Annotated in this window: 33 protein-coding genes and 1 riboswitch (1 of these 34 running past the window's edge); of the genes, 23 read left to right on the top strand and 10 right to left on the bottom strand. The window is 65.1% G+C overall.

Going from position 1 to position 46,201, the window contains the following annotated elements; all coding sequences use genetic code 11:
- Positions 1-218: 218 nt before the first annotated feature.
- Positions 219-2,333 carry a hybrid sensor histidine kinase/response regulator gene (locus F2P45_RS08645; protein ID WP_229504977.1) on the top strand — a complete coding sequence of 705 codons (2,115 nt, stop codon included), beginning with the start codon at positions 219-221 and terminating at the stop codon, positions 2,331-2,333.
- 85 nt (positions 2,334-2,418) lie between these two features.
- Here F2P45_RS08645 and F2P45_RS08640 read toward each other — a convergent pair whose 3' ends face one another.
- Entirely contained in the window at positions 2,419-3,120 is a 702-nt protein-coding gene (locus F2P45_RS08640; RefSeq protein ID WP_166872903.1) for a pirin family protein, read from the bottom strand.
- A 152-nt stretch (positions 3,121-3,272) separates the two neighbouring features.
- Here F2P45_RS08640 and F2P45_RS08635 point away from each other — a divergent pair, with 152 nt between their 5' ends.
- The 4 genes from F2P45_RS08635 to F2P45_RS08620 all read left to right on the top strand — a co-directional run bounded on the left by F2P45_RS08635 (position 3,273) and on the right by F2P45_RS08620 (position 9,455).
- Positions 3,273-4,208 carry a LysR family transcriptional regulator gene (locus F2P45_RS08635; RefSeq protein ID WP_166872855.1) on the top strand — a complete coding sequence of 312 codons (936 nt, stop codon included), beginning with the start codon at positions 3,273-3,275 and terminating at the stop codon, positions 4,206-4,208.
- Positions 4,209-4,379: 171 nt separating this feature from the next.
- Positions 4,380-5,312, top strand: coding sequence for an EAL and HDOD domain-containing protein (locus tag F2P45_RS08630; RefSeq protein ID WP_166872852.1), 933 nt, complete (start codon positions 4,380-4,382; stop codon positions 5,310-5,312).
- Positions 5,305-7,491, top strand: a complete 2,187-nt coding sequence (locus F2P45_RS08625) for a putative bifunctional diguanylate cyclase/phosphodiesterase (protein WP_166872850.1) — start codon at positions 5,305-5,307, stop codon at positions 7,489-7,491. The genes F2P45_RS08630 and F2P45_RS08625 overlap by 8 nt, the downstream gene beginning before the upstream one ends.
- An 86-nt stretch (positions 7,492-7,577) precedes the next feature.
- A complete protein-coding gene (locus tag F2P45_RS08620) occupies positions 7,578-9,455 on the top strand; it encodes a glycosyltransferase (RefSeq protein ID WP_370663221.1) in 1,878 nt (625 codons plus the stop codon).
- Between the two features lie 9 nt (positions 9,456-9,464).
- Here the strand turns inward: F2P45_RS08620 and F2P45_RS08615 are convergent, their stop codons facing one another.
- The 4 genes from F2P45_RS08615 to F2P45_RS36075 all read right to left on the bottom strand — a co-directional run bounded on the left by F2P45_RS08615 (position 9,465) and on the right by F2P45_RS36075 (position 14,739).
- Positions 9,465-9,680, bottom strand: a complete 216-nt coding sequence (locus F2P45_RS08615; protein ID WP_054263608.1) for a DUF3820 family protein — start codon at positions 9,678-9,680, stop codon at positions 9,465-9,467.
- A gap of 91 nt (positions 9,681-9,771) precedes the next feature.
- The gene (locus tag F2P45_RS08610; protein ID WP_166872849.1) at positions 9,772-12,315 is read right to left on the bottom strand and encodes an EAL domain-containing protein; all 2,544 of its coding nucleotides are present in this window, start codon (positions 12,313-12,315) and stop codon (positions 9,772-9,774) included.
- Entirely contained in the window at positions 12,312-12,686 is a 375-nt protein-coding gene (locus F2P45_RS08605) for a response regulator (protein ID WP_166872846.1), read from the bottom strand. Before F2P45_RS08605 ends, F2P45_RS08610 begins: the two co-directional genes overlap by 4 nt.
- The gene (locus F2P45_RS36075; protein WP_229504976.1) at positions 12,679-14,739 is read right to left on the bottom strand and encodes a PAS domain-containing hybrid sensor histidine kinase/response regulator; all 2,061 of its coding nucleotides are present in this window, start codon (positions 14,737-14,739) and stop codon (positions 12,679-12,681) included. The genes F2P45_RS08605 and F2P45_RS36075 overlap by 8 nt, the downstream gene beginning before the upstream one ends.
- A gap of 499 nt (positions 14,740-15,238) precedes the next feature.
- Here F2P45_RS36075 and F2P45_RS08595 point away from each other — a divergent pair, with 499 nt between their 5' ends.
- The 3 genes from F2P45_RS08595 (at position 15,239) to F2P45_RS08585 (ending at position 18,888) form a co-directional block, all read left to right on the top strand.
- Positions 15,239-16,144: an NAD(P)/FAD-dependent oxidoreductase gene (locus tag F2P45_RS08595; RefSeq protein ID WP_223164696.1), complete on the top strand. Its 906-nt coding sequence runs from the start codon at positions 15,239-15,241 to the stop codon at positions 16,142-16,144.
- Between the two features lie 45 nt (positions 16,145-16,189).
- Positions 16,190-18,160, top strand: a complete 1,971-nt coding sequence (locus tag F2P45_RS08590; protein WP_166872838.1) for an alpha/beta hydrolase domain-containing protein — start codon at positions 16,190-16,192, stop codon at positions 18,158-18,160.
- A 248-nt stretch (positions 18,161-18,408) separates the two neighbouring features.
- Positions 18,409-18,888, top strand: a complete 480-nt coding sequence (locus tag F2P45_RS08585; RefSeq protein ID WP_166872836.1) for a hypothetical protein — start codon at positions 18,409-18,411, stop codon at positions 18,886-18,888.
- A 15-nt stretch (positions 18,889-18,903) separates the two neighbouring features.
- Here the strand turns inward: F2P45_RS08585 and rsgA are convergent, their stop codons facing one another.
- Positions 18,904-19,965: a ribosome small subunit-dependent GTPase A gene (gene rsgA / locus F2P45_RS08580; RefSeq protein ID WP_166872833.1), complete on the bottom strand. Its 1,062-nt coding sequence runs from the start codon at positions 19,963-19,965 to the stop codon at positions 18,904-18,906.
- A gap of 329 nt (positions 19,966-20,294) precedes the next feature.
- On the opposite strand from rsgA, the gene F2P45_RS08575 reads away from it, so the two are divergent.
- Positions 20,295-20,903, top strand: coding sequence for a cysteine dioxygenase family protein (locus F2P45_RS08575; RefSeq protein ID WP_166872830.1), 609 nt, complete (start codon positions 20,295-20,297; stop codon positions 20,901-20,903).
- 43 nt (positions 20,904-20,946) lie between these two features.
- The gene (locus F2P45_RS08570; RefSeq protein WP_166872828.1) at positions 20,947-22,464 is read left to right on the top strand and encodes an NYN domain-containing protein; all 1,518 of its coding nucleotides are present in this window, start codon (positions 20,947-20,949) and stop codon (positions 22,462-22,464) included.
- 51 nt (positions 22,465-22,515) lie between these two features.
- On the opposite strand, the gene F2P45_RS08565 is transcribed toward F2P45_RS08570, so the two are convergent.
- A complete protein-coding gene (locus F2P45_RS08565) occupies positions 22,516-23,277 on the bottom strand; it encodes a 3-oxoacyl-ACP reductase family protein (RefSeq protein WP_229504975.1) in 762 nt (253 codons plus the stop codon).
- Between the two features lie 161 nt (positions 23,278-23,438).
- Here F2P45_RS08565 and F2P45_RS08560 point away from each other — a divergent pair, with 161 nt between their 5' ends.
- From F2P45_RS08560 to F2P45_RS08505, 12 genes are all read left to right on the top strand, one after another.
- Positions 23,439-23,864: a hypothetical protein gene (locus tag F2P45_RS08560; protein WP_229504974.1), complete on the top strand. Its 426-nt coding sequence runs from the start codon at positions 23,439-23,441 to the stop codon at positions 23,862-23,864.
- Entirely contained in the window at positions 23,865-24,332 is a 468-nt protein-coding gene (locus F2P45_RS08555) for a metallophosphoesterase family protein (RefSeq protein WP_166872825.1), read from the top strand.
- Between the two features lie 61 nt (positions 24,333-24,393).
- Entirely contained in the window at positions 24,394-25,887 is a 1,494-nt protein-coding gene (locus F2P45_RS08550) for a sodium:solute symporter (RefSeq protein WP_166872822.1), read from the top strand.
- A gap of 34 nt (positions 25,888-25,921) precedes the next feature.
- A complete protein-coding gene (sppA, locus tag F2P45_RS08545) occupies positions 25,922-27,781 on the top strand; it encodes a signal peptide peptidase SppA (protein WP_166872819.1) in 1,860 nt (619 codons plus the stop codon).
- 295 nt (positions 27,782-28,076) lie between these two features.
- A complete protein-coding gene (locus F2P45_RS08540; protein ID WP_166872816.1) occupies positions 28,077-29,375 on the top strand; it encodes an efflux RND transporter periplasmic adaptor subunit in 1,299 nt (432 codons plus the stop codon).
- Between the two features lie 52 nt (positions 29,376-29,427).
- Positions 29,428-32,526 carry an efflux RND transporter permease subunit gene (locus tag F2P45_RS08535; RefSeq protein ID WP_166872814.1) on the top strand — a complete coding sequence of 1,033 codons (3,099 nt, stop codon included), beginning with the start codon at positions 29,428-29,430 and terminating at the stop codon, positions 32,524-32,526.
- Positions 32,523-35,732 (top strand): efflux RND transporter permease subunit, encoded by a 3,210-nt coding sequence (locus F2P45_RS08530; RefSeq protein ID WP_166872811.1) that lies wholly within the window; start codon positions 32,523-32,525, stop codon positions 35,730-35,732. The genes F2P45_RS08535 and F2P45_RS08530 overlap by 4 nt, the downstream gene beginning before the upstream one ends.
- 8 nt (positions 35,733-35,740) lie before the next feature.
- Complete coding sequence (locus F2P45_RS08525; protein WP_229504973.1) at positions 35,741-37,126, top strand: efflux transporter outer membrane subunit; 1,386 nt, start codon at positions 35,741-35,743, stop codon at positions 37,124-37,126.
- Positions 37,127-37,135: 9 nt separating this feature from the next.
- Entirely contained in the window at positions 37,136-37,636 is a 501-nt protein-coding gene (locus F2P45_RS08520) for an SET domain-containing protein (protein ID WP_166872805.1), read from the top strand.
- Between the two features lie 244 nt (positions 37,637-37,880).
- Positions 37,881-40,028 carry a S46 family peptidase gene (locus tag F2P45_RS08515; protein WP_166872803.1) on the top strand — a complete coding sequence of 716 codons (2,148 nt, stop codon included), beginning with the start codon at positions 37,881-37,883 and terminating at the stop codon, positions 40,026-40,028.
- Between the two features lie 94 nt (positions 40,029-40,122).
- Positions 40,123-40,719, top strand: a complete 597-nt coding sequence (gene pnuC, locus F2P45_RS08510; protein WP_166872800.1) for a nicotinamide riboside transporter PnuC — start codon at positions 40,123-40,125, stop codon at positions 40,717-40,719.
- Positions 40,716-41,237 (top strand): AAA family ATPase, encoded by a 522-nt coding sequence (locus F2P45_RS08505; RefSeq protein WP_166872797.1) that lies wholly within the window; start codon positions 40,716-40,718, stop codon positions 41,235-41,237. The genes pnuC and F2P45_RS08505 overlap by 4 nt, the downstream gene beginning before the upstream one ends.
- A gap of 208 nt (positions 41,238-41,445) precedes the next feature.
- Here F2P45_RS08505 and F2P45_RS08500 read toward each other — a convergent pair whose 3' ends face one another.
- The 3 genes from F2P45_RS08500 to F2P45_RS08490 all read right to left on the bottom strand — a co-directional run bounded on the left by F2P45_RS08500 (position 41,446) and on the right by F2P45_RS08490 (position 45,572).
- Positions 41,446-43,554 carry a TonB-dependent siderophore receptor gene (locus F2P45_RS08500; RefSeq protein ID WP_166872794.1) on the bottom strand — a complete coding sequence of 703 codons (2,109 nt, stop codon included), beginning with the start codon at positions 43,552-43,554 and terminating at the stop codon, positions 41,446-41,448.
- 77 nt (positions 43,555-43,631) lie between these two features.
- A riboswitch (TPP riboswitch) is annotated at positions 43,632-43,730 on the bottom strand.
- A gap of 58 nt (positions 43,731-43,788) precedes the next feature.
- Positions 43,789-44,946, bottom strand: coding sequence for an iron-containing alcohol dehydrogenase (locus tag F2P45_RS08495; RefSeq protein WP_166872791.1), 1,158 nt, complete (start codon positions 44,944-44,946; stop codon positions 43,789-43,791).
- 98 nt (positions 44,947-45,044) lie between these two features.
- Entirely contained in the window at positions 45,045-45,572 is a 528-nt protein-coding gene (locus F2P45_RS08490) for an SRPBCC family protein (RefSeq protein ID WP_166872788.1), read from the bottom strand.
- Positions 45,573-45,714: 142 nt separating this feature from the next.
- On the opposite strand from F2P45_RS08490, the gene F2P45_RS08485 reads away from it, so the two are divergent.
- Positions 45,715-46,201, top strand: the 5' portion of a protein-coding gene (locus F2P45_RS08485; protein ID WP_166872785.1) for a glutathione S-transferase. Its footprint extends 224 nt past the window's final position; only the first 487 of its 711 coding nucleotides appear in the window; the start codon lies at positions 45,715-45,717; its stop codon lies off the right edge, out of view.

Here is a 46,201-nt window from a genome sequence, read left to right as displayed (position 1 = left end):
TCATGCCGCTTTACCCTGCCCCGTTCAATTGGGTAGGGCGCCTATTGCCCACAATAGGATAATTCGAACCGAGCGGCGTCGAGAGCGACAATTCGGAATTGCGGATGACGTTTATGAAACATCCAGGCTAAGAGCCTGTTTCGGTAGGCCGGGGGAAGCAGGGGCGACGTGCGCGTAGGCGATGCATGGCGGGCGCGGGCAAGGCGCGAGGAGGCCGCATGGCTAGCCATGCAACGACGAACAACGCCGCCCCCGCCCGCCAGGTGCGCCCAGTGCGACTCCGGCCTACCGAAACAGGCTCTCAAGCCCGGGACCTTTGCGGCAGCCGCCGTGCCGGCGGCCCCCGGCGCGCGCGTATCGATCAGCACGTTCCAATCGGAAATGGGGGGGTGGACAAAAAAGGGTACAATTGTCTTTTTGGTTATAAAGTTGCCATGTCTCAATCTCACCTCGAAGACGACCGCCTGTCGCTGTTCATTTCCAAGGTCACCGACTATGCGATCTACATGCTGTCGGCCGAGGGCGACGTCGTCAGCTGGAATGCCGGCGCGCAACGCTTCAAGGGCTATATGCCGGAAGAGATTATCGGCAAGCACTTTTCGACCTTTTACACGCGCGAGGACAAGGCCAGCGGCATCCCGCTCCACGCGCTGCATGTGGCCCGTACCACCGGCAAATTCGAAGATGAAGGCTGGCGCGTTCGCAAGGATGGGTCCTTGTTCTGGGCCAGCGTCGTCATCGATCCGATCTTCGGATCGGATGACGTGCTGTTGGGATACACCAAGATCACGCGGGATATCACGGAAAAGCGCCGCGCGGACGAAGCGCTGCACGCCAGCGAAGAACGCTTCCGTCTGCTCGTACAAAGCGTGACCGATTACGCTATCTATATGTTGTCGCCCGCCGGCTTGATCACGAACTGGAACGAGGGCGCCAGGCGCATTAAAAGGCTGGCGTTCGACGACGTGAAAGGCAGCCATTTTTCGCGCTTTTACACTGACGAGGACAAACTCGGCGGGATTCCCGAAAAGGCGCTTCTGACAGCCGAGCGCGAAGGGCGCTACGAAACGGAAGGATGGCGCGTGCGTGGCGACGGCACGCGCTTCTGGGCCCACGTGGTGATCGATCCTGTCTTCGATTCGGCCAGGAAGCTGATCGGGTTCGCCAAGATTACCCGCGATATCACCGAGCGCCGCGAAGCGGCCATCCTGCTCGAACGCACCCGGGAAGCGCTTGCCCAATCGCAAAAACTTGAGGCGATCGGCAAGCTGACAGGCGGCATCGCGCACGACTTCAACAATTTGTTGAACGTGATCTGCAGTGGCATCGATCTGTTGCGGGCAACGCCCTCGGACACGGCCCAGCATCGCAAAATCGTCGATAGCATGGAGCGCGCCGCACAGCGGGGCGCCGCGCTCACCGGCCAATTGCTTGCGTTCGCGCGCCAGCAACCGCTGACGCTGGAAATACTCGATATCAACCAGGTCATTGCATCGTTCGAAGCCGTGCTGCGGCGGGCGGTCCCCGATGCGTCCAGCTTCGTGATCAGCAAGGGACCCATCGGCAGGGTGCGCACCGATCTGTCGCAATTCGAATCGGCGCTCCTGAACCTGGTGATCAATGCGCGCGATGCGCTCGGTAACGAGGGGCTCATTTCGCTGGAAACGCAGCAAGCCGTTCTTGGGGAAAACAATATCGATCAGATTCCGGCCGGCAGCTATGCTGTCATTTCGGTCAGCGATAATGGCAGCGGCATGCCGCCCGAGGTGGTGGCGCGCGCGCTCGAACCCTTTTTCACGACCAAGCCGGTAGGCAAGGGAACCGGTCTCGGCCTGAGCCAGGTCTACGGACTGATGCAGCAATCCGGCGGCCAGCTGGTCATCCGGTCGGCGCTGGGCGAGGGCACCCGCATTTCCTTGTATTTTCCGGCGCAGCCTGGGGAGCACGGCATGGAGCCTGCAACGCCAGGACGCGACAAAGCCCTGATCGTCGACGACCAGCCCGATGTGCTCGACATGACGGTCGCCATCTTCCAAAGCCTGGGTTACGAAGCGGTTGCCGCGAACAGCGGGGCGGAGGCGATGCATCTCTTGCAGCAGCATGGTGATATCAACATTCTTTTCACCGATGTCGTGATGCCCGACATGAATGGCGTGGCGCTCGCGCAGGCCGCCAGGGAGTACGTGCCGGGGATCAAAATCCTGCTCACCTCGGGCTACATGAGTGATGCACTGCGCGAGCAATTTGGCGAGCCCCTGGTGCAGTTCGACCTGATCGCCAAGCCGTACAGGCTGGCCGACGTCGCCAAGCGCCTGCTCACGCTCACCGCCTGACGGCCGAGCGTGCTTACCGGCGCGCACTGGCAACAGCGGCGTTGTGCCGAGGGTGCGCAGAACATGCCGCACCCTCGGCCAGCGCTCAATACGGCAAATCGAACACCAGCACCTCGGCCGCTTCGGCATGCTCGATCCTGACCGCGTCCTCCTGCGTCATTTTCAAGGCATCGCCGCCGCCCAGCCGCACCCCGTTCACCGTCAAGCTTCCCCGGATCAGGTGCACATACCCGGTGCGGCCTTCGGCCAGTGTGTGCTCGATCACCTCGCCGCCATTCAGGATCCCCGCATAAATCGCGGCATCCTGGTGGATCAGCACCGAATTGTGCCGGCCATCGCTGGACGCAATCAAGCGCAACTGCCCGATTTTGCTTTCCGGTGCAAAGTGCTTTTCCTCGTAGCTCGGAGGAATGCCCGTCACGTTCGGCTGGATCCAGATCTGCAGGAAATGCACCGGTTCCGTCGCCGAGCCGTTGAACTCGCTGTGACGCACGCCGCTGCCGGCGCTCATCCGCTGCACATCGCCGTAATGCAACACCGACCCGGTGCCCATGCTGTCCTTGTGTTCCAGCGCCCCTTCCAGCACGTAGGAAATGATCTCCATATCGCGGTGGCCGTGGGTGCCGAAACCTTGCGAGGGCGCCACTCTGTCTTCGTTGATTACCAGCAGCGGACCGAAACCCGTGTGTTTCGGATCGTGATAATGACCGAACGAAAAGGTATGTTTCGATTTCAGCCAGCCATGATTTGCGTTGCCACGTTCCGCGCCTTGACGAATTTCCAACATGATATGCTCCGTTTCTTTTAAGTTAATGTGCAATAATTTCGAATCCACTTAATCGGTGGATTTCTAGTTCTCTGCACCAATGAAGCTAGTATAGGCCGCGTCAAGCGAATCAAAAAACGGAAAAATTTGCCCGCTATGATCGAAAAAATCGAATGTTAAAACTGAGCCTGGAAGCCCTGCTGATCATCGACGCCATCGACCGGCGCGGTTCCTTCTCCAAAGCCGGGCAGGAATTGCACCGCGTGCCCTCGACCATTTCCTACACGGTCGCCAAGCTGGAAGAGGATCTGGGCGTGCAGGTTTTCGAGCGCAACGGCCCGCGCATCCTGCTCACCCCGGCCGGGCGCGAACTGCTCACCGAAGGGCGTTACCTGCTCAAGGCCGCGCAAGACCTGGAGCACCGCGTGCGCCGGGTCGCGTCCGGCTGGGAGACCGAACTGGGCATCGGCATCGATTCCATGTTTTCCGTGCTGGCGCTGCACGACGACATCCGCGCCTTCTACCTGGTGGCCGAGCAGACCCGCCTGCGCATCGTGCAGGAAACCTTGTCCGGCCCGTGGGAAGCCTTGCTCGACCGCCGCGTCGACCTGCTGGTGGGCGTGGCCGGCGACGGTCCGGCCGGTGGCGGCTACGTTGCCCGCCCGATCGGCACGATGCCTTTCGTGTTCGCCGTCGCACCCCATCACCCGCTGGCCAGCCTGCCCGAACCGCTCTCGCGCAACCAGTTGCAAAACCACCGCGCCAGCGTGGTCGCCGATTCGGCCCGTAACATGGCGGCCCGCACCGTCGGCTTGCTGCTGGGCCAGGACGCGCTGACCGTCCCGACCATGCAAGCCAAGTTCGACTTGCAGGTCGCCGGGCTGGGTTTCGGCTTCTTGCCGGAATCCTGCGCCCGCCCGGCCATCGAACGCGGCCTGCTGATCGAAAAGCAAGTCGAAGAAGTGCGCAGCGCCGAAACCTTTTACGTGGCCTGGCGCGTGGGCGAGGAGGGCGCGGCCCTGCGCTGGTGGCGCGAGCGCATGCAGCGCGCCGGCCTGTTCGCGCAACTGTCCGGTTTTCTGCCGGGCGGATCTGCAACACGCGCGTAGGACATCGCGGATATTTTCCGTGAATCATCTTGGATGTTGATCTAAACCTTGGCGACGGTGAATTCCCCGGGGGTAACATGAAATTTGTTGCCACCCACCATCTCGATCCCAATGACCTGCGCGAGCCCGGCCCCTTTGCTTGTTTTCCGCGTCCTGGCGGACCGTCGCGGCTTGCCCTCAGGGCTGCTGATCGACGTCGGCGCGGCCACCGGCGAAGCGCGGCTGGCGAGCGCGGTCGTCGACGATCTGGGCGTCCTGTGCCGGGATTTTCCGTGCCTGTACCGCGCCGCTACCGACCCGCAGCTGGCCGCGGCGCTGGCCGGGCACGGCTGGACCGAGCTGGCCGAGGGTACCCTGTTCCGCGCCGGCGAGCGCTTCACCAGCATGCCGCTGCCGCCCGAGGCGCGCTGGATCGAGGGCGACTGGTGCCTCGGCGCGCCGGCCAAGGTGCTGGCCAGCCAGGCCGCCTCGCGCACGCTCGCGCTGCAACTGGTGCAGCTGGTCGCGGCCGACGCCGACACCCACGAAATCGAAGCGCTGCTGCGGCTCGACCCGACCATGTCGTACCAGCTCCTGCGCCTGGTCAACTCGCTCGGCATGGGCGTGGTGCGCCGCATCACCAGCTTCGGCCAGGCGCTGCTGATCCTCGGACGCCAGCAGCTGCGGCGCTGGCTCAACCTGATGCTGTTCGCCGCCCAGAAAGGCGACATCCGCTCGCCCATGCTGCTGGCGCGCGTGGCGGTGCGCGCGCGCGCCCTCGAACTGCTGGCGCGCACGCGCGGCCTGGACAAGCTCACCCAGGAGCAAGCCTTCATGACCGGCATGTTCTCGCTGCTCGGCATCCTGTTCGGCCTGCCGCTGGCATCCTTGCTGGCGCCGCTGTCGATCAGCGAGTCGGTGCAGGGCGCGCTGCTGCATCGCGAGGGTGAACTGGGCGCGCTGCTCGACCTGGTCGAACTGGCCGAACGCGGCGAACCCGATGCGCTGGCCGCGCGCCTGGCGGCCTTGCAGATCGCGCCGGCCGACTTCAATGGCGCCATCCTGGAAGCGCACCGCTGGATGCTGGGCGCGCTGCGCGATAGCGGGGCGGCTAGCCATGGCTGAATCGGCGCTCGACCGCAGCCTGGACCTGGTGCGCAATGCGCGCGCCATGGAAGGCAACGCCCTGGCCGAGATGCTGGTACGGCTCGAAGCCGAACTGCTGCTGGCCAAGCAGGCGCAACTCCCGCTGGCGCGGCGCCTGCTGCAGCACCACGCCGACACCTACGAGCAGTCCGACGACGCGGTGATCGTGCTCGATCTGTCGGGCTACCTCACCAGCTGGAACCGTGGCGCCGAAGCGGTGTTCGGCTACACCAGCGACGAAGCGATTGGCCAGCACGTGCTGTTCCTGTATGCCGACGATGCCGGCGCCGACGATCCGGGCATCGCCGAACTGTTCCTCGAACATGGAAGCTGCCTGGTCGAAGTGCGGCGCCGCCGCAAGAGTGGCGACGTGATCTGGGTGCGGCTGGCGCTGTCGCTGATCAACGACGACGACGGCGAAGCGATCGGCATGCTGGTGCACCTCTCGCCGCTGGCCGAACACCTGACCGAGGAAGACAAGATCCGCCTGTATGCGCGCATCATCGAAGACAGCGACCAGGGCGTGCTCATTACCGACGCCAGCGAGCGGATCGTGTCGATCAACAGCTCGTTTACCCGCATCACCGGCTACTCGGCCACCGAGTCGATCGGCCAGACGCCCGACCTGCTGCGCTCCGGCGTGCACGACGCCGACTTCCGCGCCAAGGTGCGCGCCGCCATGCAGGGCAACGGCCCGTTTCGCGGCGAGATTGTCGGCAAGCGCAAGAACGGCGAGCTGTTTCCGCAGTCGGTCACCATCAGCGTGGTGCGCAATGCCGAGGGCCGGATCACGCATACCTTTTCGCTGTTCTCCGACATCAGCGTGCACAAGGACGCCGAGGCGCGCATGCAGCGCATGGCCAACTACGACGGCCTGACCGGCCTGCCCAACCGTTCGCTGTTCAACCACCTGGTCGGGCAGGTGCTCAACGAAGCGCGCCGCGGCAACGAGTATGGCGCGCTGATGGTCATCGAAGTCAATCGCATCGGCGCCATCAGCGACACGCTCGGCCACGACGTGGCCAGCGAAGTCATTTGCACGGTCGGGCGCCTGTTCCGCGGCGTGCTGCGCGAGCCGGATATTCTGGCGCGTATCGACGGCAGCAAATTCGCCGTGGCGCTGCCCACCATCGGCCAGCGCGAGCACGCCGGCATCGTCGCGCAAAAGCTGCTCGCGACCCTGGCCGCGCCGCTGCTGGTGGCCGGCCATGGCCTGCAGGTGAGCGCCAATATCGGCATCGCGCTGTATCTCGACGACAGCATGGACACCGCCTCGCTGCTGCGCTTTGCCGAGGTGGCGCTGGCCAAGGCCGGTGAGTTCGGCCTGGGCGGCTTCTTGTTCTACCGCGACGAGATGGACCAGCGCGCGCGCGAACGCCTGCGCCTGGAGACCGAACTGCGCACGGCCCTGGCCGAGAACCAGTTCGAGCTGCACTACCAGCCCAAGGTGAGCCTGCGCAGCGGGCGCATCGTGGGCGCCGAAGCGCTGATCCGCTGGCGCCACCCGGAGCGCGGCATGGTCTCGCCGGGCGTGTTCATCCCGCTGGCCGAAGAGACCGGCCTCATTTTCGATATCGGCAACTGGGTCATGAACGAAGCGTGCCGCCAGATCCGCGCCTGGGACGATGCGGGAGTGTCGATGCCGCCGGTCGCCGTCAACGTCTCGGCGCGCCAGTTCGACCGCAGCCTGCCGGGCCGCATGAGCGACGTGCTGGACCTGCACGGCGTGGAACCGGCGCAGATCATGCTGGAGCTTACCGAGAGCCTGCTGGTGCGCGGCACCGACAGCGTGATCGCGATCATGAACGACCTGGTGGCCATGGGCCTGGCGCTGGCGCTGGACGACTTCGGAACCGGGTATTCGAGCCTGGCCTACCTGAAAAAATTCCCGATCAGTACACTCAAGATCGACCGTTCCTTCGTGATCGGCCTGCCGTACGAAGAAAACGATTGCGCCATCGCGCGCGCCATCGTCACCATGGCCCAGCAACTGCGCCAGGAAATCGTGGCCGAAGGCGTGGAGACGCCCGAGCAGATGGCATTCCTGCGCGATCTGGGCTGCGACCAGCTGCAAGGCTACCTGTTCAGTCCGGCAGTCAGCGGCGACGAGTTTGCCCGCATGCAGCGCGAAAGCAAGCGCCTGACAGTGAGCCGATAGCGCGCACCTCTGTTCGACATCAAACAAGGCGCGCATTTTCCGCGCATGCTTTCTTCACAGGTCAACCATCCTATGAAGAGCTCGCTGTGACAACCACATCCCCCACCACCCCGCAGGTCAGCGTACTGATGCCGACCTACGGCCAGTCCCATTTTCTCCGGCGCGCGCTCGACAGCCTGCTGGCCCAGTCGCTCACCGCCTGGGAAGCCATCGTCATCGACGACGGCTCGCCCGGCGCCGGCACGGCGCGCGCCGTCGCCCCGTTCCTGCCCGACGCGCGCGTGCGCTACCAGCGCCTGCCGCACAACACGGGCCTCGGCAACGCCCTGAACGTGGCGCTGGACCAGGCGCGCGCGCCGCTCATCGCCTGCCTGCCCAGCGACGACCTGTTTTACCGCGACCACCTGGCGTCGCTGCGCGCGGCGCTGCAAGACGATCCGGCGGCCGTGCTGGCGTTTTCCGGCATGCGCCACCATTACAACCGCGAGGCCTCCGGGCAGCTGGCCGGCGTCGCGCTGCAACTGGTCCAGTGCATGCACCGCCGCAGCGAGTTGCGCTGGAGCGCGCGCGGCGAGCTCGAATCCGACGACCTGGAACGGCTGTTCTGGGGCCGCCTGCGCGCGCGCGGGACGTTCATCGCTACGGGCCGGGTGAGCTGCGAATGGACCAGCCACCCGGCCCAGCGCCACAAATTGATGCAGGAACCTGGCGGCGGCATCAACCCGTTCCGCCAGCATTACCAGGTACGCGAACCGCTGCGCTTTCACACCACCATGGGCAACGCGATCGACGAGGTGGCGCAGTACCGCGCCATGCGCGAGCGAGCGCCCACGCCAGCGGCGGCGGACGGCCTGAACATCCTGCTGGCGGGCGAACTGGCCTACAACGCCGAGCGCGTGCTGGCGCTGGAAGAGCAGGGCCACACGCTGCACGGGCTGTGGATGCGCGCGCCGTACTGGTACAACACGGTCGGGCCGCTGCCGTTCGGGCATGTGCGCGAGCTGCCCTTCGATGACTGGCGCAAGGCGGTCGGGGAGCTGCGGCCGGACGTCATCCACGCCCAGTTGAACTGGCAGGCGGTGCCGTTTTGCCATGCGCTGATGCTGGCCACCCCTGGCGTGCCGTTCGTGTGGCATTTCAAGGAGGGGCCGTTCATCTGCCTCGAAAAAGGCACGTGGCCGCAGCTGGTGGAGTTGTTCGAGCATGCCGACGGCTGCATCTTCAGCAGCCCCGAGATGCGCGACTGGTTCGATACCGTCTTGCCGGGTTTGTCCACATCCAAACCCTGCCATGTGCTCGATGGCGACCTGCCCAGGGCCGGCTGGTTTGGCGGCGAACGCACGCCCTTGCTGTCCGCCGGGGGCGATGGCGAGATCCACACGGTGGTGCCGGGGCGTCCCATCGGGCTGCATCCGCACACGGTGGGCGAACTGGCTGCGCAGGGCATCCATCTGCATTTTTACGGCGACTTTACCCACGGCCAGTGGCGTCAATGGATCGAGGACGCGCGCCGCCTGGCGCCGCGCCACCTGCACCTGCACGCCAACGTCGAGCAGTCGCGCTGGGTGGAGGAATTTTCGCGCTACGACGCCGGCTGGCTGCATGCCTTTGCCAGTACTAACGACGGCGAACTGCGGCGCGCCAACTGGGACGATCTTAACTATCCGGCGCGCATGGCGACCCTGGCCGCCGCCGGCTTGCCGATGATACAGCGCCGTAACGCGGGTGCGATTGTCGCCACGCAGGCCCTCTCGCGCCGGCTCGGCACGGGGGTGTTCTACGACACGATTGCGCACCTGGGCGCCTTGCTGCGCGACCGGCCGCACATGGACGCGTTGCGCCAGCAGGTATGGTCGCAGCGCGCGCTCTTCACGTTCGATGCGCATGTGCCGGACCTGGTGACGTTCTTCCGGCGCGTGATCGAGGCGGCGGGCAAGCCGGGGCGGCCACGGCCAGCATCGTAAGGCAACCGTTCAGCGCCGCCCGCGCAAGGGATCGAGCAGGCTGCGCAGGTCGTTGTGATCGAGCTCGTACATCAGGGCGAGCAGTTCACCGATTTCGCCGCGCGGAAAGCCCTCGCGCGCGAACCAGCCAAGATAGTGGCCGGGCAGGTCGGCGATGACGCGGCCTTTGTATTTACCGTAAGGCATCTCGCGGGTCAGCAGCAGCTGGAGGTGTTCTGGTTTCATGATGCCGCTACTGTAGCAAACAATCGCGCTTTGCGGCCGGCCGTGCGGTGCCGTCAGCCTTGCTCGCTGCGCCAGTTCAGGCGGCACGCCTTCATGGGAGCGGCAAGGCGCGTTGCGCGGCCGCCATGGCTTGCATGGCGCGGTAGTGCTGGAAGGCGGCGCGCACATTGTCGCGCAATAGCTTGTTGTCCCACGGCTTGCTGTAGAAGCGGTATACCGCACCCTGGTTGATCGCCCCCATGATCGGTAACAGGTCCGACTGTCCCGACAACATGATGCGGATGGTCTCCGGATGCAATTCCCTGACGATGTCGAGAAACACGTTGCCGTTCATGCCCGGCATTTGCTGGTCGCACAGGATGACCTGCACATCATGGAGCGCGAGCAAGTCGAAGCCGTCGGCCGCCGAGTGCGCTGTCAGGATGTCATAGCCGTCGGCGCTGAACACGTCCGCCAGCATGTCGAGCATCAGCGCATCGTCGTCGACGATCAGCAGCACTTGCCTGGCAAAGTTGCCCTCCGATAGGTTCAGTACCGGCGGGCAGGCGAGCAGTTCGCGCAGCGCCGCCGCCGTCAACGGCCGGCTGACGTAGAAACCCTGGATTTCGTCGCACTGGTGACGGCGCAGGTAGTTCAGCTGCATTTCGTTTTCCACGCCCTCGGCCACCACCTCCAGTTTCAGGCTGCGGGCCATGCTGATGATGGCCCTGACAATGGCCGCGTCGTCGGGACTGGTGGTCACTTCGCGGATGAACGCGATGTCGATTTTGAGCTTGTTGATCGGAAAACGGCGCAGGTAGGACAGGCTGGAGTACCCGGTGCCGAAATCGTCGACCGAAATCTGCACGCCCCGGCTCTTGAGCTTGCACAAAATGTCGATGGTGCGCTCGGTATTGGCCATCATCGAGGTTTCGGTGAGCTCCAGTTCCAGCAACTCGCCCGGCACGCCGTACTTTTCCAGGGCCAATGCGATCTCGGCATCCAGATCGTTGTCGATGAATTGGCGGCCGGAGACGTTGACCGCGACATGGACCGCGCCTACGGACGAAGCGAGCCATTCGGCGATTTGCCGGCATGCCGCCGCGATGACCCAACTGCCCACGCGCACGATCAGGCCGGTTTCTTCGAGAAGCGGAATGAATTCGTTCGGCGGAACCAGGCCGACACCAGGGCGCTGCCAGCGCAGCAGCGCTTCCACTCCCGCGATGCGGCCGTCGCTGAGCTGAAGCTTGGGCTGGTAGTGCAGGACAAACTGCTCCTGGTCGATGGCCCGGCGCAATGCCGATTCGAGGTCGAGCTGCGCCAGCGCATCGGCATTCATTTGCGCCGTGAAGAACCGGTAGGTGTCGCGTCCGGCCTGCTTGGCGCGGTACATGGCCGTATCGGCGTACTTGATCAAGGTGTCCGGGTCGCTGCTGTCGTCGGGATGAATGGTGATGCCGATGCTGGCGCTCACGCTCACCTCGTGTCCGTGCAGCAGGAACGGTGCGCGCAGTGCCGCCCCGATTTTGCCTGCGACCACCGCCGCGGCTTGCTGGCCCTCCTGGCCGACCAGGATCACCCCGAATTCGTCGCCGCCGAGGCGTCCGACGGTATCGCGGATGCGCGCGCACTGCGTGAGCCGCTCGCTGAACTGGATCAGCAGCTCGTCGCCAACCATGTGCCCGAGGGTGTCATTGACGGCCTTGAAATGATCGAGGTCGATGAACAGCACCGCCACCTTCCAGCGGCTGTCGATCGCCACTTCCAGGGTTTTCTTCAAGGTCGCATAGAACAGCATGCGATTGGGCAGGGCGGTCAGCGGGTCGTGGTGCGCCAGATGATGCAGGCGCCGGTCCGCCTCGTTGCGCGCGGTGATGTCACGCACCACGGCGACGATGATCCAGTCGTTATCCGAGCGCATGGCCTGCCGGTGGATGTCGACCTGGACCCGGGTGCCATCCTTGCGCACCAATTCGCTGGTGCTCAGCGCGGTATCTGTGCCCAGCGCAATGAGGGCGTCGCACAGCCCGGCGAGCTGCTGCGGATCGGTTTCGTCCAGTGCGCACGGGCTCATGGAGAACAACTCGTCCCGGGAATAGCCCAGCATGGCGCAGGCGGTCGCATTGACCTCGACGAAACGCATCGTTTTATGGCTGAGCAGCATGATGGCGTCGGCCGTCGCGTCCATCGCCGTGCGGAACCGCTGCAGCTCGACGGTGCGCGCCTGCACCTGCTGTTCCAGTTCGGCGCTGTGGCTCTCGATCGCGCCCAGGGCCTTGAGCCGCAACAGATTGCGCACGCGCAGCCACAGTTCGGCGCGGTCGACCGGCTTGGTCAGGAATTCCTCGGCCCCCGCATCCAGGCCGGCCAGGCGGGCACTGCGGTCGACCAGGGCGGTCACCATGATGATCGGGATGTGGGCGGTGGCCGGATTGGCCTTGAGGATACTGGCGACCGCGCAGCCGTCGATTCCCGGCATCATCAGGTCGAGCAGGATCAGATCCGGCGCGACCGTGCTGATCGCGGCCAGTGCTTCCTCGCCGCTGGCCGCGCTCGAGGTGAGATAACCCTCCGGGCCGAGCAGCACGGCCAGCAGGCGCCGGTTCTGCAACTCGTCGTCGACGATCAGGATGTTGGGCTGGCGCGGCTTCATGGCAGGCTTCTGACCAGGAGGGCATTGATCGCCGCGTACAGTTCGGCGTAGCGCAGCGGCTTGGCGATATACGCATCGCAACCGGCCGACCTGCTCTTTTCGCGGTCGTGCTTCATCGCCATGGCGGTCAGGGCGATGACCGGGATGGCCGCCGTGAGCGGATCGTTCTTGAGCAGCGCCGTCGCCTCGAGCCCGTCCATGCCCGGCAGCTGGATGTCCATCAGGATCAGGTCGGGCAGTTCGGCGCGCGCCATCGCCACGCCGGCCTCGGCATCGGCGGCGCACAGCACCTTGTGATCCACGTTGCGCAGCAGCAGCGTGGCCAGCTTCATGTTGGCCGCATTGTCTTCGATAACCAGCACCTTAGCCATGCGGCGCTCCTTTGGCCGGGCCAGGCAAGGGGTGGAATTGCAAACTGGCCAGCGAGGTTCTCAGCTGGGCACGGCTGATCGGCTTTTGCAGCACCGCGACGGCCCCGTCCGCCAGCGCCTGAGCGCTGTCCACCACCCCCGCGACGATGACCACCGGTACCCGTGCCAGTTCGGCGTCGTTGCGGATGCGTTGCAGGAATTCCCACCCATCGACGCCGGGCAAACGGATATCCAGCGTGATCAAACTGAGCGGTTGGAGCGGCGCCATCGCCAATGCCGCTTCAGCGCTGGCGGCGCGCAGCACGGTAAATCCTTCGGCCTCGAGCAGCAGGCGGGCCAGGTCGGCCGCCTGGTCGTTATCCTCGACCACCAGGGCCGTGCGCCCGGCCGCCACCGTCGCGGGCGGACCCTTGCCGCAAGCCGGCGCCGGCAAGTGCGGCGTGCTCTCGCGCAAGGGCAGCCAGGCGGCGAAACACGACCCTTTGCCCACCTCGCTGCTGACCGCCACCGCGCCGCCCTGCAATTCAGCCAACTGGCGCACCATCGCCAGCCCGAGGCCGGTCCCTTCGAATTTGCGCGCGAGGCGGCTGTCGATCTGGCTGAACGCATGGAACAAGGTGCTCATATCGTGCCGGGAAATCCCGATTCCCGTGTCGCTGACGCAAAGCTCGAGGAAGTCGCTGAATTCGTTGTCCGCCAGCGGGAAGCGATGCACCGGCCAGCCGCTCTCGAGCGTGCCCACCTTGTCCCGCCGGACGCGCCGGGCGCGCAACACCACCGGGCCCCCGCTGGCGCTGAACTTGACGGCATTGCTGAGCAGGTTGTAGACGATCTGCTTGGTCTTGCGCACGTCCAGTTGCGGCATCCCCAGGTCGTCGTCGATTTCCAGGCGCAGGGTAATGCGCTGGGCGGCGGCCTTTTCGCGCACGATGGTCAGGCTGTTCGACAACAGGCTGTGCAGCTCGACCGGTTCGAGTTCGAGCGCCATCATGCCCGCTTCGACCTTGGACAGGTCGAGAATGTCGTTGATCAGGGAAAGCAGATGCTGGCCGCTGGTGAAGATGTCGTTGATGTATTCGTGCTGCAGTTCGGTGGTCTGGCCCATCAAGCCATCCTTGAGCGCCTCGGAAAACCCGATGATGGCGTTCAGGGGCGTACGCAACTCGTGCGACATGGTGGCCAGGAATTCCGACTTCATCCGGCTGGCGCGCTCAAGCTCGATATTCTTGTCTTCCAGCGTGCGCTCGAAACGCTTGCGCTCGGTCACATCGCGCGCAGCGGCGAACACGCCCTGCAGCGTGCGTTCGCGGTCGTGAAAGGTGGCGGCGTTGTACGATACCACGGTCTCGTGGCCGTCCTTGGCCCGGACAGTCAGTTCGTAGTTGCTTACCTTGTTTTCGGTCAGGACGCGCTTGATCGCGGCCTCGGCCCGCGCGGGATCGGTGAAAAAGTTCTTGCACGGAGCGCCGATCAACTCGTCGCGGGTGCGTCCCGTCAGCGCGATCATCTGCTGGTTGACATCCGAGATGATGCCTTGGGGATCGGTCATCATCAGCGCGTCAATGTTCGATTCGATCAGGGAGCGCGTATAGAACTGCTGGTTGCGCAGGCGCTGGTCGAGCAGCGCTTGCGCCGCTTCGACCTGCTTGCGCGCTGTGTTGTCGGTACCGATCAACAGATAACCAATAATGCCGTCATAGGCGTCGCGCAAGGCGGTGACCGAGACGATGGCGGGGAACCGGCTCCCGTCCTTGCGCACGTAAGTCAGTTCATAAATGTCTTCGATGCCACGCGAGGCCTTGAATACCAGCGCTTCGAATCCTGGCGTGATCGCTGTCTCGAGTTCGACACTCAGGGCCTGGGCCCGCGCGATCACCTCTTGCGGATCGGAGATATCGGCCGGCGTGATCTTGTTGACCACTTCCGCCGCGACGTAGCCGAGCATCCGCTCGGCACCCACATTGAAGATCTGGATGACGCCTTTTTCATCGGTAGCGATGCTGGAGAAATGCGCACTGTTGAAAATTGCCGCCTGCAGAGCGCCTGTCTTCATCAGGTTTTCCTGACGCCGCACCTCGACGTTGCCATCCTGGCCAGCGGTGCGCTCGCCTACACCAAAACTGCTCGTGTGCATAGTATTGACCCGGGCGTGAAGTAAGCAGCAGGCGGGCCTCATGCAAGGTTTTTCCGACTACAGGACAAAACTCGCAGATTGGCGCCGCTCAGTTGCGACATTGCGTAGGTCGCTCGGTGGCAAGCAGGAGATGACGCACATCGAGCATATCAGAGCGCGTGCGGAAAACTGTATTTATTCTGCCGTGTGTGCAAATACGGCTTTCAGGCCGGTATCGCGGCAATGCCCACGCACCCGGACGTGCCGCTCGATGGCCTTTTTCACAACATGGTTGGCATGGTACGAACGCGGCTTTTGCCAGGTCCATGCCGCCCGGGAGGGCATATTTCGCTTGACCTCGCCGTTTATCGTAACTATCATTGTTACGTTAAATCCCGGAGCGCTTCGCGTCCGGCCAACTATCTTAAGGATGCACACAATGGAAACCCATATGGATACCGACTTTATCGTCGTCGGAGGCAGCTTCGCCGGCATGGCCGCCGCGATTCAACTGGCGCGCGCCAACCGCCCGGTGCGGGTGATCGACGCCGGCCAGCCGCGCAACCGCTTCGCCGCCGCCGCCCACGGCTTCGTCGGCCACGACGGCCGCGCGCCGCATGCCATCATGGCCGACGCGCGCCGCCAACTGCTCGCGTACCCCAGCGCCAGCGTGATCGATGCGACGGTCGACGGCGCGGCGCGCATCGACGGCGGCTTCGAAGTCGTCCTCGCCGGCGGTGAGCGCATGCGCGCCAGGCGCCTGATTCTGGCCAGCGGCGTGGTCGACCAGTTCCCGCCCATCGACGGTGTGCGCGAGCGCTGGGGCACCTCGATCCTGCACTGTCCTTACTGCCACGGCTACGAATTCCTGGGCCGCCGGCTCGCCGTGATCGGCATGATGCCGATGTCGGCCCACATGGCGCAGCTGATCGCGGACTGGTCGCCGTTCGTCACCTACTGCGCCAACGGCATCCCGCTCGACGCGGAGCAGGAGCGGATACTGACAGCGCGCGGCATCCGCATCGAGCACAGCAAGGTGGCCTCGCTCGGCGGGGTGGCGCCGGCGCTGGACGGCATCGTCCTCGAAGACGGCACGCTGGTGCCGGCCGATGCCGCTTTCCTGGCCACGCAAGTGTCCACCAGCCCTCTCGCGCAGCAGCTCGGGTGCGAATTCGACGAAGGCCCGCTCGGTCTCTACGTGCGCACCAACGAGTTCCAGGAAACCACGGTGCCCGGCGTGTTCGCCGCCGGCGACGTGGCGCGCATGCCGCACAACGCCACCTGGGCCGCCGCCGATGGCGTGATGGCCGGCGCGGCGGCGCACCGCTCGGTGGTCTTTGCCTGACGCGGCCGGCCATGCTATCGTCTGGCGGATCACAAGGAGCTGAACTTGACCTGCCTGCGCCATCCGCCATTCCTTTTCGTACTTGCCATGCTGGCCGCCTGCGCGGGACCCGGCGGCCCGGGCTCGCCGGCCGCGCAGGTCGAGCGCTTCGAGATTGTCAGCCGTGGTCCCGCTTTTGACGGCAAGGTCTTCGACGATGCTGGCCCCTACGAGAAGATCGTCGCCATCGCGCACCTGCGCATCGATCCGCGCCACCCGGCCAACCGCGCCATCGCGGACCTGGACAGGGCGCCGACGAGCGGCGGCTGGGTCAAGTACGAAACCGATGTCATCCTGCTGCGCCCGTGCGATGCCGCCAAAGCCTCGCGCGTGCTGGTGCTCGACATTCCCAACCGTGGCGGCAAGCTGGCCCTCGACGTGGTCAACGAAGGCAGCGCGCGCGACGCCGGCAACGGCTTCCTGATGCGGCGCGGGCACACGCTGGCGTGGATCGGCTGGCAGGGCAATATCGGCCTGGCGGCCAACGGCGAATTGGCCGGCACGGCGTTTCCGGCGGCGCGCCTCGGCGACCAGCCGATCACCGGCCAGAGCGTCGAAGAGAAGGTCTTCGACGATATCAAGCCCACGGGCAGCATCGACCTGGCCTATCCCGCCGCCTCGGCCAGCCAGGCGGGCGCGCTGCTGAACGTGCGCGCGCACGCCACCGCGACACCGGTCATCCTGCCGGTTGGCGCGTGGACTTATGCCAGCCCCACGCGGATCGAGATCACGCGCCCGCGCGGGTTCGACGCCGGCGCGATCTACCAGTTCCAGTACGAGGCGCGCGATCCGGTCGTCATGGGCCTGGGCATGGCGGCGCTGCGCGACGTCACCAGCCATCTCAAGTCGGGCATGGCCGACGGCGCCGGCCAGCCCAACCCGCTGGCCGACATCAAGCCCGACGTGGCGCTGGCGCTGGGCGTATCGCAGCCGGGGCGCTTCTTGCGCGACCTGATCTGGCAGGGCTTCAACGCCGATCCGCGCGGCGGCAAGGTGTTCGACGGCGCCATGCCGCTCATCGCCGGCAGCCGCAAGAGTTTTGTGAACCGCCGCTTCGGCCGGCCCGAACGCTACTCCACCGCCCACCTGAACCACTGGACCTATGGCGACCAGTTCCCCTTCAGCTACGCCGTCACGACAGACCCGGTCGGCGGCGCGACCGACGGCATCTTCGCGCGCTGCCAGGCCAGCGACACCTGTCCGAAGCTGATGCACGTCGACAGCAGCCTCGAATTCTGGCAAGGCCGCGCCTCGCTGGTGGTGACCGACGGCGCCGGCAAGGACATTGCGCTGCCGGCCGGCGTACGCGCCTATCTCATGTCGTCCACCCAGCACATGGCGGCCGACCGGGCCACGGTCGGCATCTGCAAATGGACCAACAATACGGCGCAGCAGGGGCCCACGGTGCGCGTGCTGCTCGATCACCTGGTGGCGTGGGCGCGCAGCGGCAAGGAGCCGCCGGCCAGCCGCTTTCCGCAGATCGGCAGCGCCATGCTGACGACGCCGCAGCGCGACGCGGTCGGCTTTCCCGATCTGGGCAAGATTGGCGTCGGCTACCCGGAAGGGGTGAACGAGTTGACGGTGGTCGATTACGCCAGCCTGCCGCCCAGGCCCGCGCCGGACAAGCGCTACCAGGTGCTGGTGCCGATGGCCGATGTGGACGGCCACGATATCGCGGGCATTCGCCTGCCCGATGTGGAGGTGCCGCTGGCGACCTACGCCGGCTGGAACCTGCGCCGGCGCGGCTTTGCCGAAGACCAGCTGTGCGGCCTGAATGGGTTGTCGGTGCCGTTTGCGCCTGTGCCGCGCGCGGGCGATCCGCGCCGCGCGCTCTCGCAGCGCTACAAGTCGCGGCTGGAATACGCCAAGGCGGTGGCGATCGCCGCCAGGGCCTTGCGCGACGATGGCCTGCTGCTCGACGAAGACGTCACCCGTTTCATCGAGCGCGCCAAAGTCGAACAGCGGGTCGGGCCGTAAGGTCATTCTTTACGACCATCGACAAGTTCAATGAGTTCACTTGATTCGTTGATGGTCTGATTCACGACAAGGCGCGCTGCAAAAGCGCGATGGCGGCAATCGTGCAGGCGTAAACTTGTTGCTGCGGTGATGTCCGCGTCAACGGGAGATATTGATGAGCATGAATGCGGTGAATAGCGGTCCGCCAGAACCCGGAAAACAAGCGTGCGTCTGTTGCAGGCGGTGGCGGACCGCCATATGATAGTGATATGGACCGTCGCCTTACAGTGCTCGAAACGCGTTTCGACACAATCTTGCCGACCTTGGCCACCAAAGCCGATCTGGTGGAGTTGCGTCTGGATTTGGAAAGGATGTTTTTCAATTTGCAGGCCAAGCTGAATGACGACATAAACAAGGTGTTCAACGAAATGAACAAGCTGCGCGTGGAGGTCCACACCTCCTTGATGAGCATGGCGAAATGGTGCATTGCCATTGCCATTGCCATCACCGTCATACTTGGGGTCGTCAGCCAAGGTATCTATTTAAACAAGCAGATTGCCGATCAAAGCGTCCATTTAAGCAAGCAAATTACCGATCAAAGCGTCCATTTAAGCAAGCAGATCGCCGATCTTGCGGCTCGGCTGCCACCCGCCGGCGCGCCGGCGGCAGCGGCGCCTCACCGGCCGTCTGCGGCGGAGCTCGCATCCGCTTCCCCGCCGCAAGCGGGCGCCATTACAGCGCATCGTTAAGCCGCTGCCGATCGCTCAGTCGCGCTGCCGCGTTTTGGCATTGTGCGCCTTGATGACCACCTTCCACTTGTTGCGCGCCGCGATCCGGTCCAGCGGCGTTTGCTGGCTGCGCCGTGCATCGCGCAGCAGTTTGCGGTAGTTCAGCAAGCGGTCCGGATCGACCGCCCCGCGCACCGCGCAACCGGGTTCCTCCTCATGCGCGCAATCGCGGAACTGGCAATGCCGCGCCAGCTCGCCAATGTCGTCAAAACTCGCCGCCAGCGCCTCTTCATCGGCATCCGGCTGCCACGAGCGCAGTCCGGGCGTGTCGATGATGCAGGCGCCGCTCGGGCACAGGTGCAGCGAGCGCGCGGTGGTCGTATGGCGTCCGCGATTGTCGCCGCGCCGCACGCCGCCGGTCTCCTGGCTGCCTGACGACAGCGCATTGGTCAAGGTCGATTTGCCCGCGCCCGAGGTCCCGAGCAGGATCAAGGTCTGCCCCGGCGCCAGCCAGGGAGCCAGGATGCGTGCCGGTTCCTCGCCCAGCGCGTTGAGCGCGAACGCCTGCACGCGGCGCGGCAGCCGTTCCGCCAGCTGGCGCATGCGCTCCTCGACCTGATGCCCGATATCGGCCTTGGTCAGCAGCACCACCGGCTCGACTCCGGACGATTCGGCCAGCGCCAGGTAGCGTTCGAGCCTGCGCAGATTGAAGTCGTGGTCCAGGCCCATGACCAGCAGCGCGGTATCGACATTGCTGGCCAGGGACTGGCGGCGCCCGTCGCTGGTGCGGCGCGCAATGTGCGTGACAGGCATCAGGCGCTCCGACAGCCACTGTTCGCCGTGGGCGTGGGTTTCGGCCAGCACCCAGTCGCCCACGGCGAGGGTGCTGTCGCCGGCCTGCAACGACTGCACCAGTCTATTCAGTGAGCGCGCGCGCGATTCGGCCACGCCGTCGTGGATGACGGCCCAGTCGCGGTGGACTTGCGTCACACGCGCGAGCAGCGTGCCTTCCGGTGCGTCGTCGATGGTGGCGAGTTGGCTGGCGACCGATTGCGTCAGCCCGATAGTGCGCAGTGATTCAAAATCGATATGGATCATGATGAGGGTGTGTTCCCGGATTCGTTTGCCCGCGACGCGCGCGGGCACAAGCCGCGCGCAACAGCACGCAGCAAAGGAAAACGGAGGTCGGCGCGCGATCAGGCGCGCATCAACACACGAGGCTCAGTCCGGACTCGGTCCGGAAACTACATCAGGCAGGCGGGTTGTGGCGGGATCAGGCGGCCGACAGGAGGGCAATATCATTCGTATGCATGGTGTAGTCTCCTGCGGAAGTCGATGGAAGCCGCCAGTGTGCCAGCCGGGTGCGCACGCGTCAAGCGCGCCGGGGATGCTATATTCGCTGCACCGGCCAACCTGAAGATGAAGCGATGAACAATCCGTCCCGCCTGCACGACTTCGTACTTGCCTTCACCAGCCTTGTCGATACAGCAGCGCACGACGAGGCGCACATTCTCGAACAGGGCAAGCCGCTCCTGGCCACGTTGATCGCCCACGACGACTGGCTGCCCGCCGCATTCGCCGCGCCTGACCCGGAGCGCTATCAGCAATTCCTGCTCCATTGCGACCCGCGCGAGCGCTTTTCGGTGGTCAGTTTTGTCTGGGGACCGGGCCAGGCGACTCCGGTGCACGACCATACCGTGTGGGGCATGGTCGGTGTGCTGCGCGGCGCCGAACAGTGCGAGGAATTCGCGCCAGCGGCGGGCGGCGGACCGTTGACCGCCCTTGGCGCGCACCATCTGCCCGCCGGCGCGATCGACGTGGTGTCGCCGCGCTTGGGCGACATTCACCGCGTGTCGAACGCCAGCGCGGTCTCGGTCTCGGTCAGCATCCATGTGTACGGCGCGGACATCGGCCGCATCGCACGCCATGTGTACGACCCCGTCACCGGCGCGGCCAGCCGTTTTGTGTCCGGTTACACCAACATCGCCACACCCGATACCGGGCAGTCATTGCCCGGATCGGGTTGTTGCGTATAATCCAAGATCAGCTTGGCAAAACCATCATTAGAGAACAGATCATATGGCTTCATCCTCAGACAACATCAGCATGGCGGTGTTTTGCGACTTCGAGAACGTCGCACTCGGCGTGCGTGACGCGAACTACGAAAAGTTCGACATCAAGCCAGTCCTCGAACGGCTTCTGCTCAAGGGCAGCATCGTGGTCAAGAAGGCGTACTGCGACTGGGAGCGCTACAAGGGCTTCAAGGCCACCATGCATGAAGCGAACTTCGAGCTGATCGAGATTCCCCATGTGCGCCAGTCCGGCAAGAACTCGGCCGACATCCGCCTCGTGGTCGATGCGCTCGACCTGTGCTATACCAAATCGCACGTCAATACCTTCGTCATCATCAGCGGCGACTCCGACTTTTCGCCGCTGGTGTCCAAGCTGCGCGAAAATGCCAAGCAGGTGATCGGCGTGGGCGTCAAGCAGTCCACCTCGGACCTGCTGGTGGCAAACTGCGACGAATTCATTTTCTACGACGACCTGGTGCGCGAAGTAAAACGCGCGGCCGCCAAGCGCGACGAGCGCAAGGTGCAGCCGCAGCCAAAACGCTCGCCCGACGAAGGCAACCGCCGCAAGGAAGAACTCGAAGCGCGCAAGGCCCAGGCCATCGACCTGGTGGTCGAGATGTTCGACGCGCTGGTGTCCGAACGCGGCGACAGCGGCAAGATCTGGGCGTCGCTGCTCAAAGATACGCTCAAGCGCCGCCGCCCCGACTTCAACGAGACCTACTACGGCTTCCGCACCTTCGGCAATCTGCTGGAAGAAGCGCAGAACCGCGGCATGCTCGAATTCGGCCGTGACGAAAAATCCGGCGCCTATGTCTACCGCAGCAGCAATGCGAGCGCCAACAACAACCATCAGGCGCACGCCGTGGAACTGCAAGCACCAGCCATGCAGGACGCGCCGGCGCTGGCCGAGGTAGCCGACGAAGCGGCGGGCAAGCCGGAAGCGCCGCGTCGCGGACGTGGCCGCGGTGGACGCAGCCGCAACGACAATGTCGAAGCGGCCGCACCGGAAACCGTGGAAGCCCCGGAAACCGACGATGAAGCGGAGCAGATCGACGCCACGCCGGTGGCAAGCGTGCCAGCCTGGTACGACCCGCAGCCGGAAACGGTGGAAGCCGAGCCGGTCGTCCCCGAGTCGTCGCGCCGTCGCGGCCGTGGAGGACGCAACCGCAACGAGCCTGCCGAGGCCAGCGTGCCGCAGGCGGTGGAGCCGGTTGCAGCGGCCCCCGCATGGTACGACCCGGTTCCGCAGGTCGAAGATGCAGTGGAACCGCTTGAGCCGGAAGTGGCGCCCGAACCGCCGGTGCAGGAAAAGCGTCGCCCTGCGCGCAAACCAGCGGCCAAAAAGGCTGCCAAGCAGGCCGACGTGGCGCCGGTAGCCCCCGAAGTGACGCCCGAACCGGAACCGGTAGCGCTGGAACTGCCGGCCGAACAGGGCGATGAAGAAGCGCCGGCCAAGCCAGCCAAAAAAGCGATTCCGCGCAGCCGCCGTCCGGCCAAGCCGAAGGCGCCAGCCAAGAGCAAATAGAAGGTCCCACGCGCAGGGACGCCATGCCCTTGCGCGATATGAGCGGAGGATTTACGCCGTAAATCCTCCGTCGACCAGCATTTCGGTCCCCGTCACGAACGACGCTCCCGGCCCCGCCAGGTAAGCGACCGCATTGGCCACATCGGCTCCCGTTCCATATCGTCCCATCGCAATGCCCGGCTTGACCGCGTCGGCAATCGGTCCGTCGGCTGGATTCATGTCGCTGTCGGTCGGACCCGGATGCACCGTATTGACAGTGATGCCGAGCGGCCCCAGGTCGCGCACCAGGCCGCGCGTGAAGCCGGCGATGGCGCCCTTGGTGAGCGTGTAGGCCGAGGCGGTGGCAAAGCCCGAGTAGAGCACCATCGAACTGCCGATGTGGATGATCCGTCCGCCGCTGCCCATATGCCGCAACGCTTCCTGGGTGGCGACGAAGACGCCGGTCACGTTCACGTCCAGCAGGCGCTGGAAGTCGTCCAGCGCAATCTCGGTCGGTGCGCCGAGCAGGTTGATGCCGGCGTTGTTGACCAGTATGTCGATCTTGCCGTAGTCGGCCGCCACGCGCGCCACGGCCGCGCGCACCGCCTGCGGGTCGCCGGCATCGGCCGCGATCGCCAGTGCGCGGCCACCGGCCGCCTCGATGGCGTCGACCACCGCCTGCGCCTTGCCCGGCGACGAATGATAGGTAATGGCGACGATGGCGCCATCGGCGGCGAGGCGCCGGGCGATGGCCGCGCCGATACTGCGCGAGCCTCCGGTGACGATGGCTACTTTGCCTTGCAGGGGCTGGGTCAGGTACATAAACGCTTCCATGGTGGGTATGCGGCGGCACGATCATGCGCGCCACGACCTCAGTAGGGCGTATGCATGGCCGATTTCAAGTGCGGCGCGCACGAAAGCCGGCCGCTGCACGCAATCGCAAAATGGTGCAAACTTCACTTTGTTGCCACGACCGCCCGAAAAGGAAGACTGCCATGCGTATGCTCACAGCCGTTGCGCTCTCCCTGGCCGTCCTCGCCCCCGCCGCGCCGGCGGCGCCACCGGCGGCCAGCCATCCCATTCTGGGCATCTGGAAGCTCACCCTGCCCGATGGGAGCTGCTCCGAAACCTACCGCTTCCGCGGCGACGGCACCACGCTGGTGACCAGCGCGGCCGAAGTGTCCGAGAGCCGCTTCGATATCCCTCCCAAACCGAGCGCCAAAGGCTTCTACAAGCTGGTTGACCGCTACGTCAAGGGTAACGGCAAGGAGGATTGTGCCGGCGCCGTCATGAAGCCCGACGCTTCGGTCACGCACTTCGTTCACTTTCACCCGTCGGGCACCTTGTTCGTGATGTGCGCCGCCGAATCGTTCGAGGCCTGCATCGGCCCGTTCCGGCGCGTGGCGGGGCAGGGGATCTGAATGCTGCGCATCGGCGTCATCTCCGACACGCACGGCTTGCTGCGCCCCGAGGCGCTGGACTTCCTCGCCGGAAGCGACTTCATCGTGCACGGCGGCGATATCGGCAATGCCGGCATCCTGTCCCGCCTGGCCGCGATTGCGCCCTTGACGGTGGTGCGCGGTAACAACGACAAGGGCGACTGGGCGGCAGCTGTCCCGGCCAGCGCGGTGCTGGAGGTGGGCGGCATGCGCTTGTACGCGCTGCACGACATCGCCGATCTCGATGCGGCGGCGCTCCCCGCCGATGTGAAGGTGCTCGTGTATGGACACTCGCACCGGCCGCTGGCCGAGCAGCGCGGGCCGGTGCTGTACCTGAACCCCGGCAGCGCGGGGCCGCGCCGATTCAGTTTGCCGATTACGGCAGCCGAAGTGCTGGTCGATGCGGGGCAGGCGAAGGCCAGCATCGCCCTGCTGATTCCGAGGGGGTGACGGCAGGACCGGCGCCGCACAGTGTATATTGCTGCCCGTTCGCCCATCCAACGAAAATGCCATGTCACCCGCTTTACTCCTCTGCATCCTCATCGGCTACTTCGCCCTGCTGCTGGGCGTCGCCTGGGCCACCTCGCGCAACGCCACCAACGACAGCTTCTACATCGGTAACAAAAGCAGCAACTGGAAACTGGTCGCCTTCGGCATGGTCGGCACCACGCTGTCGGGCGTGACCTTCATCAGCGTGCCCGGCGCGGTCGGGCGCGACGGCTTCGGCTACATGCAGATCCTGATCGGCTACGTGATCGGCTACATCGCGGTTGCGTTCATCCTGCTGCCGCTCTACTACCGCCTGAAACTGACCTCGATCTACGACTACCTGAACCAGCGCCTGGGCCGGCGCGCCTACCAGAGCGGCGCCTCCTTCTTCATTCTCTCACGCCTGCTGGGCGCCACCGCGCGCCTGTACCTGGTCGTGAACATTTTGCAGGCCATCATCCTCGACAGCCTCGGCGTGCCGTTCTGGCTCACCACCCTGGTCATCCTCGGCATGATCCTGCTGTACACCTACCAGGGCGGCGTCAAGACCATTGTCTGGACCGACACCCTGCAAACGAGCTGCATGCTATTCGGCCTGCTCGCCTGCATCGCCATCCTGCTCGGCCAGATGGACCTGTCGGTCGGCCAGGGCCTGGCGCGGATGCAGGAACAGGGTCTCGCGCGCGTCTTTACCACCGCCGTCGACAGCCCCAATTTCTACCTCAAGCAGATCGTCGCCGGCGCCTTCATCGTGCTCGCGATGACCGGCATGGACCAGGAGATGATGCAAAAGACAATCTCCGTCAAGACCCTGGCCGACTCCCAGAAAAACCTGCTGACCCTGACCGTGATCCTGGTCGTGGTGCTGTCGCTGTTCATGTTCCTCGGCGGCCTGCTGTACCTGTACGCGCCGATCGCCGGCGTGGCCGCCACCGGCGACAAGCTGTTCGCCGCCGTCGTCATGGGCCACTTGCCGGTGGCGCTGCAGATTATCTTCCTGATCGCGCTGATCTCGGCCCTGTTCCCCAGCGCCGACGGGGCCATTACCGCGCTCACCTCCACGGTCTGCATCGACCTGCTCGGCCTCACGCGCCGCCAGGACCTGTCGGAGCGCGACAAGGTGCGCTGGCGCCAGCGCGTGCACCTCGGCTTCGCGGCCCTGTTCCTGGTGCTGGTGATGGCGTTCAAACTGGTCGACAGCCCGAGCATGATCGGCGTGATCCTCAAAGTGGCCAGCTACACCTACGGCCCGCTGCTTGGCCTGTTCGCCTTCGGCATGCTGACCGCACGCACCCTCAGGGACCGCTGGGTGCCGCTGGTGGCCATCGGCGGTCCGCTTATCTGCGCTTTCCTTGAATATAATCAAACATTGCTGTTGGGAAGTTATCGCCTCGGGCTTGAGTTGCTCATGATTAATGGCATATTGGTGTTTGCCGGTTTGTGGGCTATTTCCCGGCCGTGCCATGCCCGCATTTCCGAACGGGATGCGGCGATTTCGCTTACAGTAGACGTTTAGCCTTTTACTCACCCCATTTTCCGCCGGAGTACCGATGTCATTTAAACCTTTGTCCACCCTACGCCGGGGTTTCGGCATGTTCTGGAATGCGGTCGACAGCACGCGCCGGGGCGTGCTCAATGTGCTGTTCCTGATCATCGTGGTCATCCTGCTGATGGCGATCTTCGGCGGCGGCGTCAAGCCGATGGCGACCAAGACCGCGCTGGTCCTCGAAGTCAAGGGCGACCTGGTCGAGCAGCACAGCGGCAACGTGCGCGACGCGCTCATGGCCAATGTCGGCGGCGGCGACGTGCGCAAATCGGTCCAGCTGCGCGATGTGCTCACCGTGCTCGATAGCGCCGCCAAGGACCCGCAGATCAGCAGCGTGCTGCTCTTGCTCGACCAGATGGACGGCGCCGGCCTGGCCATGCTCAATGAAGTCGGCCTGGCCGTCGAAAGAGTCAAGGCGGCCGGCAAGCCGGTCATCGCCTGGGGCAGCAGTTTCGACCAGCGCCAGTACCGCATCGCCTCGCACGCCACCCAGGTCTATATGCATCCGATGGGCGCCGTCCACATCGAAGGCTTCGGCCGCTATCGCAACTACTACCGCGATGCGCTCGACAAGGTCGGCGTGACGGTCAACCTGATCAAGGTCGGGACCTACAAGAGCTTCGCCGAGCCGTACATCGGCAACGGCCCGTCGCCGGCCGCCGCCGAAGCGGACGCCTTCCTCTACAACGCCCTGTGGGCCGGCTACACCGCCGACGTCGAGAAAAACCGCAAGCTGCCGGCCGGCTGGATCGCCCAGAAAATCGAAGCGCTGCCGGCCCTGATGGAACAAGCCGGCGGCGACACCGGCAAGCTGGCCCTCTCCGGCAAACTGGTGGACGGCCTGAAAACGCGCGACGAAGTGCGCGCCATGATGATCACGCGCGGCGCCCCGGATGACGACGGCAAGAGCTTCCGCCAGGTTGGCTTCGACGAGTACCTGGCGCGCCTGCGTCCGCAGATGTTCGGCGACGGCGTCGGCGTGATCGTGGCCGCCGGCGAAATCACCGACGGCAATGCGCCGGCCGGTTCGATCGGCGGCCTGTCCACCGCGAACCTGATCCGCAAGGCGCGCGAAGACAAGCAAATCAAGGCGGTCGTGCTGCGCGTCGATTCGCCAGGCGGCAGCGCCTTCGGTTCGGAGCTGATCCGGCGCGAGCTGGAACTGACGCGCGCCGCCGGCAAACCGGTAGTGGTGTCGATGGGCAGTGTGGCGGCGTCCGGCGGATACTGGATTTCGATGGCGTCCGACGAAGTCTTCGCCGACCGCGCCACCATCACCGGCTCGATCGGCGTGTTCGCGATCCTGCCGACGGCTGAAAAAGTGGTCGACAAGCTGGGCATCCACACCGCCGGCGTGACCACCACCTGGCTGGCCGACGCCTACAACCCAATGCGTCCGCTCGATCCGCGCTTCACCCAGGTGATCCAGAGCAGCATCAACCATATTTACAGCGACTTCACCACCAAGGCCGCGGCGGCGCGCAAGACCACCCAGCCGAAGATCGACGAAGTGGGGCAGGGCCGCGTATGGACCGGCGGGCAGGCCAAGGAACGCGGCCTGGTCGACACCATCGGCAGCTACACCGACGCGCTCAAGTCGGCCGCCAAGCGCGCCAAGCTGGCCGAGGGCTACCGCGTGGCCTACATCGAGCGCGACGTGTCGCCGTTCGAGCGCTTCGTGACCATGTTCGGCGCCACCGCCGCGCAAGCGGTCAACATCGAGGTCAAACTGGGCCTGATGCCGAGCGGCGTGCCATCGAGCGCGGTGGCCGAAGTGAGCAAGGAACTGGGCTGGCTGTCCGAAATGACCAACGGGCGCAAGCCGTTCGCGGCGGTCACCCACTGCATGTGCACCGCGCCCTGACGTTTCTGCCGCTGTACGCGGATGGGCTGGCCCTGCCCATCCGCCCGCAAGGCCATCAATTTGTAGCGACTTTGTAACGCCATGTAGCCTGTTACAAACTCGCCCGCAAGACCCGCTCTCCCTATGAAAACGCAGCCGCCGCCGGACCGTCCGTTCCGGTGGCGGCGCGCGCGCGTCCTTACAGCGCACAAATCGCCCCGTTGCGGCGCCCGCCGCCCCTTCCGCGAAACATGCTTTTCGCCTTCTCCATGCTAGAGTTGCTTCAATAATCGTTGCAATCAAGACAAGGAAAAGCATGAACCCACCACCTTCCCAGCCACGGCGCAGCCGCCGTGCCAAGATCATCGGTAGCGTGATTGCCGTCCTCGCCATGGCCGGACTCGGCACACTGGCGTGGTACCTGACCCACCAGCCGGCGGCTGGCCCTGGCGGCGCCCCCGGCGCTCCGGGAGCGGCCGGCCGCGGCGGGCCTGGCGGCGCTCCCGGCGCTGGTGGCGGCGGGCGTGGTGGACGCGGCGGTGGCATGGCCACCACGGTTGGCGTGGCCAGCGCCGAACGGACCGACATCCCGGTCATTCTCGACGCCCTCGGCACCGTCACCGCGGCCGCCACGGCCACGGTGCGCCCGCAAGTGTCGGGCATCCTGCAAAAGGTCCACTTCAGCGAAGGGCAGCTGGTCAAGGCCGGCCAGGTGATGGCCAGCATCGACCCGCGCCCGTTCGAGATGGCGCTGATGCAGGCGAGCGGCACGCGCCAGCGCAACGAAGCCCAACTGGAAAGCGCCAAAGTCACGCTGGAGCGCTACCGCACGCTGCTCACGCAGGACTCGATCGCGCGCCAGGAAGTCGACACGCAGGCCGCGCTGGTCAAGCAGCTGCAAGGCACCGCCATGAGCGACCGCGCCGCCGAAGGGGTGGCGCGCCTGAACCTGAGCTACACCCAGGTCAAGGCGCCGATCACGGGCCGGGTTGGCCTGCGCGTGATCGACATGGGTAACCTGGTCGGCAGCGGCGACGCCAACGGCATCGCGGTCATCACCCAGCTCGCGCCGATCGATGTCGAATTCGCCGTGCCGCAAGACCGCGTGCCCGACCTGCAGGGGCGCATTCGCGACAGCGCCAGCCTGCCCGCCATCGCGTTCGACCGCACCCGCACCGCCTCGCTGGCCAAAGGCGAATTCAAGGCGCTCGACAACCAGGTCGATGTGCAGACCGGTACCGTGCGCGCCAAGGCGCGCTTCGCCAACGACGACCAGGCGCTGTTCCCCAGCCAGTTCGTCAACCTGCGCCTGGAACTGCGCACCATCAAGGACGCCGTGGTGGTGCCGGTGACCGCGCTGCGCCACGGCAGCACCGGCGACTTTGTGTACGTGCTCAATGCCGCCGAGCGCACGGTCGCCGTGCGGCCCGTCACGCGTGGCCAGGCCAGCGTCGACAAGGTCGAAGTGAAAACCGGCCTCAAAGCGGGCGAGCAGGTGATCACCGAAGGCGCAGACCGCCTCAAGGACGGCGCCAAAGTGACCCTGCCGACCGACAAGCCGGCCGCCGGCGCCGGTGGCGGCCGCCGCCGCCAGCGCGAAGGAGCGCCGCAATGATGGTGGCGCGCGATGCGACGCGCGATGCGACGCTCTACGCAAGGGGTGCGCGATGAATCCGTCGGCCCCGTTTATCGCCCGCCCGGTCGCCACCTCGCTGCTGATGCTGGCGATCGTGCTGGCTGGTTTTGTCGGCTTCAAGTTCCTGCCGCTGTCGGCGCTGCCGCAGGTCGACTTCCCGACCATCCAGGTGCAGACGCTGTATCCGGGCGCCAGCCCCGAAGTCATGGCGCGCACCGTCACCGCGCCGCTGGAACGCCGCTTCGGCCAGATGTCCGGCCTGCAGCGCATGAGTTCCACCAGCGCCTCGGGCGTGTCCATCGTCACCCTGCAGTTCGGACTCGGGCAAACGCTCGACGTGGCCGAGCAGGAAGTGCAGGCGGCGATTAACGCCGGCGGCTCGCTGCTGCCGGCCGACCTGCCGGCGCCGCCCGTGTACGCCAAGGTCAACCCGGCCGACGCGCCGGTGCTCACGCTCGCCATCACCTCCGACACGGTGCCGCTGACCGAAGTGCAGAACCTGGTCAACACGCGCCTGGCGCTGAAAATCAGCCAGGTCTCGGGCGTGGGGCTGGTCACCCTGAGCGGCGGCCAGCGGCCGGCGGTGCGCATCCAGGCCGATACCGGCGCGCTGGCCACCTACGGCCTGGGGCTCGACACGCTGCGCAGCGCGATCTCGGGCGCCAACGCCAACAGCGCCAAGGGCAACTTCGACGGCCCCACGCGCTCTTACGCGATCAACGCCAACGACCAGCTCTTGACCGTGCCCGATTACGAAAAACTGATCGTCGCCTACCGCAACGGCGCGCCGGTGCGCCTGTCCGACGTGGCCAAGGTGGTCGACAGCGCCGAAAACGTCAAGCTGGGCGCCTGGGCCAACATGAAGCCGGCCATTATCCTGAACGTGCAGCGCCAGCCCGGCGCCAACGTCATCGCCACGGTGGACGCCATCAAGGAACGCCTGCCCGAACTGCAAGCGAGCCTGCCCGGCGCGCTGCGGCTCGACGTGCTGTCCGACCGCACCACCGGCATCCGCGCTTCGGTCACTCATGTCGAACTCGAATTGCTGCTGGCCGTGGCGCTGGTGGTGCTGGTGATTTTTGCGTTCCTGCACAGCGTGCGCGCGACCGTGATTGCCAGCCTGGCCGTGCCGATCTCGCTGATCGGCACCTGCGGCGCGATGTACCTGCTCGGCTACAGCCTGAACAACCTGTCCCTGATGGCGCTGACCATCGCCACCGGCTTTGTGGTCGACGACGCCATCGTCATGATCGAAAACATCGCGCGCTACATCGAAGAAGGCGAAACGCCGATGGCCGCCGCCATCAAGGGCGCCGCGCAAATTGGCTTTACCATCATTTCGCTGACGGTGTCGCTGATCGCCGTGCTCATTCCGCTGCTGTTCATGGGCGATGTGGTGGGGCGCCTGTTCCGCGAGTTCGCCATCACGCTCGCAATCACGATCCTGATATCGGGCGTGGTTTCCTTGACGCTGGTGCCGATGATGGCGGCGCGCTGGCTGCGCAGCCATGAAGACGAAAAGCCGGGCCGCATGGCGCAACGCACCCAGGCGTTTTTCGATCGCGTGATCGTGCGCTACGACCATGCCCTGAACTGGGTGCTGGCGCGCCAGGGATTGACCCTGCTGGTCGCCCTGGCCACCCTGGTGCTCACCGCCGTGCTGTACATCCTGATTCCCAAGGGCCTGTTCCCGACCCAGGATACCGGCCAGCTCCAGGCAAGGGTGGAGATGCGCCAGTCGATCTCGTACGACCGCATGGCCGAACTGCAGCAGGCGGCCGGCAAGGCGATCCTGGCCGATCCCGATGTGGAGTCGCTCAGTTCCAACGTCGGTGTCGATGCCGCCAACAACACCATGCTGCACACCGGCCGCATGCTGATCAACCTGAAGCACGACAAGGCATCCAGCCAGGCCGAGATCATGGAGCGCCTGCGCCGCCGCGTGGCCGACGTGGCGGGCGTGACCCTGTACCTGCAACCGACCCAGGATTTGACCATCGACGCCGAGAGCGGCCCGACCCTGTATCGCGTCTCGCTCGAAGGGGCCGACAGCGCCACCGTCAGCCAGTGGGCGGGCGCGCTGGTCAAGCACCTTCAGCAAAACAGGCAGGTGAGCAACGTGGTCACCGACGCCGGCGCCACCGGCACCTCGGCGTTCGTGAGCATCGACCGCGACACGGCCTCGCGCCTGTCGGTCACGGCCGCCTCGATTGACGACGCCCTGTACAGCGCCTACGGCCAGCGCATCGTCTCGACGATTTTCACCGAGACCAACCAGTACCGCGTGATCCTGGAAGCGCAGCGCGACGCCCGGATGTCGATTGCCACCCTGGGCCAGTTGCCGATCAAGACCGGCTCCGGCAAAACCACGCCGCTGGCGGCGGTGGCGAACATCACCGAGCAACCCGCTCCCTTGCAGATCACCCATGTGGCGCAATACCCGGCCACCACCATCGGTTTCGACACCGCGCCGGGCGTCTCGCTGGGCCAGTCGGTCGAAGCGATCCGCGCGGCCGCGCTGGAGATCAAGCTGCCGGCGTCGGTCAGCATGACCTTCCTCGGTGCCGCGGGCGCCTACCAGGCATCGCTGTCTAACCAGCTGTGGCTGATCCTGGCGGCGGTGGTGTGCGTGTACATCGTGCTGGGCGTGCTGTACGAAAGCTATGTGCATCCGCTGACGATTCTCTCCACCCTGCCGTCGGCCGGCGTGGGCGCGCTGCTGGCGCTGATGATCAGCGGCCAGGACCTGGGCGTGATCGGCATCATCGGCATCATCCTCCTGATCGGCATCGTCAAGAAGAACGCCATCATGATGATCGACTTCGCCATCGAGGCCGAACGCGAAAAGGGCATGGCTCCGCGCGAGGCGATCCAGCAGGCCGCGCTGCTGCGCTTCCGGCCGATTTTGATGACGACCCTGGCGGCGCTGTTCGCGGCGGTGCCGCTCATGCTGGGCTGGGGCGAGGGCGCGGAACTGCGCCGCCCACTCGGCCTGGCCATCTTCGGTGGCCTGATCGTCAGCCAGCTGCTCACGCTGTTTACGACGCCGGTGATTTACCTCGGCTTCGACAGCCTGGCGCGGCGCTGGTCGCGCAAGGACGCCGTTACCTCGGGCGAGGTTGCCAAGTGAACCTGTCCGAACCGTTCGTCCGGCGCCCGATCGCCACCGTCCTGCTCACGCTCGGCATCGCGCTGGCCGGCATCGGCGCGTTCTTCGTGCTGCCGGTCTCGCCGCTGCCGCAGGTGGATTTCCCGACCATCTCGGTGAGCGCCTCGCTGCCGGGCGCCAGCCCCGATACCATGTCGACCAGCGTGGCCACCCCGCTGGAGCGGCGCCTCGGCGTCATCTCCGGTGTGAACGAAATGACTTCGTCAAGCGGCAGCGGCTCGACCCGCGTGAGCCTGCAGTTCGACTTGAACCGCAAGATCGATTCGGCCGCGCGCGAAGTGCAGGCGGCCATCAGCGCTGCGCGCGCCGACCTGCCGTCCACGCTCAAGAGCAACCCGACCTACCGCAAGGCCAATCCGTCCGACGCGCCCATCATCATCCTGGCGCTCACGTCCAAAACCAAGTCGCCCGGCCAGATCTTCGAGTCGGTATCGAACCTGGTGCAGCAGAAGCTGGCGCAGGTGCAGGGCGTGGGCGACGTGGAGATCGGCGGCGGCTCGCTGCCGGCGGTTAGAGTCGAGCTGCTGCCGTATGCGCTGAACCGCTACGGCGTCTCGACCGAAGACGTGCGCGCGGCGATCCAGTCGACCAATGCCAACCGCCCCAAGGGCGCGATCGAAGGCAACGGCCTGCGCCTTCAGATCTATTCGCAGGCCAGCACCGCCACCGGCGGGCGCAGCGCCGCCGACTACCGCAGCCTGGTAGTCGCCTGGCGCAACGGCGCCGCCGTGCGCCTTGACGACGTGGCCGAAGTGATCGACGGCGTCGAAAACGTCAATACACTGGGCCTGTTCAACGGCCAGCCCGCGGTGATCGTGCTGATCACGCGCCAGCCCGGCGCCAACGTCATCGAAACGGTGGACGGCGTGCGCGCCTTGGTGCCATCGCTCCAGGCACAACTGCCGCAGGACGTGAAGCTGGAAGTGGCCTCCGACAGCACCAACTCGATCCGCTCCTCCCTGGCCGAGATCGAGCTGACCCTGATCATCTCGATTTTGCTGGTGGTGCTGGTGGTCAGCCTGTTCCTGCGCAGCGTGCGCGCCACCATCATCCCGGCGGTGGCCACCGTGGTGTCGCTGCTCGGCACCTTCGGCGTGATGTACATGCTTGGTTTCAGCCTGAACAACCTGTCGCTGATGGCGCTGACCGTGGCCACCGGCTTCGTGGTCGACGACGCCATCGTCGTGCTGGAGAACACCGCCCGCCACATCGAAAACGGCATGGACCGCATGCAGGCGGCGCTGCTCGGTGCGCGCGAAGTGGGCTTTACGGTGTTGTCGATCAGCCTGTCGCTGGTGGCGGTGTTCATTCCGCTGCTGTTCATGGGCGGGCAGGTGGGCCGCCTGTTCCGCGAATTCGCCGTCACGCTGTCGGCCGCGGTGATGATTTCGCTGGTCATTTCGCTCACCACCACGCCGATGATGTGCGCCTGGCTGCTCAAACCGGCCGCCATCGAGCGCCAGCCCGGCCGCCTGTCGCGCTGGGCCGAACGCGGTTTCGACCGCATTCACAAGGCGTACGAGCATTCGCTCGACTGGGCCCTGGACAGCATCGCGCTGGTGATGCTGATCTTCGTGTTCGTGATCGGCCTCAATGTGTACCTGTTTTCCGCCGCGCCGAAAGGCTTCTTTCCGCAACAGGACACGGGCCAGATCAGCGGCGGCATTCGCGCCGACCAGAGCATCTCGTTCCAGGCCATGCAGGCCAAGTTGAAGCAACTGGTCGACATCATCCGGCGCGATCCGGCGGTGGCCACGGTGGTGGGCTTCACCGGCGGCGGACGAGCGGGGGGCGGCTTCATGTTCATCAACCTGAAACCGGTGTCCGAACGTAGCGATGGCGGCCAGGCCGTGATTGCGCGCCTGCGCCCGCAACTGGCGAAGGTGACCGGCGTGTCGATGTTCCTCAACCCGGTGCAGGACTTGCGCATGGGCGGGCGCCAGTCCAACTCGACCTACCAGTACACCTTGAAGAGCGACAACCGCGCCGACCTCAAACTGTGGGCCGGCAAGCTGGCCGATTCCATGAAGCGGCAAAGCGCGCTGGTCGATGTCGATACCGACCAGGCAGAAAACGGGGTCGAGATGTTCGTCCAGATCGACAAGGACAGCGCCGCGCGGCTCGGCATCAACCCGCGCGACGTCGACAATGCGCTCTACAACGCCTTCGGCCAGCGCCAGGTGACGACCATCTACGACGAACTAAATCAGTACAGCGTGATCATGGGCGTGGCGAAGCAGTACCAGCAGTCGCCCGAGGCGCTGAACGATGTGTACGTGCCTTCGCGCGGCACCTCCAGTTCCGGCGGCGCCGCCACGCCGGCCAACACCACCGCCTCGCGCGACCCGTCCAGCGGGCAGGCATTGAGCAGTGAAGCGACCACCATGGTGCCGCTGTCGGCGATTGCCAGCTTTGCCGAAAGCGCGACACCGACCTCGGTCAACCACCAGGACGGCGAACTGGCGACGACCGTCTCGTTCAATCTGGCGCAGGGCAGCAACCTGGCCGACGGGCAGGCCGCCGTCAAGCAGGCGGAGGCCGACATCGGCATGCCGAACAATGTGCGCGGCAGCTTCCAGGGCACGGCGCGCGCGGCCGACGAGTCGAACAAGGAACAGCCGATGCTCATTGCGGCGGCCATCGTCGTCATCTACATCGTGCTCGGGATCCTGTACGAAAGCCTGGTGCACCCGATCACGGTGCTCTCGACCCTGCCGTCGGCCGGCGTGGGCGCGGTGCTGGCCCTGCTGCTGTTCAAGATGGAGTTTTCGATCATCGCCCTGATCGGGGTATTTTTGCTGATCGGGATCGTGAAGAAGAATGCGATCCTGATCATCGACTTTGCGCTGGAGGCCGAGCGCACGCGCGGCCTGTCGCCGCTCGAAGCCGTGCGCGAAGCGTGCCTGCTGCGCTTTCGCCCGATCCTGATGACGACCCTGGCCGCCGCACTGGGCGCCTTGCCGCTGGCGATCGGCTTCGGCGAAGGTTCGGAGCTGCGCCGCCCGCTCGGCATCGCCATCATCGGCGGCCTGATCGCCAGCCAGGTACTGACCTTGCTCACCACCCCCGTCGTCTACGTCGTGATGGACAAGCTGCGCCGGCGCGGCCCCGCCGAGCGCCAGCTCGGTCATCACGCCGACAACGCTGCCTCACCCAATCCACAATGAGTAATCCTATGCGCGCAACTGAGCTCCTTCGTCTTTTACCGCTTGCCGCTGTTCTTCTCGGCGGCTGTGCCGTCGGCCCGGCCTACGTCAAGCCCACCACGCCCGAACCGGCAGCCTTCAAGGAAGCGCAGGGCTGGTCGCCCGCCGCCCCGGCCGATGCGCTCGACCGCGGACCGTGGTGGACCCTGTTCAACGATGCCGTTTTGAACGAGCTGGCTGGACAGATCGACGTGTCGAACCAGAACGTGGCCGCCGCCGTGGCGTCGTATGCGCAAGCGCGCTCGCTGGTCCAGCAGCAGCGTGCTTCTCTGTTCCCGAGCGTGTCGCTCAGTACCAGCGGCGAGCGTTCGGGCACGCGCAATGCCGGCGCGGACAACAACTATCGCCTCAACATCGGCACCAGCTGGGAACCCGACCTGTGGGGCCGCCTGCGCGCCAGCGTGGGCGCGGCCAGCGCCAGCGCCCAGGCCAGCGCCGCCGATCTGGCATCGGCACGCCTGTCGGCGCAGGGCGAACTGGCGGCCAACTATTTCGTGGTGCGCCAGACCGACGCCCAGGCGGCGCTGCTGGCCACCACCATCGAAGGCTACCAGCGGGTGCTGCAGATTACGAGGAACCGCTTCGACGCCGGCATCGCCACCAAGTCCGATGTGCTGCAGGCGCAGACGCAATTGTCCAACGCCCGGATCGATGCCTTGTCGCTGGCGCGCCAGCGCGCCCAGTTCGAACACGCCATCGCTGTCTTGCTGGGCAAGGCGCCGGCCGACTTTACCCTGGCGAGCGCGCCATGGCAGGCGTTCGTGCCGGAGATTCCGGTCGGCGTGCCGTCGGCGCTGTTGCAGCGCCGGCCCGACATCGCCGCCGCCGAACGGCGCGTGGCGGCGGCCAATGAGCAGATCGGCATCGCGCGCTCGGCGTATTATCCGAACATCGGCCTGACCGCCTCCGTGGGCAACGGCGGCAGCCGCGTGTCGGACCTTTTCAGCGCCTCGAACGCGCTGTGGTCCTTCGGCCTGAGCGCGGCGCAAAGCCTGTTCAACGCCGGCGCCACGCGCGCCAGCGTGGCGGGCGCCGAGGCCAGCCAGCAGGCGGCGGTGGCGCGCTACCGCCAGACGGTGCTCGACGCCTTCGGCGACGTGGAAAACCAGCTCTCCGCCACGCGCGTGCTGGCGCAGCAGCTGGTGCTGCGCCGCCAGGCATCCGAATCGGCCGACCAGGTCGAGGCGCAGATCCTCAACCGCTACAAGGCGGGGCAGGTCAGCTACAGCGAAGTGGTGCAGGCCCAGGCCAGCGCGCTGTCGGCGCGGCGCGCGCTGGTGCAGGCGCAGGGCGACCGCCAGAGCACCGCGATTTCGTTGATTCAGGCATTGGGCGGCGGGTGGCAAGCGCAGTAAAATAGATGGATGAACAGCACACCCTCCCAACCCAGTAAAACCGAGTCCGCCTGTTACGAAGTACGGCGCTCCGCCATCCACGGCAACGGCGTCTTTGCCACGCGCGACATCGAACCGGGCGAGCAGATCGCCGAATACACGGGCGAGCGCATCACGTCCGACGAATCGGCGCTGCGCGCCGAAGCCGGCGGCGGGCCGCTCAACCACACCTTTTTCTTTTCGCTGGCCGACGGCATGGTCATCGACGGTGGCCGTGGCGGCAACGATTCGCGCTTCATCAACCACGCCTGCGAACCGAATTGCGAGGCCCAGGAGGACGAGGGCAGGGTGTTCATCTACGCGCTGCACCCGATCATGCGCGACGAAGAACTCAAGTACAACTACGCGCTGATCTACGAAGAGCGGCATACGCCGGCTGTCAAAAAAGCCTTCGAGTGCCGCTGCGGCGCGCCCACCTGCACCGGCACCATGCTGGCGCCCAAAAAGCGCAAGCGCGCCAAAGCCGGCTGACGGCGGCCGCCACGCGCGAGGTAATTTCAGACGAGGAGGGCTGTGCCGGCATGGAGCGGTGCCGTGATTATTTGTTAACAGTTGATTGTAACGCAGGCCTTTTGGCGGTGTTAACGGTCGATGTCCGTCACGCACAGGACGCCGCGTGCGGGCGCGCGCCGTCAATACGGCGCAGACAAAATCATTTCCAGCGCTTTGCATCAGCGATATACTCCCCGCTTGCTTTTATCTTCTGGGGTATATCTTGTTGAAATCCATCGCCTTACCCGTCGCCCTGCTCGGCGTATTTGCCACCGCAAATGCCGATGAAGGCCAGTGGCAGCCATACCAGCTTCCGCAACTGTCGTCGGAACTCAAACGCATCGGCATCACCATCCCCGCCGAGAAGCTGGCCGACCTGTCCAAGCACCCCATGAGCGCCATCGTGTCGCTGGGCGGCTGCTCGGCCTCGTTCGTGTCCGGCGATGGACTGGTGGTCACCAACCACCACTGCGCCTACGGCGCCATCCAGCGCAATTCGACCGCCGACAAGAACTACATCGTGAACGGCTTCCTGGCCAAGACGCGCGACGCCGAACTGCCGGGCGGCCCGAACACGCTGGTGTACGTGACCGAAAAAGTCGAAAACGTCACCGACCGCGTGCTCAAGGGCCTGTCGCCGACCCTGTCGGGGCGCGAGCGCAATGAAGAAGTCCAGAACCGCATCAAGGCGCTGACCGCCGAATGCGAAACCGACAAGGCTTACCGCTGCTCGGTGCCGAGTTTTCACCGCGGCCTTGAGTATTACCGCATTCGCCAGCTGATGATCCGCGATGTGCGCCTGGTGTACGCGCCGTCGGACATGATCGGCAATTTTGGCGGCGAGGTCGATAACTTCGAGTGGCCGCGCCAGACCGGCGACTACTCCTTCCTGCGCGCCTACGTCGGCAAGGATGGCCGTCCGGCCGATCCATCGCCCGACAACGTGCCGTACAAGTCGAAAGACTTCCTGGTGGTGTCGGCCGAAGGCCTGAAGAACGGCGATCCGATCCTGCTGGCCGGCTATCCGGGGCGTACCAGCCGCTACAAGCTGCCGTCCGAAATCCGCTTCGCGCGCGACGCCAACTTCCCGGTGCGCGTGGCCGAGATGCAGGCCGACCTGGCCGTGATCGCCGCCGCCACCAAGGGCAACGCGGCCCACGACGTGCGCTACGCCAGCGTGGTCAAGGGCATCAATAACGTGCTCAAGAAAACCCAGGGCCTGCTCGATGGCTTCGCGCGCAAGGACATCGCCGCGATCAAGGACGTGCAGGACGCCGAGTTCCGCGCCTGGTTCAACAAGCCGGGTAACCAGAAAGACGTGTCGCCGACCTTGCTGGCCGACCTGGACGCCGCCATCGCCGCCGACATGGCGCTGTCGGAACAGGAATTCGCCTGGTCGGTCGCCGGCAACAGCGACCTGCTGAAATCGGCGCGCACGGTGTACCGCCTGGCGCTGGAAGGCGCCAAGCCCGATGCCAAACGCGAAACCGGCTACCAGGAACGCGACCTGTCGTTCATCAAGGCGCGCCTGACCCGCCTTGAGCAGTCGTATGTGGGCAGCGTGGACGAGGCGCGCTTTAGCGCCGGATTGCAGCGCTATCGGAAGCTGGCCGCGAAGATGCATCCGCAAGGCCTGGACGCATTGCTGCCGGCGCCGGATGCCATCGGCGCGCTGTACACACAGTCGGAACTGGGCGAGACGGCCAAGCGCCTTGGCTGGATCGGCAAGGATGCGGCGGCGTTTGCAAAGTCGGACGACGCCTTCATCAAGCTGGCCGTCAAGCTGCATGAGGTGACCATGGCGCTGGAAAACCGCCGCAAGGAAATCGACGGCAACCTCGAACGCATCATTCCGCAGTACATGTCGGCCGTGATCGCGTGGAAGAAGTCGCAAGGAAAACCGGTCTACGCCGATGCCAATTCGACCCTGCGCGTGACCTTCGGCACGGTGGCGCCTTACTCGGCGCGCGATGGCATCGTCAAAGGCCCGTTCACGACGGTCGAAGGCATCGCCGAGAAGCACACCGCGGCCGAGCCGTTCAACGCACCGAAGCGGCTGCTCGACGCGGTCAAGGAAAAGCGCTATGGCATGTTCAAGGACCCTGTGCTGAACACGGTGCCGGTCAACTTCCTGTCCAGCGCCGATACCACCGGCGGCAATTCCGGTTCGGCGGTGATGAACAAGCGCGGCGAACTGGTTGGCCTGAACTTCGATTCGACCTATGAATCGGTGACCAAGGACTGGTACTTCGACAGCGACATCACGCGCGCCATTCACGTGGACATCCGCTACATGCTGTGGGTGATGAAGGAAGTCGACCATGCCGACAACCTGCTCAAGGAAATGACGATCAAGTACCCGCGCAAGTAAGCCGGGTAAAGCAGTTGGGGTGGGGATGCCGTCCCCACCTTTTGGAAAGCGGCGCATACGCTACAATTGCGCCACTTTCCGCCACTCCCTCCGTATGAACGATCCTTTTGTCCTGCTTGGCCTGGCCACCACACCGCTCGAACTGACAGCGCTGGTCCTGTCGGTCATCACCGTTGTACTCAATATTCGCCAGACTCACTGGGCGTGGCTGTTCGCGATCGCCTCGTCGGCGGTCTACGGCATTGTCTTCCTTAACGCGCGCCTGTACGGCGACATGGGCTTGCAAGGCGTGTTCATCGCCGTGTCGGTATGGGGCTGGTATCAGTGGCTGTATGGCGGCGAGCAGCATGCGCCGCTCACGGCGACGTGGTCGAGCCCCGCCGGCTGGATCGGCGGGATGCTCGGCTGGCTGGTGCTGTTCGCCGCGATCGGCTATGCGCTGCGCACATTCACCGATACCGACGTGCCGCATATCGATGGTTTTTTGACGGCGGGCAGCTTGCTCGGGCAGCTGCTTTTGTCGCGCAAGAAGGTCGAAAACTGGATCGTGTGGATCGTGGTCGATGTGCTGTATGTCGGCCTGTACATCCACAAGGACCTGCATGCGACGGCGGTGCTGTATGCGGCGTTCGTGGTGATGGCGGTGTTCGGATGGCGCACCTGGGCACGCGCCGCGGGCGGCAAGCCATGATGCCGGTTTTGCGGGTCGCCATCCTGGGGGCTGAATCGTCGGGGAAGTCGACGCTGGCGTCGTCGCTGGCGTCGCATTTCGGCACCGTATGGGTGCCTGAGTATCTGCGCGAGTTTGTCGATACCACGGGGCGCGTGCCGCGCGAGGAAGATCAGTACACAATCGCGCTGACCCAGATGGCGCGCGAAGACGCGGCGGCGCGCCAGGCGACGCGCTTTCTGTTTTGCGACACCACGCCGCTGATGACGGCCATTTACAGCCGCTGGTACTGGAACCGGGTCGATGCGCAGTTGTCGGTGCTTGAGCTGCGCCATGACTACGCGATGACGTTCGTGACGGCGCCGGACGGGCCGTGGGAAGCGGACGGATTGCAGCGCGAATCGGAGGCGGTGCGCCAGACGATTCATGAGCAGGTGGTTCAGGTGCTCGATGAGCGGGAGATCGCGTATTCGCTGGTGACGGGGAGCCTGGAAGATCGAATGACGCAGGCAGTACGCCTGCTTGCATCCCTGCGCTAAGGAGTCGTTCAAGAATTACTGTAACATTTGGATCGGTTCTGGCGGGCGCGCTGCGGCGTTGCTCGTCGTCGCCATAGCTCGCTATGACTCCTCCTCGCGCCTTGCATCGCATCCCGTCAGAACCGCCCAAATGCCACAGTAATTCTTTCACGTCTCCTAAGCTGCAGGCCGTCGTCCCTGCCAGGAACGACGGTCTGCAGGGCGGTGCTTAGAAGTCGAACTGCGCCGACACCCGTACCGTGCGCGGAGCACCCGGTAGCAGATAGCCGCCCAACTCCTGCGTCACATCGCGCCAGTAGAACTTGTCGGCCACGTTGTCCAGCGTCGCGCGCACCGTCGTCGATACACCCGCGATGCGGGTTGCGTACGCGCCGCCCAGATTGAACACGCTGTACCCTGGCACCAGCGTCTTGTTCTCGATATCGAACGCCTTCTTGCCGGTGTACTGCCACATCCCGTTCACCTTCAGGCCGGGCACCGCCGGCACCGCGTATTCCAGCACGGCCGCCGTCTTGAATTTCGGTACATTGGTCACGCGCTTGCCGTCCAGCGAGGCGCTGCCGGTGCCTTCCTGCTGCGTATCGAGCGCCATCAGCGAGACGCTGTATTTCAGGTCCTTGCCAGCCTTGCCCTGCGCAGCCAGTTCCAGTCCATTGTGCTGTTGTTCGCCGCTGCGCACGAAGGTATTGGCCGCGTTGGTGTACTCCAGCCCCTTGACGATGCTGAACACCGACGCCGACATGCTGAGCGCATCATTGACCATGGCCTTGACGCCAAACTCGACCTGCTTCGAGCGGCTCGGCGCGAGCGAGGCGAATTCGTTGGCGGTGCGCTTGGGCGCCACGCCGCCGTGCTCCATGCCGTGCGCCAGCGAGCCGTACACCGTCCAGTCGGGCGTCGGGTTGTACACCAGCGCGACGTTCGGCAGCAGGAAGGTGGTGTCGGTGGTCGCATTGCGCTTGATGCCGACGTAGCGCAAGCCGGTGTGCAGCTTGAACTGCGCGCCCAGCGACAGGATATCCTGCACCACAAAGCCGCGTTCATGGTCGTTGCGGCGCTCGGTCAGCGGTCCGGTGACGCGGCTGGCGTCGACCGGCGGCACGGCCAGGTTGTTGTAGATATTGCTGAAGCCGACGTAGTCGTACACATATTCGCCCGCCTTGTCGCTGCGTTCCAGGTAGGTCGCGCCGAAGGTCAGCTCGTGGCCGATCGCGCCGGTGGCGAACTTGCCTTGCAATAGGGCCTGCGCGCCGAGCGGCGACTTGCGCTCGCCCACGCTCTGGTAGTCGTAGACGTCGTAGTCGCCATTGGTGCAGTAACCCGGATAGAAGCCTTCGCCTTCGTTGCCGCAGCCGTAAGGGAATGCGGTGAAGTCGTCGCGCTTGAATTCGTGCTTGTTGGCGCTGACGGTGGTGCGCCAGGCGTCGTTGATCTGGTATTCGAAGCGCAGGCCGATATTGCTGCTGCGCGTGTCGACCGGCTTGGTCCACGGCTGGTTGTTCAACAGGGTCTTGGCCGAGATATTGGTCGGCAGCGCGACGCCGCGAATGAGCTGGTAGCCCGGCGCGGTGATCTGCGATTTCTTCTGGTAGTCCATGTCGAGCTGCAGCAGCGCCTGCGGCGAGATCTGCCAGTCGAACGCGCCCGAGACGAACGAGCGCTCGCCGTCGGCGCCCTTGACGTAGGAACGCAGGCGCTCGCCGGCGGCGTTGACGCGGTAGCCGAAGCGCTTGTCGTCGAAGCGGCCGCCCAGGTCGACCGCGCCGTACACGGTGCCGCGCTCGCGCGCTTCCACGGTGACCGAGCGCAGTGGCGCCGCGGTCGGGCGTTTGAGCGCGTAGTTGACGATGCCGCCCGGCGCGGTCACGCCAGCCTGCAGGCCCGACAAGCCCTTGAGGATTTCGATGCGCTCCTTGTTTTCGAGCGGGATCTGGGTGTCGCCCGAGATGGCGATGCCATCCTTGCGGTAGCTGGCGCCGTTGTCGAGCATGAAGCCGCGGATCGAGAACTGTTCGGCGTAGCCGACGGCGTTGTACGAGTCGCTGACGCTGGCGTCGAACTTCATGGCGTCGGTGCTGTTGCGGATGCTGTAGTCCTGCATCTGCTCGCGCCCGATGGAGACCACCGTGGCCGGCGTGTACAGCAGCGGCGTGTCGGAGAATCCGGCCACGCCGGCGCGGTCGGCAGCGACCTGCTTGGCGCCTGTGACGACGACTTCAGGCATCGATTGCGAGCTCGTTTGCGCGTGGGCGGAAAAGGCGAATGCCTGGACGATGGCCAGGGCGGTGACGGACTGCTTGAATTTTGGCGATGACATAGTGTGCTCGTATTACGCGCCGGCGTGCGGGGCGTTGCTTGAAAAAGCCGGAGCCAACGGGGGGAGCAAACAAAGGAGGGAACTACTTTGCGCTTTCCTTCGCTGGCATTATCCAGATCAGGTACGGAGGGTATCTCTCACCCGGAAAATACATTCCAGGACCCCTAGCGAAGGTCGATTTTATCACAGCTGGCGGGTGTGCAGAAGGCCCGCGCCAGCGGTGCGTGGTGCGGCTTACAGGCTCATTTCCAGTACTTTGCGGCTGACCTCGAGCGTGACGTCGCGCTGCTCGCCGAGTTTGACCATGCGGTGCGCCTCTAAAGCAGCCAGCACGCCGTCGACGTCCTTCGCGCCCAGGCCGTAGTCGCCGAGGCGGGTCTTGACGCCCATCTGTTCGAAGAATTCTTCGGTGCGGGTGATGGCCGCCTCGATGCGGGTGTCTTCGTCGCCGCCGGACAGGTTCCATACGCGCTCGGCGAATTGCAGCAGCTTGGCGCGCTTGGCTTCCTTGCGTACGCGCAGCATGCTTGGCAGGACGACGGCCAGCGTTTGCGCGTGATCGAGGTTGTGCAGCGCGGTCAGCTCGTGGCCGATCATGTGGGTGGCCCAGTCCTGCGGCACGCCGGCGCCGATCAGGCCATTCAAGGCCAGGGTGGCGGTCCACATGATGTTGGCGCGCACGTCGTAATCATCCGGATTGGCCAGCGCCTGCGGACCTTCTTCGATGAGCGTGAGCAGCAGGCCTTCGGCAAAGCGGTCCTGGACTTTGGCGCCCACCGGGTAGGTCATGTACTGTTCCATCACGTGCGCAAAGGCGTCCACCACGCCGTTGCCGACCTGGCGCGTGGGCAGCGAATAGGTTTTGCTCGGATCGAGCACGGCGAAGGCGGGGAAGCATTTGCGGCTCATGAACGAAAACTTCTCGTGGGTCGACTTGCGGGTGACGACGCCGCCGCTGTTCATTTCGGAGCCGGTGGCGGGCAGGGTCAGCACCGCGCCGAACGGCAGGGCGGCGGTGATGTTCGATCCGCGCTTTTCGAGGATGGTCCACGGGTCGGCGTCGAGCAGGGCGCCGGCGGCGATGAACTTGGTGCCGTCGATGACCGAGCCGCCGCCCACGGCGAGCAGGAAGTCGATTTTCTCGGCCTTGACCTGGGCGATGGCGCGCATCAGCGTTTCGTAGCTGGGATTCGGTTCGATGCCTGCGAATTCGGTGACGGTAAAGCCGGCCAGCGCGGCCATGACCTCGTCGTGGACGCCGTTCTGTTTGATGCTGCCGCCGCCATACACCAGCAGCACGCGCGCGGACGCGGGAATGTGTTTGGAAATCGCGGCGATCTGGCCCTGGCCGAACAGGATCTGGGTCGGATTGTAGAAGTCGAAGTTAAGCAAAATGGATCCTCGTGTTGGCTCGATGATGATGCACGATTATCGCTCAAGCACGGGATTCTTGCGGGGAACGGCCCAAAAACGCGGCGCATCCCGGCGCGCTACTTTTCCGCCACGGCTTTCAGGTTGGCCAGTCCTTTGTCGAAATCCTTGCCGATGATCCGGTCCATGCTCATGAAGACGCTCATGACTTTCGAGATGAAGGGCATCGGACCGGACATGGTCCAGCTCACCTGCGTTTGCCCATCCTTGGGCACGAGCGTGAATTCGGTCATGTTGGACGTTTCGAACGGCTTGATGAAATCGAGCTTGATCACGACTTTGGCCGGCGGCGCGAATTCGATGATTTCCATCCTGCCGGCGCCGACGTCGTCATTGCCGGTCCACGCGTACAGCGCGCCTTTGCCGCTCGGCGCGCCGCTGTGGACGCGCTGCATGCTTGGGTCGAGCCGTTCCCATGGCGACCAGCTCTGCCACTGCCGGAAATCGCCGACCAGGCCCAGGATTTTCTCCGGCGGCGCCTGGATGGCTACCGAACGGGTCACGGAAAATGTGTCCGGCTGCATCGCCGCCATGCCCAGAATGCCAATGATCAAGACCACCAGCACCAGTGCGATCCTTCTGATCATGTGCGTTCCCCTTGTATATATCGGTTAGGTTGGAGCAGGCGCTGTCGGATTGGCAGCATTGGCAGATTAGCACGGCGTGCGCGGCCTGTTCAAGCGAATCGGCGATAATCGCCGCACAAGCGATCCACGCACGGGAGGCGCGATGACGTACGAACTTTACTACTGGCCGACGCTCCAGGGACGCGGCGAATTCGTTCGCCTGGCGCTGGAGGAAGCGGGCGTGGCGTATGTGGACGTCGGGCGCCAGAAAAACGGCGCCGACAAAGTCGCGGCCGCGCTTGCCGCTCAGGCGACCCCGGCGTTCGCGCCGCCGTTTCTCAAGGCCGACGCCCTGACCATTGGCCAGACGGCGAACATGTTGCTGTATCTGGGCGCGCGCCACGGCCTGGCGCCACGGGCGCAAGCGGGCCGCCTGTGGACCCATCAGTTGCAACTGACCATTGCCGACCTCGTCAACGAAGCGCACGATACGCACCATCCGGTGGGCGTGTCGCGGTACTACGAAGACCAGAAAAAGGAGGCCAAACGGCGCGCCGCCGACTTTTTGGGGAACCGGATACCCAAGTTCTTGTCTTACTTCGAGGGCGTGCTGCGGCAGCCCACGCGCCGCGGCGGCTTTTTGGTGGGCA

The organism is Massilia mucilaginosa, from assembly GCF_011682145.1.
GTDB classification, from domain to species: Bacteria; Pseudomonadota; Gammaproteobacteria; order Burkholderiales; family Burkholderiaceae_D; genus Telluria_A; species Telluria_A mucilaginosa.
This window is presented reverse-complemented; position numbering and strand designations above follow the sequence as displayed.

What these genes read in the sequence shown, in the direction of transcription:
- F2P45_RS08645 (WP_229504977.1), top strand. Translation starts at nt 219, where the DNA reads ATGGCTAGCCATGCAACGACGAACAACGCCGCCCCCGCCCGCCAGGTG.
- F2P45_RS08640 (WP_166872903.1), bottom strand. Translation starts at nt 3,120, where the DNA reads ATGTTGGAAATTCGTCAAGGCGCGGAACGTGGCAACGCAAATCATGGC.
- F2P45_RS08635 (WP_166872855.1), top strand. Translation starts at nt 3,273, where the DNA reads ATGTTAAAACTGAGCCTGGAAGCCCTGCTGATCATCGACGCCATCGAC.
- F2P45_RS08625 (WP_166872850.1), top strand. Translation starts at nt 5,305, where the DNA reads ATGGCTGAATCGGCGCTCGACCGCAGCCTGGACCTGGTGCGCAATGCG.
- F2P45_RS08615 (WP_054263608.1), bottom strand. Translation starts at nt 9,680, where the DNA reads ATGAAACCAGAACACCTCCAGCTGCTGCTGACCCGCGAGATGCCTTAC.
- F2P45_RS08610 (WP_166872849.1), bottom strand. Translation starts at nt 12,315, where the DNA reads ATGAAGCCGCGCCAGCCCAACATCCTGATCGTCGACGACGAGTTGCAG.
- F2P45_RS08605 (WP_166872846.1), bottom strand. Translation starts at nt 12,686, where the DNA reads ATGGCTAAGGTGCTGGTTATCGAAGACAATGCGGCCAACATGAAGCTG.
- F2P45_RS36075 (WP_229504976.1), bottom strand. Translation starts at nt 14,739, where the DNA reads ATGAAGACAGGCGCTCTGCAGGCGGCAATTTTCAACAGTGCGCATTTC.
- F2P45_RS08595 (WP_223164696.1), top strand. Translation starts at nt 15,239, where the DNA reads ATGGAAACCCATATGGATACCGACTTTATCGTCGTCGGAGGCAGCTTC.
- F2P45_RS08585 (WP_166872836.1), top strand. Translation starts at nt 18,409, where the DNA reads ATGGACCGTCGCCTTACAGTGCTCGAAACGCGTTTCGACACAATCTTG.
- rsgA (WP_166872833.1), bottom strand. Translation starts at nt 19,965, where the DNA reads ATGATCCATATCGATTTTGAATCACTGCGCACTATCGGGCTGACGCAA.
- F2P45_RS08575 (WP_166872830.1), top strand. Translation starts at nt 20,295, where the DNA reads ATGAACAATCCGTCCCGCCTGCACGACTTCGTACTTGCCTTCACCAGC.
- F2P45_RS08570 (WP_166872828.1), top strand. Translation starts at nt 20,947, where the DNA reads ATGGCTTCATCCTCAGACAACATCAGCATGGCGGTGTTTTGCGACTTC.
- F2P45_RS08565 (WP_229504975.1), bottom strand. Translation starts at nt 23,277, where the DNA reads ATGGAAGCGTTTATGTACCTGACCCAGCCCCTGCAAGGCAAAGTAGCC.
- F2P45_RS08560 (WP_229504974.1), top strand. Translation starts at nt 23,439, where the DNA reads ATGCGTATGCTCACAGCCGTTGCGCTCTCCCTGGCCGTCCTCGCCCCC.
- F2P45_RS08555 (WP_166872825.1), top strand. Translation starts at nt 23,865, where the DNA reads ATGCTGCGCATCGGCGTCATCTCCGACACGCACGGCTTGCTGCGCCCC.
- F2P45_RS08550 (WP_166872822.1), top strand. Translation starts at nt 24,394, where the DNA reads ATGTCACCCGCTTTACTCCTCTGCATCCTCATCGGCTACTTCGCCCTG.
- sppA (WP_166872819.1), top strand. Translation starts at nt 25,922, where the DNA reads ATGTCATTTAAACCTTTGTCCACCCTACGCCGGGGTTTCGGCATGTTC.
- F2P45_RS08540 (WP_166872816.1), top strand. Translation starts at nt 28,077, where the DNA reads ATGAACCCACCACCTTCCCAGCCACGGCGCAGCCGCCGTGCCAAGATC.
- F2P45_RS08535 (WP_166872814.1), top strand. Translation starts at nt 29,428, where the DNA reads ATGAATCCGTCGGCCCCGTTTATCGCCCGCCCGGTCGCCACCTCGCTG.
- F2P45_RS08525 (WP_229504973.1), top strand. Translation starts at nt 35,741, where the DNA reads ATGCGCGCAACTGAGCTCCTTCGTCTTTTACCGCTTGCCGCTGTTCTT.
- F2P45_RS08520 (WP_166872805.1), top strand. Translation starts at nt 37,136, where the DNA reads ATGAACAGCACACCCTCCCAACCCAGTAAAACCGAGTCCGCCTGTTAC.
- pnuC (WP_166872800.1), top strand. Translation starts at nt 40,123, where the DNA reads ATGAACGATCCTTTTGTCCTGCTTGGCCTGGCCACCACACCGCTCGAA.
- F2P45_RS08505 (WP_166872797.1), top strand. Translation starts at nt 40,716, where the DNA reads ATGATGCCGGTTTTGCGGGTCGCCATCCTGGGGGCTGAATCGTCGGGG.
- F2P45_RS08500 (WP_166872794.1), bottom strand. Translation starts at nt 43,554, where the DNA reads ATGTCATCGCCAAAATTCAAGCAGTCCGTCACCGCCCTGGCCATCGTC.
- F2P45_RS08490 (WP_166872788.1), bottom strand. Translation starts at nt 45,572, where the DNA reads ATGATCAGAAGGATCGCACTGGTGCTGGTGGTCTTGATCATTGGCATT.